The organism is Corynebacterium afermentans subsp. afermentans (assembly GCF_030408355.1).
Lineage (GTDB): Bacteria > Actinomycetota > Actinomycetes > Mycobacteriales > Mycobacteriaceae > Corynebacterium > Corynebacterium afermentans.
On the sequence record NZ_CP046606.1, the window covers coordinates 1,700,543 to 1,756,018 of the forward strand.

The following is a 55,476-nucleotide window of genomic DNA, read 5'->3' on the forward strand; positions in this document are numbered from 1 at the left end:
GGGTAGCGGCGCATTGGCTGGTGCCGCCAGAATCAGGTCGCGGTTCGCTAAGTGGTCCGGGAGAAATAGGTCCGCGTCCTTAAGCATCTCTTCCCGCGGGGCAGTTTGAGGATACTCACCCATTTCTTTTGCAGCGTTCGCAACATTCTTAAGGTCACCTGGATTGAGATGCCACTGGATAAACTTCAGAGCCGAACTCGCGCTCGCAAGCTGACGATCGGTATCAGTTACGGTTACTTGCCTGCTGTGCATGCGCCTGAAAGTCACCGGTTTTCCGACATGCGTGAGCTTTAGACCCGAGCGGAGAAGTCGAAGCATGATGTTGTTGTCTACGCCACTAGTCAGCGTTTCGTCGTACTTGAGACTCCGAATAACGTCGGTGCGCAGCATCCACGTGCTGTGCCCTGGTGCTGTACCGTTCGCCATCGCTGTCTCAATCGAGGGCTTCTTCGAAACGATCAGCTTTAACTCTCCCGTCGTATCGTCGAAGTTGACAAACGAACCCACGTTGCCCACCGTCCCAGGAACCAAACCGCCGATGTGCCATTCCAGCCGACGTGGGTGCATCAAATCATCGTCGTCTAGCACAGCGGTGTAGATTCCTCGGCTCTTCTCAGCAGCGAGGTTTCGTGCTGCTGAGATGCCCGCATTTTCCTGCCAAAAGTATCGGATCCGCTCGTCGCCAAACGCCTCCACTACCTCCTTGGTGTTGTCATCGCCGCCATCGTCAACGATGACAATTTCAAAGTCCTGCATAGACTGAAACAGCACCGATTGGATCGATTCGCCAATTAGGTCAGCACGGTTGTGAGTACATATGGCGACTGTCACCAGCGGCGGAGCGTCTTTAGGTTTGTGGTCCCACTGCAGATAATTGCGCACAAAGGATTCATCGTTGTAAACGATGTCGCGGTTCCTCTGCACCGTAGCCCGCCCCTCTTCGGTCTGGTCTACGATCGCGCGCGTCGAAGGATGCCACATGTGGTACATACGCACGTCCGGGTCGTTAACCCAGACGGTTTTGAAACCCGCACGGCGGGCCCGCTTGGCAAAGTCGAGATCTTCCCCGCCATAGGTATGAAACCGCTCGTCAAAGCCACGGATTTCGAAGAATCCACGACGAGAAATCGCCATCATTCCGCCCATTCCCCACCGTGGCCGAAGGCGAGAGTTACGCTCCATTTCATCCCACGCAGTGGGGTTCGCAGCTACCCATTCATCATCCATCCCCTTGGGCAGATCACGGCACTGCAGGAAGTAAGCCGCTTGCGGCTGGGCAATTGCCGTTTCCACGATCTTCTCGAATGCTTTTGGCGTGAACACCATATCGGCGTCGGTAGAGACAAGTAGTTTGCCGTCGCTAATCGCAAACCCCGCATTTAGCGCACGAGAACGTGACCACACTTCAGCTCCGTCGGTGTAGACATATTTGCAACCGAGTTCCTTCGCCAACGACTCATTGGCCTTAGGATCGATCGACCCATAGTCAGAGATGATCACTTCACCGTTGAATCGACCGAACGACTGCTGAATGCTCTTCACTGCGAGCTGGATGCGCTGGAGACCCCAGTCCCGGAAGCCGATAACAACCGAAACATCAACCAGCTTCATGTCAGTTCCCTCTTCTTTAGCTGTCATTTGATGCAATCCCAATCTGAGTTAGCCTATTCAACCCCGACCATGGTGCTTGAATCTGAAGGTCCACCCTTTCGATCTTCGCTACATCTTCCCGCTTGGACCACTGTTCAACTTCGACCGTCATGCTAAAGACACCGTTAGGCAGTTGAAAAAACTTTGTATGCCCAGTCTGCCCCTCCCTCTGCCCCTCGTTATAAAGATACAGAGCCCCTAGGGCATCAGAAAAATACAGTTTCAGATCCTTAGCTGCTTCTCTGGTGGAGTCAACTCCAGGAAACTGAAGTTTTAGAACATAGTCCTTCGGATTGAGAAACCCATCCGCGCGGACAGCAAGTCGAACGGGAACTTCCGTCATCGACAACGGGAAATTAAATTTCATAGTATTAAACGTACTCGACAAGACTCACTCACTCAGCGGGGGTACACCCTACTCCCCACCCAAGACTCAACGCCGCACTGCTGGTTTGTTGGCTGCTAGTCTGAGATCTTATGCGGATGACTGTGATTGGCACTGGTTACCTCGGCGCGACGCATGCAGCGTGCATGGCAGAACTTGGCCACGAGGTGCTGGGCGTTGATGTGGATGCAACCAAGATCGAGGCGCTGAAAAACTCCAAGGTGCCGTTCTACGAGCCGGGTTTGCCGGAGGTGCTCGAGCGCAACATCGACGCTGGCCGCCTGGACTTCACCACCGACTTTGACGAGGCCGCTGCGTTTGCCAACGTGCACTTCATTGGTGTGGGCACCCCGCAGCAGCGCGGCTCGTACGCGGCCGACACCCGCTACGTCGAAGCGGTTATCGACGATCTGGTGCCCCAGCTCGAAGGCGAGCACCTGATCCTGGGCAAGTCCACCGTCCCGGTCGGCACCGCCGCTGCCCTGCAGCAGCGCGCCGACAAACTCGCCGCCGAGCACGGCAACAAAGCGACCGTCGAGATCGCGTGGAACCCGGAGTTTCTGCGTGAGGGCTACGCGGTGAAAGACACTATTGAGCCGGACCGGATCGTGCTCGGACACCGCAAGAACGACACCACCGCAGAGCAAGTCGCCCGCGAGGTCTACGCCACCCCGCTGGAACACGACACTCCGTTTATCGTGACGGATTTGCAGACCGCGGAGCTGGTGAAAGTCTCCGCCAACGCCTTTTTGGCCACGAAGATCTCGTTCATCAACGCCGTGTCCGAGGTGTGCGAGAACGTCGGTGCGGACGTGACCCAGCTTGCGGACGCCATCGGCTACGACGACCGCATCGGGCGGAAGTTCCTCGGTGCCGGCCTCGGTTTCGGCGGCGGGTGTCTGCCCAAGGACATCCGTGCGTTCATGGCGCGCGCCGGCGAGGTCGGCGCCGACCAAGCACTGACCTTCCTGCGCGAGGTCGACGCGATCAACATGCGCCGCCGCCAGCGCGTGATCGACCTGGCGCGCGAGGAGCTCGGCAGCGTCATCGGCCGCAACATCACCGTGCTCGGTGCCGCGTTCAAGCCGAACTCGGACGACGTGCGCGACTCGCCGGCACTGGCTGTGGCCGGCCAGCTCTCGCTCGCCGGAGCATCCGTGCGCGTCTACGACCCGCAGGGCATGGACAACGCCCGCAAGGTCTTCCCCACCCTCGACTACGCCGTCAGCCTCGAAGACGCACTGCGCGGCGCGGAGCTGGTCATCCTCGCCACCGAATGGCAGGAGTTCAAGGAGATGGATCCGCGGTGGGCGGCGGAGCTCGTCGACAAGCAACTGCTCATCGACGGCCGAAACATCCTGAACGTCACCGACTGGCAAGACGCCGGCTGGCAGATCCGCGCCCTCGGCCGGAGCTGAAAGCGCGTGATCCGGCCTTCCGCGACACACTGTTGAGCAACTCTCACTGAAGGTGCCGACAACAACTGAAGGCGGCCACCATCAGTCGACCTTCCGAACATTCCAACGCCACATCTCCACATGCAATAGCAATCTCGTTGCAACGAACGGCGCCAACAGCCACATCGGCTTTGAACCCGCTTGCTCCACAGACGCATCAGAATGAAGGAACCCCGAGACACCGCTGGAAAGATGTCTCGGGGTAACAAACGTGGGGCCAGCGGGGCTCGAACCCGCGACCAACGGATTATGAGTCCGTAGCTCTAACCGACTGAGCTATAGCCCCTTGTTCTCACCGCACGCGTAGGTTACTCCACGATTTCGGGGAGAAAATCAACACAACGGACGGTGAAAAACTATTACTGCTAGCGCCAGATACCCTTCGTATCAATTACGCGCTTGCCTGCGAGAGCCGAAGTATCAAAGCTCTTAAACTCGTCGTGATCGACCAGCAGCAAGACTACGTCCGCGGACTCCACGGCCACACTGGTTTCTGTAAGTGTGACGTTGGGGTGCTCCGTCAAGCTTGCAGGCAGTGCATCGATATTTGGCTCTACGGCAAGAATCTGATTACTAGCAAACCTAGACGCGAGCTCGTTCGCGATCTCTAACGCGGGTGATTCTCGTAGGTCATCAATATTTGCCTTGAACGCTAAACCGAGAACAGCGACCATTGCTTCGGTCGAATCCCCTAATGCTTCGGAGACTTTATCCACTACCCAATCCGGCTTGGAATCATTGACCAACCTCGCTTGCTTGATCAATTTCGAATTCTGGGGGTCTGCCGAAACGATAAACCATGGGTCTACTGCGATACAGTGCCCACCAACTCCTGGCCCTGGTTGCAATATGTTAACTCGCGGGTGGTGGTTAGCAAGTTCGATGAGCTCCCAAACATCAATGCCCAGTTGGTCCGAAATCAGAGATAGTTCGTTAGCGAACGCAATGTTTACGTCTCGGTACGAATTCTCCGTTAGCTTGGCCATTTCAGCCGTGACCGCATCAGACTTCAGCAATTCTCCCCGACAGAAAGAAGCGTAGATCTCAGTCGCCATCTCGGTAGCCTTCGGCGTCATGCCACCAATGATACGGTCATTGGTTCGCAGTTCTTCCATGGCATAACCCGGCAAAATGCGCTCCGGGCAGTGCGCGAAATAGATCGTCGGTTTGCCGTCAGGGTTATCTTCCCCGTCCGCTACAAGATCTTCGCGCAAATTAAGAATATGGCGCGCCATCTTCTCCGTAGTCAAGGGCGGAGAAGTCGATTCCAGGACAACAATTTCCCCGCCTTTAAGCTGCGGTGCCAACGCCTCCGCAGCACTGTATATAAAACGCATATCGACCGAGTAGTCGTCATTGAAAGGGGTCGGCACCGCAAGGATGTACGCGTCCGCCGCAACCTGATCAGTAGTGGCAGAAAAGTTCCCACTGTCAATCGCTCGACGGAGCTCTTCCTCTAGCCCAGGTTCAACAATTGTGACCTGCCCCTTATTGATTCGCTCCACATTGCCAGCGTTCACGTCGACACCAGTGACTTTTACACCACTGTTTGCCAAAACTACTGCGGTCGGTAGCCCGATATAGCCGAGACCGACAAAAGAAACGTGCACTTCTCCTCCTTGAAGTCATTGTTCTAACTGCGATTTTAGTGGATTGCAATCTTTTTGGTGAAATAGGCCTGCTAGCAAAAGGAGATCATTCATTCTCGATACGGATGTCTACAGGCACATACCTCTCCTTTGCGTAGTCCAAAATCTGCGCTGCAGTACGTGCGTCGCCTCGTGTTTCGGCCGTACTCCACCTTTTATAAAGGTGCGTAACCCAACTAACTGGACCTTCGGACACCAGCTCACCCTCGTGGAGCCACACCGCTCGAGTGCAGTTCTTCTTGATTGTCGACGCCGAATGCGAAACCAAAAAAACCGTTCCGGAGGCATCCAGGAATTCATCCATACGCTCTTGAGCTTTGCCAGCAAAAGTACTGTCACCCGTCGAGAGCGCTTCATCGACGAGCAGTATCTCGGACCGCACAGCAGTCGCAATAGCGAACTTCAGTCTCGCTCCCATTCCCGATGAGTAGGTACTCAAAGGACGATCGATTGCATCATCCAACTCCGCCCATTCTGCGATGTCCGTCTGCATTTGGTTCACCTCCGCTGGGGTGAGCCCCATTGCCAGTAGCCCCAAACGAATATTTTGCCGACCAGACAAATTTCGCTGCAAAGCAGCCGAGACACCGAGTAACGTAGGCTGCTCTGAAACAAGAACCGTTCCAGCGGTAGGTTTTTCTGATCCAGCAATCAGCCTAAGTAGCGTTGACTTGCCCGATCCGTTTCTTCCTAGAACGCCGATCGATTCACCAGCATAAGAAACAAAATTAAGCGGGTGTAGGGCTCTGACCGTCCTCATTTTTGACCGGAAGATCGCATTTCTAGACCCCTGAGTCGTGAGATGGTAGTCCTTCGCAAGCCCTTTCGCTATGACCGTGGGTTTAGGAGACTGTTGCATATCTCTCCTCCGCCCGCCAAAAGAAGATCAATCCAAAAAGCAGCATGCCGAATGTCCAACAAGTGAGGCTGATCATTATGTTAGCCTCCGGAACGCTTTTGTAAATGGTCACCTCACGTGCCGCCAAAAGAAACTGGTACACCGGGTTTGCCCGCATCACCGCTAAAAGAGTCGCGTGGCCGTCAAAACGTTCGAGACTGTAGAAAACACCTGAACCAAAGAACAACGCTCGATTTAAAAGAGTAACCAATGGTTTGACGTCGGGAATGAACGCAGTGATACGTGCAATGATAAGCATGCACCCGAGCGCAAAGATGTGGATCATCAGATACAGGGGGATGATCAATAGAACTGTTATTGATGGCCCATTCGGATACTGAAACAGGAAGGCCACGATCACCCCGACCAACGCAGGTATAAAGTTATCGATCATTTGACGTAGAAGCGCGGAGATCACCACCGCTGCTCTCGGGAAAGTGAACGAAGACATCAGCGACTTTGACGACTGTACGATTCCTGCTGACGTATTCAGGGCCCTGGATACAAACCGTATGAACACTACACCGATCACTAGGTAACCGATATAGTTCTCAATTCCCCTAGAGATTCTAAGGATTAAGCCGAAAATCACTGCATACATTAAGACGTCAAAAAGCGGCTGGAGGACAAGCCAAGCTCGTCCAAGAAACATGTCGCTTCCTGATTGCAGTGACCTACTTCGCGCGTTCGAAACAATAAAGTGCCGCCATTGGTAGATCTCGTTCAGATACCGGTGCAACGCCGTTCTGGCATTAAGCCTCAAATAATCCCGCGCATTCACCTCAACGGTGACAGGTTCGCGTCCATTCACAACCACCTGAGACCGACCGTTCGACTTGGTCATGTAGCCTCCCACCAATCCCGAACTTGGCTCCAGAATATGGGGTACTGCCGACAACGACACCCAGCTAATGAGGTCTTGCCGTGGCAAACTATTGATATAGACACCGTTAGAAACCTACTAATAGGCGGCTTCTGTAGCAAGATCCTCGCAGCTGTAACCCTGGGAACTAAAAATCGAAAGAGGGCAAATCATACGGCCGCGTACCATCCGACCCACTAACCATCAGGTGACTTTCGGTAGAGACACTACGATCACTCGTGGGAGCACCAAGCGAAATGCGCAAAATAGCATCGACCTTACTACTCGGTGAGTGGGTATAGACAAGATGAGTCGTCTTCACGACTCTGTTAGTAGCGGTCGATACTACCGCCTTCACGCTTGTATCCCCGATTGCCCCATGCTCCACCGTCAAATTCGGCTTATTGGGCCCATCCCAAGCGAGGAAGACCTCTGCGTCGCCATTAATCAACTTCACCGTTCCGTCCGGCAGTTCTTGCACATCGACATCAGGTGACAAGACAAACCGGTGGGTCCAGTTTTCATTCGCTTTCGAAGCACCCTGATCTCGAATCAGAATAAGCTTCCGGCCAGGCAACGCGTACACCGATCGGCGCAACTTCGCATTCTCGAAACCGTCATTGTACCCAGAAACCAACTTGACTTCCTTGGCATCGAGGAAATGATCAGTCGCAATTGTTCTAGAGTATCTGTTATCGTCAGGACGATTATAGGGTCTGCCAGCGCTGAAGGACGAGTGCCCGCGATATGAGACCACGAAACTTCGAAACTTATTCTTCCCGTAATTGTACTTACCCGAGTCGATAAAGAAGTCTTTTGAGCGGTAGTTCAGAAGAACACTCAAATCGTCAGCATGCTTGTGGGCCTTGGCAGAATAGCCGCAGATGAAGGCCAAGTACATTTCAGCACTTTGATCCTTCAATACCGTGAACCCGCTCATTTCATCATGGAAACTGTCCCAATTAAATGAGTCAAGTTTCCTCTGACTTCCACTGTCGCCGATATTCGGCACTTTCCCGTCAGGTTTAGCAATACGCGGCATGTGTTTCGCAGCATAACGGAGCTTGGTCAACACATCTTCCCCAAGCGACAAGTCATTCGCGTTCAGGAACGCCTCGAGCTCGCGAAACATGCGCGATACCATATTATGGTACTCGGGAGAATTTTCCTGGTGCATGCCAGTTTCACTGAAAGTCTGCCAGAAAATACTCTCAGCACGCCCTATTCCACGATAGACATAATCCCGCCTGTCCATTCCCAAGCCAAGAGAAATAAGAGCCATGTCCATCATCAGCCCGTGATTATTCATGCGGTGCAAAGAGTCGTCCATTAGCAGCTCTGCATGCTTCTGTAAAATCGCTGAAAACCGTTCCGCATCATACGGTCTGTCAGCTGCCTCCATCGCAGACAGAAATTGCATTAAGACTCGGGACCGAGCACCAACCGCGTGATCGTACCAGGTCATTTCGGTTGAACCGCCTGATTCGACGTACTGCAACCAACTCTCGACAATTTCATCTGCCTTAGATAGGTAGTCGACTACCCCCGTTTGTTCATACACTGCGAGCAAGGTCCCAACGACGCGGAGGTTCTGCAAATACAGTTGGTACGAGGTCTCAATTCCAGGCTCTTTGTGCCCCCAATCGAAATCCGGCCCAAAATTGACATCAGCGTAATTAGGAAACGGTTCGATGACGTTATCTAAAGCTTTATCCGCAATTCGATTTAGAATCGGCGATGGTTTACTACCTTTTCCGCCGAGTAGCGGCAAAACAGCAGATTCCTTAAACATCTAATTCCCCTTCTCTTTAACGAATGGCAAAAGCGTTGATGAAAAATCGTGATCAGAGTCTACGGTGAGAGGATTTCGAAATGGATCGATTTCGCGTTGCAGCTGTTCCACAACCTGCTTCTTAGTTGAAGCTCCCCTAACTATGGAAAGGATTTGTTCGACTTTTTGGAGTCTGATCAGATCGATAACTTCCGACAGTTGCATACTCTTGCGCAACGCCACAGTGACCCCGCTGTCAGCCTGCCCAGAGTCAGCACCCAAATAGACAACATTCTCGGCTTCACGAGCAATAAAGTGAATTGTTGATGGATGTTGGCGGTCACGACCCATCAAGCCGGCAATCTGATGAAGCGGACCCACACAATAGAGGTCCACCGGCAACAATTCATTGCGTCCCAATCCTTCGAGTATGGACAAAAATTCCTCACACGCAGAGGCCACATCGAAAATTACTGTGTCATTGAGAAACTTGAAGGGCTCGCCGTCCAGAATGGAATAGAGTTGTGGGCTCAAATTATCAAACGATACGTCCAAAACTTTGTCGTAGGACGCTGCTCCTCTAGCGTGCACCTTGACCGTACAACTGTGGGTATGACACGTTACCTCCACAGTCTTGGGGCCGATAACTGTTTCGGGTGGGCGCGATTTTCCCTCAACTTCCTTCGCGCGGCGAATCTGCCACTGACTTTTTGAGTCGGTAATCCCTGCCCTCGCGAAGGGAAGCGCCGCCCACGCGATATCCGCCTTGCAGAAAACGTCGGTGATAAATCGAAAGCGGTGTGGTGTCCCCTCACGAAGCGCCTGCTGGACGAGCATTCTGAAAGATAGCGGCTTATGCTTGGACTCGTATAGCATCTTCGAAACACGAGCCGATTTTCGCGACGAGGATCTCACCCCGTCATTCCGGCGCCCAAAATCATTGCCAGCGCTCAATAATTCCGAGTACTCACTCACTGTCATGAATGATCAATCTCCCAAAGCGCCCGGTTAATCCGCCCCACTGTGTGCTCCTTACCTCGGGGCATGTGTCCCGCACGTTTGTCAGCGTAAAAATCCACACTAATGTCCATCGGGGTATTCGGCTGTCTAGCAGCTCTCCTCGCCATGAACGCATTTAGCACGGGTAACTGCGCCTTGTAGTCGATGCTGCTGGCGACGTTCAACCAATATGTACCTCTTATGCTCGAATTCGAATCCAAGAATCGCTCTAACACGTTACAGCGCGATGGGAAGTCTCGTCTTGCGCTCTCGACGGAGATCGAGTCGAATGAATGGGCAAGAACCTTGTCCACATAAGACGGGTAATACCGAGTCCAATCAAATTGTGCGTTGTTGACAACGAAACGAGATCCGTTGAATCTCGAATGCAGCGCTACCGCCTGGTACCCTCCTGCTGAACTCCCGAAGAACAAAATGTTTTCGTTCTCGATTTGGAGGGACCGTCTAAAATAATCGACGCACTCCGCCATCGCCTGTTCGAGTGCAGACGTGCCGTTACCTTGTGCCCAGCCGATCCTTAGGCTGTTCTCCGGATGTATTGTCGCATCCGACATAATCAATACATTAGCGTCTAGGAGGTCCACCCATGATCTGCGCTGGAATACCTCGCGCGGATCCCTATCTTCCGTTCGCTCAACAGCGCCATTGAGTAGTACCAGAAGCCGATTTGGGTAGTCACTGCTCTGCGCAAAAAACGCAGGGATGACGTAACCGTGCGCCAAGTATCTCAAGCGCTCTAGTCCCAGTACACCCGCGGGATCCGATTGAGCGTGAACCCCTACCCATTGATCAAAGGGCTTAGTCATTCAACGCTCTATCCAAGAGTTCTACGATTTCAGGGTCCTCGGCAACTTCAGCACCATACATCTCGGTAATTTGCTGCACAATCGCCACACACTCACCGCGCTCCTCAGGAGCAACAAAGCTCAGTTTGTCCAGATACCACCCCTTAAAGAACGTCTTGAAGCGTGTTCGGACGTACGCATCAAATAGTCCCACTTCACGCAACCATTTTGTCCGGGCCTCCTCCAAGATCAGGTACTTTCTATAGAACTTGGGGGAAATCGAATTTACCGTGGAGTTGGTCACTGCACCGTAGTAGACGTGCACCGGCCGAGTTGTGATGAAGATTTTTCGAGCATAGAAAATCATCTGCTGAAAGAAGTACGAGTCCTGGCCGACTGCACCTACAGGCTGCTCGAGCCTCAATGATTTCAACCAATCACTACGGGCCACTAGTGCTTGAATACTCATTGGTTGAAATTTCAACTGCTCGAGCAATTCCCGATTATGTCCGTTCATCGTCGGCGCCTTGGCTAGAGCGTTTCGAAGATGCCGCGCATTGTTTACGGTCGCGATTTTGCTCTTCATCCTCAACATATTGCCGATGGCAAAATCAGCTTCTTGCTCTTGACAAGCTTCAAGAAGGAAGTCATACGAGTCTCGTACTTCCTCATTATCAGGGTCGAGATAAGTGACATACGGTGTCTCTACAAGTTCGAGCCCTTTATTTCGAGGCCTTGAGGCGCTTCCTGATCCCCCTTCTGGGAACCGGTAGACCTGCACATTAGGAAAACGAGCTTCTAACAGATCAACACATGCCTTCGTTTTTACGTCTGTTGACCCATCATCAACGATGATTATCTGAGACCGCTCGAATGCACTGCCCCTATAAAGTGAGTTGAAGCACTTGTGAATTAGGTGCCGACCATTATTGTAAGTGGGCACAAGAACCGAAAGCTCCCGATCGGACGATTCACCGCTCCGCCGCTTGGTGGGAGCGCTCGTCATGATAGTCATGGCAGTCTTGCTGACGGTTTCCCCTATCGTTTGACCGGCTGGCAGCCAGAAAACTTCGCAATTAGCGGCCTTCTTGTCCTCTACTCGCGGTTCGTAGGCCTCCTCTTCGCTATCAAAAGAAATGAGTTGCAAACTGTCGACATCCGAGTACCTGTAGGCGGCCACAGCATCATCGACGATATCTGGACTACTCACAGTAAGATTCGCGAGATTGATGACTAGATCTCCGTCTGCCGAACCGACAATAGCTTCCGCTTCGTTGGTCGGCACATAAGACAGAGGTCGTTCAGTAGCTTGGCTTGCTGAGAACCTTTCGAAGCTTTCTTTACTGTCGGCAACAACCAAAATTCTGTGGGTTGCTTTCTCACCTGTGAGACCGACCGCCGCAAGTATTTCGTCTATACGGTCAAAGGCAGTGTCGTTATTAAAGACGTCTCTGATCCCCTCAACCTGGCAGTACCTGATGTACTCGGGCGTTAGCGCATCAATAAAGCGAGTTGTGTCATCTGAAGAATGAAGCTGGGCCACATACGGATACAGGGAATTGACGCCGACACTGTAGTTTGACAGCACCAGGGTGCCCATCGCTAACAGCTCAACCACACGATTCGCAAACATCGTCTGGCTGCCGATGACGGAATTTAGATTCAGACCGAGAGGAAGAAGTTTCTGCAGAGTCAAAACTTCATCGTGCTCTAAGGGCCCATGGAGATTGGGCAAGTAGACCTCGGGATATAAGTAGCGATCGGGATCAGAAAACTTTTTTGGATCGAGATTCAAATTTCGATCCACAATGGTGAGAGATGATTCGGAGTCATTAACGCCCTGGAATATCTCCATCGCTGCCTTGGTACGTTCCTCGTACTTATGCCCCATCCACGAACCTGCAAAAACTAGCTCGCGTCCCTGATGACGCATGCATCCTAAGGGGTTATGCTTTTCGTAATTAACCCCAAAACGCAACGGGAAGACGGGGATATCTCGATTCAAATCATCACGGTAGTCATCTATTTTCTCGATAGCGCTAGTGAATACGACATCAGCCTTCTTCGCGAGGCTAATAAAGCGATCATAGTTCGGTGGATCCTCCTTCGAATAAAAAGCAACGGGGATCCCCTTATCTTTTGCAAGCGGGATAAGCTCGAATTCAATCAACTTACGCTTGGGCGAGGACTTCATAGCCGCCCCATGCCATTCGCCATCTAGTCCTCGCCACGTGGAAACAACAAGCAGTAGGTCGACCCGTTCGAGTTCCGTCTCGTAATTCGACGGGGTTAGCGGTACAAAGTTCGCGGCCGGTTCTAGGGATTCGTAGAGAAATGTGTCGGCGACAAGTCCAATTCGGACTTTTCGTTTATTGTCCCAGCGCTGGCCATTAGACTTAGGCAACTTGGCCGCGTTCTCAAGAAGGGTTTGAATCCGTTCTTCGGTACCCGGGCGATAGTGCTCCCAGCGACCCATATACGCTTTACGGTCGATAGATGGCCTGAAAAAGTCATGCCGCCCGTTTACGGCATCCCGGAAGACGACTCCCGCAGTAAACTCGCGCAATTTTTTCAAATCGTTTTGCGCCTTCTGCACTGACGCGCGCAGAACCTTAATTCGTTTTAGCTGATTTGTTACCGCTGACTTTTTCATATCTTTCACCTTTCCGCGATGGCTTTACGGAGCCGCCAGAATTTGCGCTGGAGGCGATACCCCTTCGCGCTCTTTACCTTTTCTAAATCAGCTTTCAGGTTGACCACTTCTCGCTTCAACCGGGTGTTTTCTTGCTTCAGAGCTTCGATGCTTTCGTCGCGCTTAGTGATCCCTTTGAGAAGCCGCTCGTCACGGTCAGCTTCAAACAATAAATCCTTGTAGGCCTGCTCCAATTCATCAATGAGCTCGCCTACGAGCGTGGCGAATCCCTGCGGAGGTTCCTCCCTCCCCACAGAAAGATGGCTGTCAGATCGCTCACGGCTTGGCATTCTCGATACTCTTCCTTCTTCCAAATGTCGGTTACTCTTCAGGATAGACGGTTACGAGGGGGGTGAGCACAGGAGCTGCTCGTTGTTGCCGGCCCTAGTAGCAGCCTTTCTCCATCAGCAAATCGTTAAACATTCTTACATAAACTTCGGCGTTCTTTTCCCAAGTGTGTTCGGCAGCCCAATCCACCAATGGGCGCGTAGCTGGCGGACTTTGGAAAATTTTGTTGATAGCAGAAAGGTACCCCTGAACATCGCGGCCTTTTACATAGGTCGCTAAGTTTCCGGTTATGTATCTAATCGCCGGTAGATCACTGGCTAGAACCGGCGTCCCTACAGCCATTGCCCCTAGCGGTTTGAGTGGAGTGATGTCCCGGCAAACGTCAATGTCCAATCGCGGAAGCACAAAGAGGTCCATAGCCGCATACCATTCCCAAATCGTTTCGGTGGGCTGGCGGCCGGCAAAGATGACGCGTTCGGCAATCGAAAGCTCATCGGCCATACTCTTCAAGCGCGGGAGATCGATACCGTCTCCTACTATCAACACATTCAAGCTGGGATCAAGACTCGCCAATTCCAGTAGAATGTCAAGTCCCTCGTATGGGACGACTGACGTTACTGTGCCAATTAGCTTACCGTCAGACAATCCGAGGTTCTGCTTCGCTCTTGCGCGTGAGGATTCATGTTCAAAGGCGTCCGCCGAGACTGCGTTAGGGATCTCATAAATAGCTTGCCTGTCAACCCCTTCTTTCACTAGACGTTCGGTAATAGGTGCACCGAGTGAGACAACTGAGTCTGCTGCGCTGGCGTATAGATACTCTTGTTTTTGAGACCGCACGTATCGTTCAGAATTCTTGGCTAGGCCTTGGTGATCCTTCGGTACTTTTGATAACCAAGTGTCCTCGAGTCGGCCACGCACTTCGTAAACCCACGGGATATTCACGCATTCCGCAGCTCGATGCGCGACTATCGCGTTATGAAAATCGGTTGTGGTCACAATTAAATCCGCGCTTGTATCGCCTGCGATCTGTGCAATTCGCTCGGTCATATATTTGATTTGCCGTTGCGGCGAAAGATGAAAGCGACTGGGAATAACGTTTGTATATTCAATTCCGTCGATTTTTTCTGTCTGGGCATTCGGAATAACACCGACCGTGACGGGGTACCCGTAACGAGTGACAACCTGAACATCTACCCCGCGCTTAGCCAAGGCTTTCGCAGTTTCATGGGTTCGAAAAGTGTATCCAGATTTTGTATACGGGAGACTATTTGTTGCGAGCAGTAACACTCTCCAGGGACTCTTGGAAGACCGACTCGCTTTTGGAAGGCCATTGGGAACACGAAGTTCAGGTACAGAATGCTGCGGTTCCAAGTGCAAAAAGTACTTTTCCCTCCTCACACCTGCAACTGCGAATGCGAGCGAAGCTCTACGGCTAAGGGACATCTTTTGGACGGCTGATTCAAACTCGTTGTAGCGCCCCTGCTCGACTAAATCCTGATCGGGCAGCCTCTTCCAAATTGCTTTCAGTAACATTTGAGAGCGCTCTAGCTGCCGTTGCCGAGCCCACTCATGGAGGTTGGAGATAAAAGTTTTAGGCGACGTAAACAGCCGAAACGCAACAAACCCAATTAGAAATCTCAAGCAGCGAATCGGCTTGTTCTTAGCGCTGGCTTTCACTAATCGCTCCCAAAAAACGTTTCAAACGTGCAGGCACCACTTCCTCCCTTTCGTGCCTAACCCACTCAGCGCCCTTTGTCCCCACCTCAAGTAGCGAGCGGTTGTTTGCAAGATTGATCCATACGTCGGCGAGTGCTTCCGGATCCTCCGGTGGAACAACATGCCCTGCTTCTAACCCAACGATGAGTTCAGCCGCTTCCCCGGCCACTACAGCTGTGATATGTTTTCCGACCTCCATAAGTTCATAGGTCTTAGATGGAACTGTTCTAGTCAGAGGTTCCCAATTGGTGAGGTGGACTAACGCGGTATCCGACCACTCATAGAAAGACGCAAGCTGGTCCGATGGGTGTCGCGAAATAAATTCAATCGGTAAACCGTCAGCTTCGGAAATTTCTCTTAAGAGAGGCTTCGCAGGACCAGCCCCTACAAACCGGAGCCTTATGTTGAGGCCCCTTAGTTGCGCGATTCTTACGGCTTCTAAAGTGTTTAGCAGATGCTGGGCTCTACCCAGAGTCCCCGCATAAAGGACACGAAACTCTCCAGAGCGATTGTCTCGGACTATTGCTTCGCGAGGCTCAGAATCAGTTGGAAAAACATTCCTGATTGTAGTTATATCTTGAACATCTCGTTCCAACTTATCTGCCAGCTGCGATTCTAAGTGTTGCGATGTGACAATGATGCCGTCAGACTTCGCAAGAACGCGATTCAAAAACAACCGAACTAGAACGCGCATTAGTTGAAGAGGGCCACGGCGAAACAAAGCCTCCCTGGACGACCGCTCACCGAGACCTTCGTTCCATTTCCCTGATTGATCCAGCAGATCGGGCCATGCGTCTCTGAGATCAATCACATAGGGCTTCTTGTACACCTTAGAAAGTGCGAAGGCCACAAATGCCGTAGGAATCGACGGAACAGTTCCGATTAGCAGCTGCGGGCTGAACTCCGCTATCAGGTCTCGCGACCTATATGCTTCATAAAGCATTCCACACGAAATAGAGGCCTGATTGATGATTTTCCCGGTGATCGAATTATCGGTCTTGCGAGACTTACTGCGGAGGATCTTCTCCCCAGACCGCCCGGCCTCTGGCTTTCTCAAATCTGTGTCGCGTCGATTGATCTTCGAGCGCGTTCTTTCTCGTTGACGCCCATTTTCCCGAGGCGAAATCACCAGAAGCTCATGGCCTTGTTCAGCAAGGACCGACGACAGCCATTGCCAGCGCCGAGGTGGGACCCCGTTGGTCGGTGCCCAAAACTGCGAAAACACGAGAATTTTCAAGTTGAGCTCCTACAGTCGTCCTCTTCTAAATATTCTGCTCAGTCTAGCCGACCCTCAATTCACGCATAAAAAGGCTGCAAAACTCGAGCAACAAGCAAATCAATAAGGGAGCCGCCATAAACTCCAACCTGATTCTTGACCAACCCCCGCTATGGGGTTGGCGCGAATTGGGCATTTAATCTACGGCACCGAAACCCTGCCTTTATCAATCTGCGAGTTAAACCGCGTCGGGTGTAAAGTCTGCCAACCGCTTGCCGACTCCCACCAACTCAGCAATCGCTGCAACAGACCTTTCGGCCGCGTTACCGTCGCCATAGGGGTTTACAGCATTGGCCATTGCCCCATAGGCAGCAGATTGGTCAAGCAGGTTTCTTGCCTCAGCCACGATTCGTTGACGTTCGGTGCCGACAAGTTTAACCGTTCCGGCTACTACAGCTTCCGGCCTCTCAGTGTTCTCACGCATCACAAGAACAGGCTTGCCAAGCGACGGAGCTTCCTCCTGCACTCCGCCAGAATCGGTGAGCACCAGGTAGGCACGGCTCATCAGTGCCGTGAACTGGTCATACGGCAACGGGTCCGTGATGATGACGTTTGGAAGGTCTTCGACCTCGGGGAGAACCGCATCTCGCACCTTCGGGTTGAGGTGCAGCGGCAGCGCAAAAATGTGGTCCGGGTAGGACTTTGCCAGGTCCTGGACTGCCCCACCGATTTCCTTCATCGCGTCAAGGTTCTCGCGGCGGTGGGTGGTGACGAGGACAACCTTCTCATCAGAGTTCCGAAGCTCCCCTAGGCGCGAATCCTCAAACTGGACGTCCCATTCCGACGCGGCAAGCAGCGCATCGATGACGGTATTACCCGTCACAACAATGTCCTTCGAACGGAAGTTCTCTCGGCGAAGATTTTCTCGTGATTCGTTGGTCGGAGCTAAGTGAAGCGAGGTGATCTGGCCGATGATCTTGCGGTTCGCTTCCTCAGGGAACGGCGAGAAGATGTTACCGGTGCGCAGGCCAGCCTCGAGGTGAACGACCTTCACACCTTTGTGGAACCCAGCCAAGGCCGCAACCATTGCCGTCGAAGTGTCACCCTGGGAGATGATCACGTCGGGCTTTTCTTCGTCGATAATCGGGTCGAGGCCTTGAATCGCACGCGCCACCAACTCGTTGAGCGTTTGCCCGGGTTTCATCAGCGCCATGTCGTGGTCTGGAGTGATACCGAAGCGCTTGTTCACCTGCTCCAGCATTTCCTTGTGCTGACCGGTCGAGACCACTACGGAATCGAAGCGGTCGTCGTCCTGGAGAGCACTGACAACCGGAGCAACCTTGATGGCCTCCGGGCGGGTGCCGTAGACGGTCATAATCTTGGGCTTGTCCGACATAGATTCCTTAAGGGTCGTTCGTCACAGGGATACTCACTACAACTTAATACAGCACCTTGAGTCAGGTGTGCCAAGGGCAGCAAACCCACTTCACGTTCTCGCTGTACTCTAGCCACCATGTACCAATTCGTTGTCGGGGCCGCCGCCGGGTATGTGCTCGGCACGAAAGCCGGCCGGAAGCGCTACCACCAAATCGTCAACGCCGCCCAAGCTGTGGCCAACTCGCCGGTGACCAAGCAGGTCACCGCTTCCGCTCGCCGGGCGATCGCGAACAAGATTGATCCGGAGCCGCGCATGCGCGAGGTGAAGGACCTGCGCAAAGGCAAGAAGCTGCGCGGCAAGTCCGACAAGCAGATCGAGGACACGATCTACGAGCCGGACCAGGATTAGGCCAGCCCGGCGACGATGCCGTCGAGGATGTCCTTTTCGCTGATGATGAAGCTGGTGGCGCCGGCTTCGCGCTCGAAGGCGTCCATGAGCTGCTCCACCACGGTGGAGCCGGAGCCGATCACGTCGGCACGGCCGGGGTGGACCACCGGGTTCTCACGACGTTGCGCTGCGGACTTGGCGCGCAGGTCCGCGGTCACCTCACGCAGCCGGTCGAAGGTGATCTCTGACATGTGGATGCGCACGGGGTCGTAGGTTTCCAGCCCCTGCGCTAGCGCGGAGAGCGTGGTGAAGGTGCCGGCGCAGCCAACGAACGTTCGCGCCTTAGCGAAAGGCACGGTGGCGGAGGCGGTGGTGACGTTGGCGTCGATAAGCTTTCTTGCCTCGGTCGTCTCCTCCGCGGTGGGCGGGTCGGTGCGCATGATGCGCTCGGTGATGCGCACACACCCCATTTGTGTGGAGATGGCATGGCCCTCCATGACGAACTCAGTGGAGCCGCCGCCGAGGTCGATCACACAGAACGGACCGCGAGCCGGGTCGATGTCCGCGGTAGCACCGGCGAATGACAGCGCCGCCTCCTCCTCGCCGGAAATCACTTCAGCCACTGCACCCGGCTGGATCTGACCGAGGAGGCCCCGGGTCATGGCAAAGAAATCCTCGCGGTTGGCGGCGTCGCGGGTGGCAGAGGTGGCCACCATGCGCACGCGGGTGACGTGCTCGCGTTGCATCTCCTCGACGTAGTCGGCGAGTGCCTTGCGGGTGCGCTCGATGGCTTCCGGCGCGAAGTGGCCGGTCTCGTCGACACCCTGGCCGAGGCGGACGATGGTGTTGCGGCGGGAGACCTCGCCGGTGTCCGTGTCGTGGATGAGCAGGCGGATGGAGTTTGTGCCGCAGTCCACGGCGGCGACGCGGGTCATGCCAGCCCCTCCCCTGCTTCGGCGAGGGTGATGCCGAGGTCGTCGAGTGTGGGCCAGTCCGCGGGGATGGCGGTGCCGCGCAGGTCGCCGTGCTCGGCGGCCAGTGCTACTGCTTCGGTGCCGAAGCGGACGCGGTCCGGCCCTTCGGCCAGCGCGTAGGCGATGAGCACGTGGAGGCACTTCACGCGCTCCGGCATACCGCCGCCGGAGAAGTCGGTGCCCAGGTCCTCGATGGCGTTGCGCTCGGCAAGGAAGTGTTCGTGGGCAGCCAGGTAGTCGGCGCGCAGATCCTCGCCTTCGTCGCTGTCGGCGTTGAGGCGGGCCTCCATCCACTTCATCACCTGCGCGACCTCGAGGCGGGAGGCCTCGGCGGTCAGGCGGGGGTCTGTGAGGTAGTAGAGGGTGGGGAACGGGGTGCCGTCGCCAAGTTTGGGCGCGGTCTTCACCACGGCCGGCTGGTTGTCCGGGGTGGTGTACGCAATGGCGAGCACGCCGCGCGGGGTGCGGCCGAGCTGCTCGGCCACGATGGCGAGTTGTTCGTCAGTGGGAGGAGTGTGCATGCGCGCTATTGTCCCACACACCACCTACTGCGCTGGCGCGGGAGCTTCTGGTGCCGGGGCCTCCGGAGCGGCCGGTGCCGGCCCCTCCGGCGCGGGGGCGGGCGGAGCGTCGTCGATAGGCGGAAGCTCCTCCCCCGGAACCTCGCGCAGGGAATCCCACATCACTTCCGGCCAGGTGCGGGTGTCGGGGATGTCGTCCTTGCCGGTGGTGATGGCCTCAGGGGCGGTCATGCGGGGGTCGATGATGCGCCAAGCGGTCTCGCCCTCTTCCATGACGCCGAGGCGGCGGCGGGCTTCCTGTTTGAGGAAGGCGTCGTCGTCGTACATGGCGATGTCGTCCTCCAGAGCCTGCTTTTGGGTCTCGAGGCGGGCGATGGACTCGTTGGCGCGGGCGATCTCGGCGCGGCCCTCGTAGAAGTTCCGCAGCGGGGCCGCGATAGCCAACAGCACGAGGATGAGCACGGCGATGAGGATGACCACGCTGGCCATGTCCTGCTTCGGAAACGCGATTGCCCGGCCGCGCTGCTTGCGGCGCGCGGCGCGCTCGGCGTTTTCCCGGTCGCGGCTGGCAACGGGGACCGTGCTGGGGCGGCGGGTGCGGGAGCGCTTCGTCATAATTAGCAGATGATACGCCAGGGGCTAGAGGCGTTCGAGGATCTCGCGGATGGCGGCGCGGCCGGCGTAGCGGGCCCGCAGGTCCTCCGCCAGCTCGTTGAAGCGGGCCTGCGCTTTCGCGTCGTCGGCGACGAACTTGCGGATGTCCTTCAGTTCCGCCTCCAGGCGCTTGTAGCTGGGCAGATCGCCCGCGGCGGCGAAGTGCTCCGCCAGACGAAACATCAGCTCGGTGCCGCGGGCACGGTCCACGTTCACGCCGATGGCGGTGCCCAGCTCAAAGATCAGCTCCGGGTCCAGCTCGTCCGGGCGCGGGTGCTCGGTGGCCACGCGGTAGCCCAACTCGAAGTCGTCGAAGTGCTCGGCGTAGAGCAGCTTGAGGTTGCCCTGGATCCAGCTCGGGGCGGCGTCGATGACCTCTTGGGCCATGGCGGGGGTGGCGCCGTCTTCGGCCAGCAGCTCGCGGAAACCCCGACCCGGGTGGGATGTGGCAAAGGCGGTGCGGAACTTGAGTAAGGCACCAGGGCCGAAGTAGCGGTCCAGGCGAGCTGTCAGCGCCTCCATGGAGACGCCGGTGCCGCCAAGGCCCAGGCGTTTCCTGCTCACGCGCTCCTTCAAGGCTGCTTCGAGCAGGTCACGGGCGTCATCATCGCGGGCGCGCTCCTCAAAAAAGGCGAGCAGTTCGTCGCCGGAGAGCATCTGCTCGAGTGCGAGGTCGTCGCCGCGCAGGCGCGCGATGCCTTCGCGCAGGTACTCCAGTGCGTCGTCGAAGCGGCCGTGGGTGTCCTGCGTGTCCTGCTTGTCCAGGCGGCGCTCCAACTCGTCGATGGCCGGGATGTCCAGCCAGTCGGCGTAATCGGCCAGGTCGGGTTCGCCGAAGCCGGTTTCGTCGAAGACCAGGTTGGAGATCCACTCCACCACCTCCCCCGGCGTCGGCGGCGCCTGCCGGTAGGCGGCCAGGTGCAGGATGATGGCGGTGCGGTAGGCGTCGGCAAGCGAGCCGTAGGCGTCGTCAGTGCGCAGCAGCATCTGCCCGATGCCCTCGGTGGCGGCCTCCAGCGGGCGCACCAGCTGCGCGCCCCAGCCGCGGTCGATGCAGGTCGAGCAGATGTCCAGCAGCGCGAACCACTCCTGCGCCACCTCCGCGGTCAGGCGCGCAGACCAGCCGGGGTTCTTGCGGCTCAAGCGGTCCACTCGTTGGGCGATTCGCCTACCGACGGCCTCCGGTCCCCCACCGTGCTCCGCCGCCCCAACCTCCAGCACAAGGTCCACATTCGGCTGCGCGACACGCAAGTTGCGCACCAGCTGGACCAGCTGGTCGTGGCGCAGGTTGGCCACGAACGCGTCGATCTCGTCGTCGAACACGGCCTCCGCCGCGGCCGCCGCCTGCACGCTGGGGGTGAACACTTCCCCGCGCTCGTGGATCAGCTTCAGCGCGGTGGCCACGGCGTGGCGGCACCACTCGTGCTCGATCGCGCAATCGCATTCGGCCTGCAAGTCCGCGCCGCTAAGCAGAAGCCGCACGTGGTACTCGTGCGGCGCGGTCACCGTGGAGCGCACCACGTTGTCGGTGCGCTCGGTGATGTCTACCCGGTTCGGGTCGATCTTCTGCCCACGGTCAAAACTCGCGTGGTCGGTGCGCTCCGCCAGGTAGTCCACGGTCAGCTGATCAAACATGGTACGAATGGTCACCCGCCCAACTTTACGTGCTCTCGCCCCAACGCTGCCTGTCTGGATTCCAATAAGATTCGCCGAGATCACCAGATAGTGCCGGATCCAGCACCTCAGAGACATACGACATCGCTGCCGGGTAGTCCCTGTACTCGTCTGGCAAGCCGAAATAAGTCGCTGCATGCGCAGAGAAGTTCTTCTCCCACGACGGTGGCGCCCACATCTCCGTCGGGGTCTCAATTCCCCTTCGCCGCGCTTCGTGTCGGCAAGCGCTTTCCAGCTTTTCCGCCGATATCGGGCGTGTGAGCAAGATGGTGATGATGTCCGCCAGGTCGTGGTAACGGTTGCTATCCCCACTGCGGTGTTCTTCCCTCATCGCGCAGATTTTGTCAGCGAGCTGCGATTCAATCGCGGTTGCGTAAACCGCAAATGGTTTTAGGTACTCCGAGGAGAGTTTGCCCAGCGTCGGGTCAACTTCTACCCGTTCATGTGGTTCCTGTGTATGCCGCTGTTCGGTGAGGTCCAGGCTAAAGGCCTGGAACACAACGGGCCCCATCATGGCGTCGAGCGAGACTTCGTAAGTCGGTCCCCTGTAGCCGTCATCGCCACCTACTCGCTTCTGCCGCATGCTTCTTACTCTGTAGCTCAGCGAACCTTGTCCGGGCCGTCGAGCAATCTCGTGCATCTCAGCTTCGATGCTCTCAAGCGGACCAAGCCGAGGAATGCGGGCCAAATCAACATCGGTGGTAGTGCGTCCCTCACCGTTTCTCATCAACAACGACGCGCCGCCTTTGAGCACCCACTCATCGGATCCCGCCTGAAAGACTCGCTCCAGAAACCCCTCAAACGCAATCTGGTAGCGAATTAAATCGCTCGGCAGGCCGCAGTCCTTCGCTCGCTTCGCGATGGCTTGGTTGAGCTTCTTTTGCCGCTCTTTATTCTCGCGCCTACTTGTAACCATCAGCCCACTGCTTCGCTATCTGGTCTAGCTGCTTCCGGTATGGCTCTAATGCCTTGTCGAGTTGTTTTCTGACAATTTCGTTGAAGCCCTCGAACATGTTGGGATCGGTCACCCTGAGCTCCATTCCCTTCGTGGTGTGAACCAGTCGTTTGCGAAGTTCATCGATGTCCTCCACGGAGGTCGCTTCAGCACTCAGCTCGGAGACCAACTGCGTACCGGTTTTTGCCCCGTAGGAACGAGCTGCTGGCTCCAGTTTCTCGGCGAGGTCATCTATGCGTACGTTCTCCTTCCGCAGGGCATCTGCGACAAGGTCAGCCAAATAACCCCTTTCGATCTTTTGCTCAGCCAGGTCGCCTACCGTCCTGGCCACGCTCGTCACCGGCAGCCCATCCACGGACACAATGTCGACATCGGTAAGCGTGCGGCGCGTATAGATACGGATTCCCTGCTGCCGCGTCTGCTTCGTGCCACCGGTTGAAAATGTGAACTTCGGCGGGATCAACCGCCCGATGTCGTGGATGCGCGCCGCAGACTCGTGAGAGACCACAACGGGCCACTCATCCTCCCAGCGCTCGTCGATGAACTTCATCGGCTCGAGCGCAAGCCAGGCGGCACGAATCTCATCCTGCGGCCCTGCTTGATGGGAGGGCAGCAAGTACACGCCATGCCTCGCTCGATCAAGGTCACCTTTTTCGGCCAACCGCGACAGTTGCAGCCTTTCCACGCCCTCCCGGCCAGCCTGCGCCGTCGTTACGATCCCCCACTGGTCGGAGGCGACCATCTCCAAAGTCGCCAACACATCCGCTTGCTTCATGCGCCCCTCCGTCACTTTGTATCGCTTCCTACTGACGATTGTATCACTCAGAGAGATACAATCGTCAGTTCAGATTGATACAAACGTCAAACAATGGGGCCAAAAGAAGACCCCGCGCCGAAAACGGGCGGGGCCGAAGGTGGGTCGATAGACAGGTGCTTACTTGAAGCGCGGGAAGGCGGAGCGACCTGCGTACTCGGCGGCCGGGCCGAGCTCCTCCTCGATGCGCAGGAGGCGGTTGTACTTGGCCACGCGCTCGGAGCGGGCCGGCGCACCGGTCTTGATCTGGCCGCAGGACAGCGCCACGGCCAGATCCGCGATGGTGGTGTCCTCGGTCTCGCCGGAGCGGTGCGACATCATGGTGCGGTAGCCGTTGCGGTGGGCCAGCTCCACGGCGTCGAAGGTCTCGGTCAGGGTGCCAATCTGGTTGACCTTGACCAACAGCGCGTTGGCGGCGTTTTTCTCGATGCCCTCGGCCAGGCGCTTCGGGTTGGTGACGAAGAAGTCGTCGCCGACGATCTGCACCTTGTCGCCCAGCTGCTCGGTCAGGGCCACGTAGCCGTCCCAGTCGTTTTCATCCAGCGGGTCCTCGATGGAGACGATCGGGTACTGCTCCACCAGATCGGCGTAGACCTTGATCATCTCCTCGGCGGAGTGCTTGCCACCCTCGAAGTTGTAGGCGCCGTCCTCGAAGAACTCGGAGGAGGCCACGTCCAGGGCGAGCGCGACATCGTCGCCAAGCTTGTAGCCGGCCTTCTCAATCGCCTCCACGATCAGATCCAGGGCCTCCTTGGTGGAGCCGACGGACGGGGCGAAGCCGCCCTCGTCGCCAAGACCCGTGGACAGGTCCTTGGACTTCAGCACGCTCTTGAGCGCGTGGTAGACCTCAGCGCCCATGCGCAGCGCCTCCGTGAAGGTCTCCGCGCCGACCGGGGCGATCATGAACTCCTGAACGTCCACACCCGAATCCGCGTGCGCGCCGCCGTTGAGAATGTTCATCATCGGCACCGGCAACACGTGCGCGTTCGGGCCGCCGATATAGCGGTACAGCGGCAGCGCAGCCGAATCCGCCGCGGCCTTCGCCACAGCCATGGACACGCCCAGAAGGGCATTCGCGCCCAGCTTCTTCTTGTTGTCCGTGCCGTCGAGCTCGAGCATAAGCGTATCGACGATCCGCTGGTCGTCCGCCTCAATCCCCGCCAGCTCGTCCGCAATGGTCTCGTTGACGTTCTCGACAGCCTTCAGCACACCCTTGCCGGCGTAGCGCTCGTCACCGTCGCGAAGCTCGTGCGCCTCGTGCTCGCCCGTGGACGCGCCGGACGGCACGCCAGCGCGGCCGTGGGAGCCGTCCGCGAGCAGCGCCTCCACCTCCACAGTCGGGTTGCCGCGGGAATCCAGGATCTCGCGGGCGAAGATGTGCATGATGTCGGCCATGGTGACTCCTTGCGTGGGTCGAGTGCTGTCTTACCGCGTACCAGCTTAGCCCGGGGTTGGCTAGCGGTGTGCCGGCTGGTTCAGCGCGTAGTTCGCCGCGGCATCGCGGACTCTGGCCACGTAGTCGTTGGACTGGTTGTAGGCGAAAATCGCCTGGCGCCAGCCCTCCTCCGTGGCCAAGTCGCGCGTGGCGCCGCCGGAATTGCACAGGAGGTTCGCGGCACCCAGGGCGGCGTCGTCGATCTGCTGCGGGTCCGGGTAGCCGTCGCCGTTAGCGTCGCGCCCGTAGCGCGCCCACGACTCGGGGATGAACTGCATCGGGCCCACGGCGCGGTCGAACTCGGGGTCGTTGTCTATCGCGCCTTTGTCGGTGTCGGTGACGCGGGCGAAACCGTCGCCGTCGAGCTTCGGGCCAATGATCGGCGGCTCCGGGTAGCCGTCCTGGTTTAGCTGGGAGTTGTCGAAGCGGCCCGTATACGTGCCGTGGCGCGTTTCCACCCAGCCGATGCCGGCGAGCGTGTTCCACTGCAGGTTGCAGGCCGGCCAAGACTCCTTGGCGATCAGGGCGGCGTTGGCGTAGGCGCGGATGGCCTGGCCGGAGACGTTGGTGGCGTTGCCGATATCCTGCGACCAGTCAAAGAGCAGGTCGGAGGTGCGGCCGGGGCCGTGGACGTCGATAGGCGGGGGTGCTACGGCGGCCGGCGGCGGCATGGTGGTGGGCACCGGCTGCAGCGGCTCGCGGCGATCCGGGGCAGAAAACGCGGCGATGAGCCACGCGACCAGCGCGACCACCATCACCACCGCGGCGGCCGCGACGAGGACACCCGCGCAGCCGCACCCGCGCGCTACTCGCCTGGCTGCTGACATGACCGGAGAGTGTACCGCGCGGATGCCCGCGAATGGTGAACGCGCCGGTGGCACAGCACTTCTGTCACACCTGTCACTTGTTTAACATGTATGATTCTCCGCGACCTAGTTTCATCCCCGAAAGGACCCCTTCACAATGCGCCGTATCGCAACCCTTGCCGCCGCTGGTCTGATGGCCGCGGCCGCCATCGCCTCCCCCGCCACCGCCCAGGCACAGACGCAGTCGCTCGAGCTGATCAAGCTGCTCAACGGCAACATCGCCACCGCAAACTGCGACGCCCTGCGCGTCGGCCTGACCTCCACCAACATGGTCGGCCCGGACACCACCCGCTCCCAGCTCGTTTCCAACGTAAACAACGTCGTCGGCACAGACGCCACGCTGCGCCTCGTGTCCGCATCCACGGTCGGCGCGCTTGCAGACCGCGCTTTGGAGTGCGGCATCGTCAAACCCGACCCGGCCACCCCGCTGGACAAGTTCTTCGAGATGAGCTCCCAGATGTCCTCCCAGGCCAACCTGCCGGAGATCCGCAACTACATCGGCGCGCTGCGCTAATTCAGCTCCGCGGCTAGCGCTTCTCGGCCGCCTTGCCTTCCTCCCACAACCGGTCCTGGGTGGCTTTGTCCACGGGGCCGGTTGAACCGTCGAAAAGATAGGGCGCGCGGCGGCGCATCTTCTGCACAAACGCGTCAGCCACGTCGCCGAAATCGAACGCGCCGGACTCCGAAGCGATCTCGGCGTGGAACAGGACTTGGAGCAGCAGGTCGGACAGTTCGGACTTTAGATCGTCGATAGGCAATTTGTGCTCGATTGCCTGCGCGACCTCCTCAGCCTCCTCCCGAAGAAACGGCAGGAGGCTTTCGTGCGTCATCGCCTGCTCCCATTCGCCGCGGCGGCGCGCGGCGTGCATCGTGCGGGTGGCCTCGAAGACAGGGTCATCGAGGCTATCGACGCGCACCGTTTCCGCGCCCTCCCCCTGCCAGCGGCGGACCTCCGGATCGTCCGGATCGGTGGAAATCAGCCAGCTTTCCGTGCCGCCTTCGACGTTGAGGGCCCAGCGGACGTCGACAGGCACCTCAGGCGTGAAGGCGACATCGCCCCTGATGCGGCCAGCGAGGTGGAGGGGGATGAGGGAGGGCCAGCGGGGGTCGAGAAGCAAGACGGTTGCGGTCATGATGGGCAAGTCTAAGGGCTCTAAGATGGAGCGCATGACTCAGATTGCTCAAGCCCTCGAGACCGTCAAACCCACCGCGCAGGACGCGCTGGGCCACTCCGTGACCTTCTCCCCCATCCGCTGGAAAACCGGCTGGCCGCACCACCTGCGCCGCGTGCCGCCGTTCCGCGACGACGCCACCGCCTCCATCACCCGCTCCGAAGTCTTCGCGTTCGGCGCGGACGTGCGTGAGTCCGGTTTTGCGCGCGAGCAGATCATCGACTTTTTGGGCGCCTGCTTCGCCTACGTCGCCGGCCAGTCCAACCAGGTGATGCAGATGCAGGCGTTTTTGCGCAACAAGGGCAACGCGGCTCAGTTGCTTGCGGCTGCGCGTCGTTTAGACGGCGTCGTCGCCGTTGACGCTTACGGCTCTTTGGTGGCGACTGGGCTGCCGCCGAAGTTCGCCTCCGCCGTGGCGTACTTCCTGGCCGGCGAGCAGGAGGCTGGTGAGGCTTCGAAGCCGGTGATCATCTGCTCCAACCGTGCGAAGGTGGCCGGGCTGGCCAAGGACGCCGACTGGACCGCCGACGAGTACGGCGAGTACCTGGCCGCCCTGGCTTCAGCGCGCGACGCTTACGACTCGTCGCTGCCCCTGGACACCGTCGAGTGGGCGCTGCGGGAGTTCGCCGCCGAGCAGGAGTAGGGGGTTTTTGGGGGTGGGACTGCGCTGGCTCCTCTGAGATTTCCGCAAGTGGTGAAACTCAAATGGTGAATCTGCGCCAAAACGGCGGACTTTCACCACTTGGCTTTCACCATCTGTGGTCAGGTAGCCGCCCAAGGCCAGGGCCGGACGGGCCCCACCTGCCGCCACCACGCAAACCGCTGCTTTGTCCGGCGCCCCTCACGCTCTGGCTGGGTAGGGGTCGATTCCGGAATGTGGCAAATATTTGCCACATTCCAATTTCGGTATAACCGCGCCCCTACCGGTTGCCGCGGAAGGCGCGGTCGTTGAGATCGCGGCGGGCCTGCTCGAGCGCAACGAGGTCGGAGAACAGGGCGTTGTAGGCCTCCTCGTCGTCGGAAGGCCGCATGCGCTGGAGCTGGGACTTCAGCTGCGCGATCTGCTGGCCCACGCGGGTTTCCTGCAGGCGGGAGAGCACAGAGTCGGCGTACTCGTACAGGTCGTCGGCGTGGATGGGCTCGACGGCCAGTTCGGAGACGAAGTTGCGGCCGGCGTAGTCGCGCATTTCTCCGGCGACCGCGGCGAGGAAGTTCGAGGCGTCCGGAACGCCAGCGGCGGCGCTCTCGGGGGTGGCGCCAGGCGAGGTACTGCCCGGCGCAGAGTCGGTGCCCGGCGCAGAGTCGGTGCCCGGGGCGCCCGGAGCACCCGCGGCTGCCGCGGCCGCCCCGGCGCGAGCGCAGCCACCGGCAGCGGTGATGGCCTCGCGGACCTGGTGGTACGCGTCGTGGGTGAACGCGTCCGGGTTGATGCCGTCGAAGTAGTTGCCGGCCGCGGCCGGGTGCTGCAGGGCAAGCTTCAGGGCTTCGCGCTGGGGCCACAGCACTGGGTCGTCGGGACGCGGAGGGATGAGGATCTCGGACTGGGCACCGGAGCTCTCCGGGCCGGCCGCAGCGGGGTCTTTCACATCCGCTTTCGGTGCGCGCTTCTGCTTCTTCGGCTTCTTGGCCTCGGCGCGGACCTGCTCCAGCACCTCGTCCGGGTTCGGCCAACCGACCCAGCCTGCGAGCCTCCTGGCGTACTCCTGTTGGAGCACTTTGTCGGAGATGGTGGCGACGACGGGCACGGTGCGTCGTAAGGCTTGTACGCGCCCCTCGGCGGAATCCAACGAGTAGTCCTGCAAAAGCGACTCGATGACGAACTCGTACACGGGCACGCGGGAGGCCACGAGATCGCGCAGGGCACCGTCGCCACGCGCGAGGCGCAGGTCGCAGGGATCCATGCCGTCGGGGGCGACTGCGACGAAGGATTGGGCGCCGAACTCCGCGTCCGTCTCAAAGGCGCGCATGGCGGCCTTGCGGCCGGCCTCGTCGCCGTCGAAGGTGTAGATCAGCTCGCCGCGGAAGAAACTGTCGTCGAGCATGAGGCGGCGGATCAGGCTCATGTGGTCGCCGCCGAAGGCGGTGCCGCAGGTCGCCACCGCCGTATCCACACCCGCGGCGTGCATCGCCATCACGTCCGTGTAGCCCTCCACCACCACCGTCTGGTGCTTCTCCGCGATGTTCTTCTTCGCCTTATCAATGCCGAAGAGCACCTTGGATTTGTGGTACAGCAGCGTGTCCTGGGTGTTGATGTATTTGCCCAGGCGGTCGTCCTCGAACAGCTTGCGGGCGCCGAAGCCGATGACGTTGCCGGCGGTGTCCTTGATCGGCCAGAGCAAACGGCCGCGGAATTTATCGATCGGCCCGCGTTTGCCCATCGAGGACAGGCCGGCGTCGATAAGCTCTTGCACCTCAAAGCCCTTGCGCAACAGGTGCTTTGTCATCGGGTCCCACGCGTAGGGCGCGTAGCCGCATTCGAAGTCGTAGATGAGCTCGCGGGAAAAACCGCGCTTGAGCAGCATCTCGCGCGCAGCGGCGGCGTCTTCCGTTTCCAGCTGCTCGCGGAAGTACTCGTGCGCCGCCTTGTTCGCCGCCAAAAGACGCTGGCGCGTGCCGCGGTCCACCTTGCGAGCGCCCGTGGAACCGCCCTGGTAATTGATGTGGTAGCCGATGTGGTCCGCCACCGCCTCCACCGCCTCGGGGAAGCTCAGCTGCTCCATCTCCATGAGGAAGCTGAACACATCGCCGCCCTTGCCCGTGGAAAAGCAGTGGTAGTAGCCGTGCGCAGGGCGGACGTGGAAACTCGGGGTGCGCTCGTCCTTGAACGGGCTCAGGCCCTTCAGCGAGTCGTGACCGGCAGGTTTGAGCTGCACGTACTCGCCGACAATCTCGTCGAGCGGCGCGCGCTGACGGATAGCCTCAATGTCGCTATCCGGAATTCTGCCCCTAGCCATGGCGCTCACTCTAGCGCGTGGCACGATATTGCCCATGAAGCGCCTATCCGTCCTGCTCGCGTGCCTGTTTTTGAGCAGTTGCCTATCGACGCCACCTCCGGCCCCTCCTGAGTCTTCGGCTGCGTCGTCTTCTGGGCTGCCCGCGTGCGGCTCGCTTCCCGACGAAGCCTGGGACACCGTCGACCTCATCGAAGCCGGCGGCCCCTTCCCCCACCCGGACAACGACGACCGCCGCTTCGGCAACTACGAACGCATCCTGCCCGAACAGCCGCGCGACTACTACCGCGAGTACACCGTGGACACCCCGGGCGTGCACCACCGCGGCGCGCGGCGCATCGTCACCGGCGGCGGCTCGGACGGCCACGTCGACGAGTGGTTTTACACCGCTGACCACTACGAATCCTTCTGCGAAATGGAGGTCAACTAATGCCCGCTGTTTTTGTGATGCGCCCGGTGCGCTCGATCGAGGATCTCGGCGCCGCCATCATCGCCGCCGTCTACGGTGCTGGCGCGGCTGCGTCCCCCGACGGTGCGTCCCCAGACGCCCGCCCGGTGCCGCGCAACCTCGACGCCCTGGCCGACCTGTTGCGCGAGACCCGCGTGAAGCGTGTGGTGGTGACGGATTGGGGGATTCCGGAGGCGTCGATAGGCGGGCTGCTCGAAGTGCTTGCCGACGAAGGCGTCGAGCTTTCTCGCTAGACCCCTAGTAAGAAACCCCTATTAAGGCCCAAAATGGCGCATACTAGGGCTCTGTTACTAGGGGTTTGCGGGCAGGAGGGGCTACTTCGTCTCGTTCTGGTGGCTGGTGTGCACGGCCTCGAGGTAGACCGTGCGGCCATCGACGTAGAACCAGATCCGCGCCGAGCCCTTCAGCGTCGGTTTGTGTTGCCACCGCTCGAACGACTGCCCGCCGCGCTGCACAGTCCCCAGCTCCCCCTTCCTCCCGGCTGCCATCGCTAGGGGCGCTCCACCGGCTCACTGTCTGTAAGCCAGTCGGTTTCCTCTTGCCCGAGCCCTGCCGCGATGGCGGTCGCAGTTTCCTTCCACGCGGTGAACTCAGCGAGGGCGAGGTGTGGTTGTTCGGTGGCGAAGGAGGCGCGTGCTGCGTCGATAAGCTCCTGCGCACACGATTCCCTGTCTGCCTGCGACAGCGCCAACATCCAGGGGAACGCTCGAGCCATTCGCTCGCCGAGGCTGCCGACGCCTTCCGTTGCCACGGTGATGAGTTGAGCCGCGAGTTCCAGCAACTGCGCCCGCCGTTGCGCCTCCCGCGCGGACATGAGCACCAGCGACTCCCCGTCGCGGCGCGTGACCGTGACCGGGTGTTTTTCCGCTTCGGCGAGCACCTCGGCGGACCGCTTGCTCAGATCAGAGGAGCGGCGCGAATGCGGTGGAGTTCCTGCTGCGAGTGTCATGGCTATGAGGGTATTCGGAATGTGTTCGGAAGTCGAGGGGCTAGGGTCTGCTTAGCATGTCGACGGCCTCCTGCAGGTCCGGTGGCAGCGCCACGCTGCGCCCCGGGCCGATCGGCGTGTAGCCCTTCGGCTTCACCTGCACGGGGAGCAACCTGCGGGCGACCGGCCACGCGTTGCGGATGCGTTGGATCAACTCATCTTTCTCGCCCCAGAAGTCGCTGGTGTAGAAGTGCAAGACTTTGTATCCGTGCTCGGCGAGCCAATCGTCACGGATGCGCTGCTTGCGCAGTACATCGTGGGGGACCTCCTCGTATTTTTCCCACCCGTCGACCTCCACGACAAGGTTGTCGCCGATGAGGAAGTCAACCCGGTACCGCCCAATCACCGCCTGTGTGCGGTATGGGACCCCGTGGGCGTCGAGGGTCAGGCGCAGGAGGGACTCGTAAGGCGAATCCGAAAGCCTGCTGGCCAGTGGCAACGCTTTCCGGGCGTTGGCGATGCCCTTCGTGCCGGCCAGACGGGCGATGGTGGCGCGAAACTGGTGCAGCAGTTCCTCATAGAGGTGGTCGCCGTGGCCGGAGAGCACGCTGTCTATCGCTATGACGCCCTCGCGCACGCCGCGTTCACGCGCGATGTCGATGGCGGTGCGGATCGCGTTGGTGTAGCGCACGGGCCCGTCGTAGATGATGTCGGCTTCCGGGATCTGCCGGTGGCGGTATTCGTACCCGGTCCAGCCGCCTTTGGTGGAGGCCGGGCGCCCATTCGGCACCGCAAGCGTGACTGGTTCGCCGCGTGCGATGGTCCACACGCCGTTGAGCCTGGCGGCCGAGCAGTCGATGAGTACCGCGCGTCTGCTTTGACGCCCTGCCGCGTAACACCGCAAAAACGCCCGCTGGTACTCCTTGAGCTTTTTCCATGTCGCGGCGCAGAAGTAGATCGACTTGGTCAGCTGCACCATCTCGCCATCGCTGATGCGCCGGTGCGTCTCAGTGTCCACGGACGACACCCTCCGCAGGTCCACGAGCTTTTCCCGCAGTTCCTTCTTACGCGTGTCTTTCATTAGTCCCCCCTTGACTAATTACCCCGCTGCGGAGACTACCGGAGGCGCGTTTTTCCCGCCGGGTAATGGGCCCGGCCGGGGTTCCGGCTGGCGGGGCCGCTGGCGGGGCCGGTTCCCGGCACCCGCAGGCATGTCCCCCTCCCGACTCCGCAGACCCCTAGCAACAAACCCCTATTAAGGCCGAAAAATGGGCATTCTCGGGAGGGCTTACTAGGGGTTTGCGGGAATGAGCGCGGCCTTCTCAGAGGCTGACGCCCTCTCACCCCATCGCTCACCTACATGTAGAACGCGCCCCGGCAGAGTGTCGTATGCCATAATGTGTGAAATTGTGAACAGCAACACGATCGGAGAAGACCCATGAGCTCACTCATCCTGGTGCTCGTCGGCCTGGCGATGATGGCGGCCGGCTACCTGCTGTACTCCAGGTTCCTGGGCAAACGCGTCTACCAACTCTCGGACGCCTACACCACCCCGGCGCACACGATGGAGGACGGCGTGGATTTCGTCCCCACGAACAAGTACGTCCTGTGGGGCCACCACTTCACCTCCGTGGCGGGCGCGGCACCGATCATCGGCCCTGCTGTCGCGGTGATTTGGGGCTGGGTGCCGGCGTTTTTGTGGGTCACGCTCGGCACCGTGTTCTTTGCGGGGATGCATGACTTGGGGGCCCTGTGGGCGTCGCAAAGGCATCGCGGACAGTCCATCGGCACGCTGTCCGGCCGCTACATCGGCGCGCGCGGGCGCAACCTGTTCCTCGTGGTGATTTTCCTGCTGCTGCTCATGGTGAACACGGCGTTCGCGGTGGTCATCTCCAACCTGCTCATCTCCACGCCGACGGCGGTGATCCCCACCTGGGGCGCGATCGTCGTAGCGCTATTGATCGGCCAGGCCATCTACCGCTTCAACTGGAACCTGCCGCTGGTCTCCATCGTGGGTGTGGCGGCGCTGTACGGGCTGATGATCCTCGGCGATCAATTCCCGCTCGCGCTGCCGGAGACGATGCTGGGCATCCCGGACCGCGGCTGGTGGATCCTCTTCCTGTTCACCTACGCGTTCATCGCCTCGCTGCTGCCGGTGTGGGTGCTGCTGCAGCCGCGCGATTACATCAACGGCCTGCAGCTGTTCGTGGGCTTGATCATCCTCTACGGATCGTTTTTCATCGTCCGGCCGGAGGTTGTCGCGCCCTCGCTTCGCGACGCCGTCCCGTCCGGCACCCCCGGCATCTTCCCGCTGCTCTTTGTCACCATCGCCTGTGGCGCGATCTCCGGCTTCCACGGCGTCGTCGCCTCGGGCACGTCGTCGAAGCAGCTGGACAAGGAGACGGACGCGCGCTTCGTCGGCTACTTCGGCGCGGTCGGCGAAGGCCTGCTCGCGCTTGGCACGATCGTGGCCACCACCTCCGGCTTCAAGTCGTTGGCGACGTGGGAGGAGATCTACAACGAGTGGAACGCCGGCGGCGTCGACGCGTTTATCCAAGGCGGCGGCGACCTCATGAACGAAGGCATGGGCATCCCCACCTCCCTGTCCGCCACCATCCTGGCCACCATGGCCGTGCTGTTCGCCGCCACCACCATGGACTCCGGCATCCGCCTGCAGCGCCTCGTGGTCGCGGAAATGGCGGAGCTGGCCGGTGTGAAGCTCTCCGGCGTGGTGGCCACCATCATCGCGGTGGGCTGCGCGCTGGGCCTGACGTTCTCCATGGGCCTGGACGGCTCCGGCGGCATGCTGATCTGGCCGCTGTTCGGCACCACCAACCAACTCATGGCGGGCCTGACGCTGTCTGTCGTGGTGATCATTCTGACCCAGCTGCGCCGCCCGACCTGGCCGGTGCTGATCCCGCTGGTGTTCGTGACCTTCATGTCGCTGTGGGCGGCGGTGCTGCAGCTGCGCACGTTCCTCGATGCGGGCAACTGGCTGCTGTTGGTACTGGACGTCATCATCATCTGCTGCGCCATCTGGGTCATCGTGGAGGCGTTCACCGCGATCACGAAGGCGCGCAAGGCCCCGGCTGTGACCTGGCGCGACGATGAGACGATTCCGGGTGAATTGGCGGATGCGCGAACGTCTTAAAGCAATTGCCCGCGGCTTAGACGAGTTTTACAAAGCCCCGTACCGCCGCGAGTTCGCCCGCGCCGCGCGCGAGGAGGACGACCTGTTCACCCTCCTCGTCGCCTCGGAGACGCTCGGCCTCCCCAACCCCGCAAGCTTCTACACCCTCGAGCTGATGCCATTGCTTTACGACGAATTCCACGCCTGGCACACCCGCATGGGCATGGAGCGCTCCCCGCTGGACGGTGTCCGATGCTGCTAGAGGCCGCGCCCGTGATGTTCTTCGGTGGCAAGGGCGGGGTGGGCAAAACCACCGTCTCGGCGGCCACGGCGGTGCGGCTGGCTGAGGCGGGTAAGCGCGTGCTTTTGGTGTCCACGGACCCGGCGCACAACTTGGGCCACATCTGGGATAAGCACCTGTCAGCCGAGCCGACCACTCTCGAGCACGGCCTGGACGTGGTGGAGCTCGACCCCGCCGCAACCACCGAGCGCCACCTTGCCGAGGTGGAGCGCTCCATGCGCGCGATGATGCCGGAGCGCATGCACCCCGAGATCCGCCGCCACCTGGATCTGGCGCGGCACTCGCCCGGCATGCATGAGGCGGCGATGTTGGAGGCGGTGGCGGAGCTAGTGGTCAGCCAAGGCTACGACCACATAATCTTCGACACCGCCCCCTCCGGCCACACCTCCCGCCTGCTGGCGCTGCCGGAGCTCATGGCCGCCTACACCGGCGGGCTGATGCAGCGGCGCGAGCAGTCCGACAAATTCTCCCGCGCCGTGCGCGGCCTGGGCGGGACTGTCGACGACCCCGTGGAGCGCCGCAACCAGGAAATCCGCGCCACCTTGTTGCGGAGGCGCCGCAAGTTCGAGCGCCTGCGCGACATCCTCACCGACCCCGCGGCCTGCGCGTTCCACATCGTGCTCACAGCGGAGCGCCTGCCGGTCCTCGAGAGCATTGAGCTTTACCGCGACCTCACGTCCAACAACATCCGCGTCGGCTCGTTGGTGGTCAACCGCCGCAGCCCTCTCGAGGCCGGCGAGTTCATGGCCTCGCGCCGTGCGGTGGAAGACGACGCGCTTGAGCTGCTGGACGCGAAACTTCCCGACGTCCCCCGCGTCGAGCTGCCCTGGCTGCCCGGCGAGATCGGCACCCGCGAAGCGCTGGCCGCCATCGCCGGGCGGTTGTAGCGCTCTGCGCCGTCCTAGAAGTACCCCTCGAAGGCGGCGGCCTTCTTCGCGGTGCGCTCCAGGCGCGACTCGGTCATGGACGCGATCTGGTCCACGATCACCCGCTCGCGCTCCAGGTCCGTCTCGGCGGCGTTGAACCACGCCTGGAACATCGTGTCCAGGGTGCCCGGCGCGCCGGCGCGCAGGTACTCGTGGACGCGGTAGATGCGGTCGCGCTGCCGGTCCTGGCGCGCCTGGTGCGACGGCTGGTCCATGACGTAGAGCACCGCGACTGTCTTGAGCAGGCGGACCTCCGCCTCCACGTCCGGCGGGACCACGAGGCGCCCGTGCTGGCGGCCCAGGGTGATTCCGTCGTTGCCGCCAAGCGTGGCACGCGTGACGGCGCCGACGTAGCGGCCCACCAGCTGCGACGTCAACGACTTCAACCCCGTCCACGCGCCGAGGGAGTAGTCGAACTCGCTGGCGGCGGCGATGGCGGGTAGGGAGCGCAGGCGGTCGGCGGCGTCGACAAGCGAGTCCGCATCCCCGCCGAACGCCGCCGCGCCCTTCTCGGCCAAAGCTGCCAGCTCCACGAAGTCCCACAGCACGCGCAGCGACACGCGCCCGGAGACGATGCCGTCCTCGACGTCGTGGACGGAGTAGGCGATGTCGTCGGAAAAGTCCATCACTTGCGCCTCCATCGGCGGCGCCCCATCGACGTGCCCCTCGCGCACCCACTCCAGCACCGACGCGTCCTCGTCGTAGGCCGAGTACTTGCGGTTCACAGAACCGTCCGCGTTCGTGCGGGTGACCGGATATTTCACGGCCGCGTCTAACGATGCGCGGGTGAGGTTGAGGCCCAATGACGTGCCGTCGATAAGCACTTTGGGCTCCAGGCGCGCAAGGATCCGCAACGTCTGCGCGTTGCCCTCGAAGCCGCACGGCGCGACCTCGTTGAGCGCGACCTCGCCGTTGTGGCCGTACGGCGGGTGCCCGATGTCGTGGGTCAGCCCCGCCATCTCGCACAGGTCGGGGCTTAAGCCCATGCCTTCGCCGATGCCGCGCGAGATCTGCGCGACCTCCAGCGAGTGCGTCAGGCGTGTGCGCGGGGTGTCGCCATCGCGGGGGCCGACCACCTGTGTTTTGTCCGCCAGGCGCCGCAGCGCCGCGGAATGCAGCACGCGAGCGCGGTCGCGGGCGAAATCCCCGCGCGAATCCGGGGCGAGTTGCGCGCCCTTCGGCGCCTCGTCGGCGCGGCGCAGCGTATCGGCGGCGTTGTAAACGTACACGTCGCGCTACCCTAGTCGGCATGACTAGCCGTTACTTGCGCATCCTCGCCGTGTCCGGTGGCCTTTTTGTCGCCACCGCACCCGCACTCAGCTTTGCGACGGAAGCTCCGCCCGCCCAACTGGTAGCCCAGGCCACCGCCACCAAGGCGTCGCTCGAGCCAGGCCGGCTCACGCAACCGGTGACCGACGACGCCGCTGTGCTCTCGCCTGCCGAGCTCTCCGAGATCGAGGCGGCGATCCAGCAGGTGAGCCAAACCCAGGGCAAGTCCGTGCGCGTAGTGTTTTTGCGCTCGTTCGGGCAGTACACCCCGCGGGAGTGGGTGGACAAGGCCGTGGCGGCCAACGGCTCCAATACCGCCGTGCTGGCGATCTCGCCCGATGAGCGCTTGTACAACGTCGGCGGCGGCGAGGAGTGGACGCAGTCCGAGATCGACCGCATGAACGGCGCCGCGCACGCGCAGCTGTCGCAGATGAACTGGTCTTCTGCGGCGTTGAATGCGGTGAATGCGGTGGCGGGCGGAGGATCGTCGTCAGGCGATGGCGGAGGCGGGGGCGCTGGCTGGCTCGCAGGTGGCCTGGGTGTCGCGGCGCTCGCGGGCGGCGGCGTGTACGCGGCGACGCGCAAGGGCTCGAAGAAGCAGCAGGCCAAGCAGATCGAGTCCGCGAAGGCGCTGGACCCGGCGGACACCGACTCGCTGGGGCGCCTGCCCACGCCGACGCTGGAGGAGGTCGCGCGCGACGCGCTGGTTTCCGCCGACGACTCCATCACCCAGGGCAAGCAGGAGCTCGAGCTTGCCACCGCCGAGTTCGGCGCGGACCGCGTGCGCCCGTTCACCTCCGCGATGAACGAGGCCACCACCACCCTGCAGCGCGCGTTCGCAACGCACCAGAAACTTTACGACGCCATCCCGGAAACCGAACCCGAAAAACGCGCAATGCTGGTGGACATCATCTCCTCGTCCGGCCGCGCAGAACAGGCCCTGCGCGACAAGACCACCGAGTTCAACGAGATGCGCGGCGTGCTCATGCGCGCGCCCGAAGAGGTGGAGAAGGTCCTCGCGCGCACCGTGGACATCCGGGCGCGCCTGGAGCCCGCGCGAGCGACGCTGGCGCAGCTTCAGGGCGAATACCCGGCGCAGATACTGGAGTCCATCGTGGACAACGTGGATCTGGCCGAAGCGTCGCTGAACGAGGCGGAAAAGGCCCTCGGCGAAGCGCGCACGCTTGCAGACAAGCCAGCCGGGCGCCAGGGCGCACTGCTGGACACGCTGGCCGCCGCGACCCGCGCCGTCAACGTCTCCGACACCAACCTCGCCGCCATCGAGCACGCCGAGGACAACATCCGCGCCGCCAAGGCCAACCTGCCCGCGCTGATCTCCGAGATCCGCGGCGAGTTGCGCGAGATCGAGCAGGTCAAGGGTGCGCGTGCGCAGGGTGCGCCTATCGACGTCGCTTCGCTCGACACCGTCTCCTCCAAGGCCCAACGCATGCTGGGCGAAATCGGCGACCGCGACGAGACCGACCCGCTGGCCCTATACCAGGAGCTGACCAGCATGGACGCCGACATCGACGCAGCGTTGGACCGCGCCAAGGGCATCGCCGGCGACCAGTCCCGCGCGCTGCAGCTTTTCGACCAGCAAATGCAAGTCGCCGGCGCCCAAATCCAGCGCGCCGAAGACCTGATCCTCTCGCGCGGGCGCATCATCGGCTCGCACGCGCGCACCCTACTCGCGGAGGCGAAGCGCCAGTACGCGCAGGCCCACCAGCTGCGCGTGCGCGACACCCGCACGGGCATCGACGCCGCACGCGCCGCCACCGACACCGCGCGCCGCGCCGAGGCCGCCGCGAACGACGACCTGCGCCGCTATCGCGCCCAGCGCAACCGCCAGACCGCGGACTCGTTGGCCAGCGCCGTGCTGTGGGGCTCGATGCTCTCCGGCGGCTTCGGCGGCGGCGGTGGCTTTGGCGGCGGCGGTGGTTTCGGAGGCGGCGGCGGATTCTCCGGCGGGCGTCCCTCCAACCGCGGCGGCACCTTCTAGGCGGCCCCAGCGCCGCCTGCTTCAGCACCGCTCCCCCGCCCCACCCGACAAACCCAGAGAGACAAAGCCAGAGTATGGCCCAAAAACGGGCATACTCTGGAGGGCTTACTCAGGGTTTGCGGGAATGGACAGCGGGTCCGCAGCGGCGCGCCGTGCGAGGCTCAGTAGCGCGTGCGGCGCGCCGGCGCGTCGACGAAGGTCAGCGCCCAAGTCATGAAGGCGAGGTCCACCAGCTGGATCTCCTCGAACCCGTCGGCGCGAAGGGTCGGCTCCGCCACGTCGACGCCCAACTCGCCGAACGGGAAGCCCCGGGTCACGGCGATGAGCTCACCGGCGCCGTCACGGATCTCGCGCTTCGGGGTGACCGCGCCCGACAGCAGGTCAAAGCCGGAGCGGTTTAAGGTGTAGCGGCGGCCGGCGCAATCCGCGGCGTAGCGCGACACCGTGAACCCGGCTTTGCGCAGCAGGTACTCCTCGTTGGCCGCAACGTCGAAGGCGCGGAACTTCACCGGATTATCGGACGTGACGCGCAAAACGGTCTCGCCCACCGTGATCGTGTCGGGGGTGGAATGGGCGATGGACCTTTGGTCGTCGATAAGCGAAGCTCCCCGCCAAATCACAGCACCGCCACCACCACAACAAACAGCGACAAAAACACCAGCGTGGCAATCAACGCGGTGGAATTGGCCACCTTGCGCGCCTCCAGCACGCTGCGCGTCAGCCACGCCAGGCCCGCAACGTGCACGGGCGGCAACTGCGTCTCCCCCTCGAACTCGAGGATGGCCTTGCGCACCCCGTTGTGATCCTGGGTGAACTGCGCGACCTTCTCGCCGTCCGGCCCCTCGACCACCCAGTTCTTGGACGTCTCCGGGATCAGCGCGTACGGGGTGCCGCCCACGACCGCGTCGATGCGCTTCGCGCGCTTCAAACTGTCGGAGGTGCGCACGATCTCCTCACCGCCGCACGTGGCCAGCGCGCCCGACTCGGCGTGCGCCGTCAGATCCCAGCTCTGGCCGCACACAATCGCGCGGTCGTGCTCGAACACGCCGAGGACGTCCGGGCCGTCCTCCGCCAAAAGCTTCGGCGCGTCCCGGTTCGAGCGGTCCCAGCTCACATAATGCATGAGCGAGAATCTAGCAGCCGATCAGGCGGGCGGCCAGGTAAGACTCCAGCTCCGCCAGCGGCACGCGCTCCTGCTCCATCGTGTCTCGCTCGCGCACGGTAACAGCCTGGTCATCCAGGGTGTCAAAGTCGTAGGTGACGCAGAACGGGGTGCCCGTCTCATCCTGACGACGGTAACGGCGGCCGATCGCACCGGAGATGTCGTAGTCGACGTTCCAGTGCTGGCGCAGCTTCGCGGCGAGCTCCTCGGCCGGGCCGGACAGCTCCGGCTTCTTCGACAGCGGCAGCACCGCCACCTTCACCGGCGCAAGACGGCGGTCCAGACGCAGCACGACGCGGGTGTCGGTGCCGCCCTTGGCGTTGGGGGCCTCTTCCTCGTCGTAGGCGTCGATGAGGAAGGCCATCATGGCGCGGCCGAGACCGGCGGCCGGCTCGATGCAGTACGGAATCCAGCGCTCGCCCGACTCCTGGTCGAAGTAGCTCAAGTCCTCGCCGGAGGCCTCGGCGTGGGTGCGCAGGTCGTAGTCGGTGCGGTTAGCCACACCCTCGAGCTCGCCCCACTTGGAGCCGGAGAAGCCGAAGGCGTACTCGATGTCCACGGTGCGCTTGGAGTAGTGGCTGAGCTTTTCTTCCGGGTGCTCGTAAAGGCGCAGGTTGTCCGGGTTGACGCCCAGGTCGACGTACCAGTTGTAGCGGTTGTCAATCCAGTACTCGTGCCACTTTTCGTCCTCGCCGGGTTTGACGAAGAATTCCATCTCCATCTGCTCGAACTCGCGGGTGCGGAAGATGAAGTTGCCCGGGGTGATCTCGTTGCGGAAGCTCTTGCCGGTGTTCGCGATGCCGAACGGCGGCTTCAGGCGCGAGGACGTCATGACGTTTTTGAAGTTGACGAAGATGCCCTGCGCGGTCTCCGGGCGCAGGTAGTGCAGGCCTTCTTTGTCGTCCACCGGGCCCAGGTAGGTCTTCATCAGACCGGAGAACGCCTTCGGCTCGGTCCAGTTGCCGGGCTGGCCGGTTTCCGGGTCGTTGATGTCTGCCAGGCCGTTTGCCGGCGGGTGGCCGTGCTTTTCCTCGTAGGCTTCCAGGAGGTGGTCGGCGCGGTAGCGCTTGTGGGTGTGCAGCGACTCAACGAGCGGGTCGGTGAACACTTCGACGTGGCCGGAGGCTTCCCACACGCGCGTGGGCAGGATGACGGAGGTGTCAACGCCGACGGTGTCGCGGCGGGATTGCACCATGTGCTTCCACCACTGGCGCTTGAGGTTTTCTTTCAGTTCCACGCCGAGCGGGCCGTAGTCCCACGCGGAGCGGGTTCCGCCGTAGATTTCGCCTGCTGGGTACACCAGTCCGCGACGCTTGCACAGGTTAACGACGGTTTCAATCTTTGATGCGGGCATCAACATCTCCTGGTGGGAAAGTGCGTGCAAATTACGGTCAACAGCATAGCCCGCCTTACGACGCCTCCGGTCACCCGCCCAGTTTGGACATAAGTCCCACTCCGTTAAGACTGTCTTGTATTCTGATGAAATAGATAGCGCATTGGCACTGAGGAAAGGGGACGTCGTGAGCGAACGCTTCCCGTTGACAGACTTTCCAAAGCTTGCGGACGAGGATTTGGACCGCACCGCTGCGCTGGTGAAGGTGTTGGATTCGAAGACCCGGCTAGAGATTCTGCTGCTGTTGGCCGAGGAAGAGATGGTGGTCCACCAGCTGGTCGCCGAGTTGGAGAAGTCGCAGCCGCTGATTTCACAGCATTTGCGGGTGCTGCGTTCGGCCGGGTTGGTGTCCTCGTCGCGCAAGGGCCGCGAGGTGCTCTACGCGCTGAACCAGCCGGACATCATCTGCATCATCCATGAGTTGGCGTCGTTGGAGACACTCACCGAGGCCCAGGACGAGCTGGCCGAACTGCGCAAACGCAAGCGCAACCGCGACACCGGCCATGCCAGCGGCTCCAGCAGCGCGGCGATCGTCGACCCGCCTGCCGCTGTGCGCCCCGAAACGGATCCTGGCCTTGCCCCGCAGACGCCAAAGCCTGTGCGCGACTAGGTAGACTGCAACCGTATGACGCAAACGAACCGCCGAGCGCAATCGCGCCCCGTGCCCAAGCTGGGCCCGCGTATGACGCGCCAGCGCGCCGCCGTCGTGGAGACGCTGCGGGGGCTGGACAAGTTCGCGTCCGCGAAAACCATTCATGAGCAACTGCTTGCCGACGGCGCGTCCGTCGGCCTCACCACCGTCTACCGCACACTGCAATCACTCGCCGAGGTCAAAGCCGTGGACGTGCTGCAGTCCCCCGACGGCGAAACCCTCTACCGCGATTGCCTCACCGGCCACCACCATCACCACCTGATGTGCGCCGAGTGCGGCCGCAGCGAGGAAATCGAAGGCGGGCCCGTGGAGAAGTGGGCCGAGGTCATCGCCGCGCACTACGGCTACGAGCTGGTCGGCCACGACGCCGAAATCTACGGCATGTGCCGCGCCTGCCAGGCCAAACGCTAACTACTTATCCGCGAACTTGTCCACCGCACCACCAAAACGGCGGTCGCGCTTCGCGTACTCAAGCACCGCGTCCCACAGGTCTTCCTTGGTGAAGTCCGGAAACAGCACGTCCTGGTACACCATCTCCGCATACGCGGACTGCCAGAGCAGGAAGTTCGATGTGCGCTGCTCGCCCGACGGGCGCAGAAACAGGTCCACGTCCGGCATGTCCGCGCGGTACAGGTAACGGGCGATGGTTTTTTCGTCGACGGTGGACACGTGAGCGTCGATAAGCTTTTGCACCGCATCTGTGATCTCCGCGCGCCCGCCGTAATTGACGCACATGGCAAGCGTGAGGCCGGTGTTGTTTTTGGTCAGCTCCTCGGCGACCTCGAGTTCCTCGATGACGCTGCCCCACAGCTTCGGGCGGCGCCCGCACCACACCACGCGCACGTTTTTGGCGTGCAGCTCGTCGCGCTGGCGGCGCAGCACCTCGCGCGTGAAGTTCATGAGAAAGTGCACCTCAGAAGGCGAGCGCTTCCAATTCTCGGTGGAAAACGCGTACGCCGAAAGCCATTCGACGCCGCCGAGCTCAATGCACGCGTCGACGGCGTCCATGAGCTTCTCCTCGCCCACCTTGTGCCCCTCGGTGCGCTTCAGGCCGCGCTTTTGCGCCCAGCGGCCGTTGCCGTCCATCACCAGCGCGATGTGCTTCGGGATGAACTTCTTGTCAATTCTCGGTGCGCCCATGGGTGCCAATTATGCCTGCTCCATAATCTTGAAGCTTTTCAACCCGGCTTCAAGGTTGAATTGCAAGTGCGCCACCGTTGCGCGGTGAATCTGCGCCACGCGTATCGACGGCACGCTGCCACCCCGCTCCATCAACCACATCTCGTGCAACGTTTCAGGATGCACATCCATGGAGCCCGGCGGGCGGCAGTTGTTGCACACCGCCCCGCCTTGGCTGGCGTTGAACGCTTTGTGCGGGCCGGGCGCGCCGCAGTTCGCGCAGTCGAACAGGCTTAACCCCCAGCCGGCGTGCTCGGTGGCTTTCAGGATGAACGCGTCGAGGACCATCGTCGGGTGCTGGTCCGTCTGCAGGTTTTTCAGCGCCTCCTGGACCAGGGCGAACAGGGTGGGGTCGGCCTCGTCGAAGCTGAGCTTTTCCGCTGTCTCCATCACCGCGCAGGCGGCGGCGTAACGGTCGAAGTCGTCGATGATGCGGGCACCGAAGTAGGTGACGGTGTCGGCGGATGCGATCGTCGAGAGGCCTCGGCCCGGGTAGATCAGCGCATCGACCTCCACGAACGGCTGCAGCCGCGACCCGAAGCGGCTCTTCGCCTTGCGCACCCCCTTCGCCACCCCGCGGACAAGCCCGTGGTTCTTGGTGAGCAGGACCACCACCCGGTCCGCCTCCCCAAAATCGTAGGTGCGCACCACAAACGCGCGGTCGCGCCAATTCGGGCGCGGAGCTCTAGAAGCCAAGCCGGCCCAGCGCCTTCGGGTCCTGCTGCCAGTTCTTCAGCACCTTCACGCGCACGTCCAGGTAGACGTTTCGCCCGGTCAGCTCGATGATCTGCTTGCGGGCGCGGTGCACGATGCCGCTGAGGCGCCGCCCGTCCGGGCCTTCGATGATGCGTTTTTGGCCCGGGCGCTCCAGGTAGAGCACAGCGTAGATCATGGTGCGCTGCGGGTTGTCCGGGTCCGGGTGCATCTCGTCGATTTGGACGGCGACGGAGTGCGGCAGTTCGTCGCGAAGCCCCTGCAGCGCCTCCTCGCGGATCAGCTCCGCGATGCGCGTTTCCATGTCCTCGTCCGTGGTGTGGTCTTCCGGGTAGAAGCGCGGGCCCTCCGGCAACTGGCCGACGAGCACGTCGAGCAGCACGTCGATCTGCACCTGCTCCGTAGCCGAGACCGGCACCAAATCCGCGTCTGGGCCCAACAGCTCGTGCAGCTCCAGCAGGCGCTCGCCGACTGTGTCCTTGGTGGTTTTGTCCAGCTTGGTCACGATGCCCACGATCGGCGTGTTCGGCTTCGTCTCCCGGATCTGCTCCAGAATGTAGCGGTCGCCGGGGCCGATCTTCTCGTCCGCAGGCACCGTAAACCCGATGACGTCCACGTCGGCGAAGGTGTCCTTGACCACGTCGTTGAGACGCTCGCCCAGCAGCGTGCGCGGGCGGTGAATGCCCGGGGTGTCCACGACGATGACCTGCGCGTCGTCGCGGTTGATCACGCCGCGGATGGGGTGGCGGGTGGTTTCCGGCTGATCCGCCATAATCGCGATCTTCTCCCCCACCATCGCGTTGGTCAGCGTGGACTTGCCGGTGTTCGGGCGGCCCACAAAGCTGACGAACCCCGACCTGAAGCCCTCCGGGGTGTCAGTGAAGCCGCCGGCGTCGGCGCGCTCGACATCGTTCGCGCTGGCGTCTGCGGGCAGATCGTCCGGGAAATCGGGGAAGTCGTTCATGGCCTGGGATTCTACCTGTCAAGCCCTGATTGGTTTAGCTGTGGACAACCGTGTTGTAGCGGCGGCTTTTGGCGGTGCTTATCCACAGATTTTGATTTGGGTCTTGTTCGGGTTGTGTGGCCGCCATAGCTTCTGGGCCATGAACTTCACCGACTTTGTCACCGCAGGCGTGCGTGTACTCGCCGACTTCGACCGCGACACCGCTATGGCCGCCGGCCTGTCCACCGGCCGGGTACGCGACCTGGCCCGGGTGCACCACACCTACTTTGGGCCGACCCAGTTCACCCGCAAACAACGCGACGCTTTAGCCGCCGCCGAGGGCTTACCGGTCGACCAACTCATCCACATCGAGAAAGAACTGCTCGCCGTCGAAGGGGCCGCGGAACGCTGGCGCATCCGCTTAGACCTGGTGCGCCACCGCGGCTCGTATCGGGCCTTAACCAAGCGCATCAAGCGGCTGATCAAACAACCCGTCAAACCAGCCCCACCCTCGTGCAGGTTTAGCCGCTCCAAGGCGGGCATGCGCACCATGATCCTGACCTACAACGAGCGCGACCTGGCCGATCTTGAGCACCTGCTGCGCAAACTCATCGACGCCGACGCCCCAGCCGCCGCCCAAATGGCCCACACGCTTATCGGGATCCTGCGCGACGGCAAAGGCATACCGAAGGCGAATTTCCGGCCGATCATCCTGGTGCCGATCGCCGACTGGGCCCGCATCCAATCCGGCCACGCAGACGAAGTCACCCTGATCTGCACCGACGGCACCACCATGACAGGGGCCGAATACATGGCGCACGAATTCGGCGACGTGTTAGAAGTCGCCGCGTTCCACCCCCAAGAAGGACCGGTCAACCTCTACCACGCAAAGCGCTGCGCCAACCCCAAACAAAAGACCATGTCGAAGCTGCTCTGCCCGGCCTGTGCATTTCCCGACTGCAAACACTCCGCCGAAACCACCCAAACACACCACATCAACGCATGGCGCTACGGCGGGATGACCAACATGGACAACCTCGCCGAACTCTGCCCCTTCCACAACGGGGTCAACGCCGACAACCGGCACGGCCCGTTCGGCTACATCGACAACCCCAACGCCCGCATCCACTGGGTCGCCCCCAACGGCACCAAAGTCCCCATGACCACCCCAGGCGCGATGGAGCTGCTCTTCGACTAACCACCACACACCGAAAACCCGCCCCGAAAGGGCGGGCATACAGGCATGCCCAAAAACAGCTAGAGGGCCTCGACCTCGAATTGGAGCTGCGGGTTGGCGTAGAAGTCCTGCGCCTCCACCAGCTTGAGCTCCGGCGAGTCGGCCTCGAGGGTCACGCGCAGCAGGTCGTAGACCGAAGACGCCGTCTTGGCCAGCGAGTCCTTCGCGTCGCGGCCGCGGAGGTAGTGGCCGGTGAACAGCGCGGCAGTGACGTCGCCGGAGCCGTTGCGCTTGAACGGCAGGCGCGGGGTGCGCACGATCCACTTACCGTGGTCGTCGACGGCGATCATCTCCACCGCGTCCTCGGGCGTCTCCGGGCGCTTAACCGACGTGACCAGCACGGTGGACGGGCCCATCTCGCGGGCGGCGTCGACGGCGGCCAGGGTGGAGTCGAGGTCGGTGACGTCGCGCTCGGTCAAATACCCCAGCTCAAACTGGTTCGGGGTGATGATGTCCGCCGCCGGCACGATCGTGGAGCGGAACAACGGCGGGATCGTGTCGGCGACGAAGCAGCCGGACGTCGCCGAGCCCATCACCGGGTCGCAAGTGTAGATGGCGTCGGGGTTCTCCGCCTTGATGTCGCGCACGGTGCCCACGATCACGTCGGCGATTTCGGGGGATGCCTGGTAGCCGGTGAGGATGCCGTCGATAAGCGGGAATGCGCCCCGGTCCTTGACGCCTGCGAGCACCGCGGCGACGTCGTCGGCAGGGATGATAGGCCCGCCCCACGCGCCGTAGCCGGTGTGGTTGGAGTAGTTCACCGTGTACACCGGCCACACCTCGTGGCCGATGCGCTGCAAAGGAAAGACCGCTGCCGAGTTGCCGACATGGCCATACGCGACAGCGGACTGGATGGAGAGAATGTTGCTCATACGAGCATTTTAGAGCTCCGGCGACACCAGGATCTTCACGGCGGTCTCGTTGCGGTTGATCAGGGTGTCGAAGCCCTCGTCAACGACACCGTCGAAGCCGATCTTGCCGGTGATGAACGGCTTGAGGTCGACCTTGCCCTCCTCGACGAGCTTGATGGTCTGCTCGTGGTCGTGGGCGTAGCCGATGATGCCGCGGATGGTCAGCTCCTTCATCACCACGGCGTGGATGTCCAGCTCGGCCTTCTTGGACCAGATGGACTCGACGACCAGGGTGCCCTTGAGCTTCAAGCAATCGACGAGCTGGTCAAGCACGACGTTGACGGAGGTGCACTCGAAGGCAGCGTCGACGCCCTTGCCGTCGGTGATCTTCTGCACCTCTTCCTTGAGGTCCTGCTTGGACGGGTCGATGGCGTGGTCGGCGACACCGGCGTCGAGGGCCTTCTGGCGGCGCAGCTCGGAAAGCTCGGAGACGATCACGGTGCAGCCGTACGCCTTAGCGACGGCAGCCGTGAGCACGCCAATCGGGCCAGCACCGCCGATGAGGACCACGTCGCCCTCGCCGGCCTCGGAGGCGACGAATGCGTGGTGGCCGACGGACAGCGGCTCGATGAGCGCGGCCTCGTCCAGCGGCACGTCGTTGTTGATCGGGTGGACCCAGCGGCGCTGCACCGCGACCTTCTCGGACAGGCCGCCACCACCACCGGCAAGGCCGATGAAGTTCACGTCCGGGTGGAGGTTGTACGGGCCCGGCTCCTTCGGGTCGACATCGTCCGGAAGCACGTACGGCTCGACGACGACGTGCTGGCCGACCTCAAGATCGTCCACGCCCTCGCCCAGCGCGGCGACGACACCGGAGAACTCGTGGCCGAGCGTGACCGGCGGCTCCTCGCCGGTGATCGGGTGCGGGTGGCCCGGCTTCGGGCAGAAGATCGGGCCCTCCAGGTACTCGTGGAGGTCGGTGCCACAGATGCCGCACCAGGCGACGTCGATGAGCACCTCGCCCTTGCCTGCCTCCGGTGCGTCGATCTCCTCGACGCGGATGTCCTTCTGGCCGTAGTAACGCACAGCGCGCATGTGAAGCTCCTCTCGGTAGAACAACCTGCTTACGTGCACAATTCTACCGAAACGTAGGACTAATCGCTGGGCAACGGCTCTGTGGGCTCGGCCACGGAGACCAGCACGGTGCGGGTCTTCACCCGGCCGCGGCGGTCGCGGCCGCCCTCGGCGGTGTAGCGCACCCCGGCGCGGAGAATGGAGGCGCCCGGCAACGGCACGCGCCCCAGCTCATACGACAACAGCCCCGCCACCGTGTCGACGTTGTCGGTGACGTCCTCGGGGTATTCCAGCTCGTAATCCAGGTTGTCGGCAAGGTAGTCCACCAGGTCGTCCAACGGCAGGCGCGCCTGGACGCGGAACAGGCGCGGCTCCACCTCGGTCACCGGGGCTTCCTCGTCCTCGTCGTATTCGTCGGTGATTTCGCCGACGATTTCTTCCAGCAGGTCCTCCATGGTGAGAAGACCTGCGACGGTGCCGTATTCGTCGATAAGTATCGCGATGTGCGTGTTCGACTGCTGCATCTCTTTGAGCAGCACGTCCAGCGGCTTCGAATCCGGGAGGAACAGCGGCTCGCGCATGAACTCGGTGATTTCGGTGGCGGGGTCGAGCGGGGTGCCGCGGTCGTCGAACATGTCCTTCAGGTACGCCACGCCGACGATCTCGTCGACGCTCTCCCCGATCACCGGCACGCGCGAATGCCCCGAGCGCACCATGAGCGCGGTGGCCTGGCGGGCGGTTTTCTCGCCCTCGATCCACACCATCTCCGGGCGCGGCACCATGACCTGGCGCGCGTAGCTGGACGCGAGGTCGAAGATGTTTTGGATCATGCGGCCCTCGGTGGTTTCCACCACGCCCTTTTCCTGGGCGACCTCGACCATCTCGCGCAGCTCGACCTCGGTGGCGTACGGCCCGTCGCGGAAGTCCTCGCCGGGGTGGAACAGGTTGCCAACCCAGATCAACAGCTTTGCGACGGGCCCGAGCACCGCCTGGAACACCCCCAGACCCTGGGCCGCTTTCAGCGAAATGGTGTAGGGGTTGCGCTTGCCCGCGGTGCGCGCGAACACCCCGACGATGGAAAATTGCAGCAGCGTGACGACGACCACCGCCACCGCGATCGCCCACCCATCGGAGTCGAGCAGGTCCATGGCAAGCATCGCACCGGTGACGGACGCGAGGACATCCAGGACCGTTTTCACCAGGACGAGCGTGTTGACGTGGTTCGCGCGGTGGTCCACCACCCGCAGAAGCGCCTCGGCGCCCGGGGTGTCGTCTTTGACCATGCCCTCGACGCGGGCGCGCGAGATCGGCGCCAGCGCCGATTCGATCGAGCCGAGCAGGCCGGACAGCAACAGCGCGGCGATGGTGATGGCCGCGTAGACGAAGGTCAGCGTCACTCGGCGCCCTTCATCAACTTATCCAGCTCGTCGCGGTCCGCGGCCGACGGGAAGGCGTGCGCGCCGGTCGGCTTCGGCTGGTACTCCACGCCGCGGCGTTTCAGGTCGTCGTACCAGTCCGCCAAGATCTCGTTTTGCAGGGCGAACATCTCGCGCTCGTCTTTCGGCTCGATGTGGTCGTAGCCCAAAAGGTGCAGCACGCCGTGGACGGTGAGCAGCGCCATCTCGTGCGCCAGGTCGTGGCCGGCCATCTCCGCCTGCTTGCGGTCGTAGGCCGGGCACAGGATGATGTCGCCGAGCATCGCCGGTCCCGGCATGTCCGCGTCGGGGCGGCCGCCGCCGGGGGTCAGCTCATCCATGGGAAAGCTCATCACGTCCGTGGGGCCCTCCAGGTCCATCCAGCGCACGTGCAGATCTGCCATCGTGGCTTCGTCCACGAGCGTGATGGTGGCCTCGGTTTCGGGGTGGACGTCCATGGAGCGCATGGCGAACGACGCGACGTCGATAAGCATTTGCTCATTGACCTCCGCCTCGCCGGACTCATTTAGCACTTCAATGCTCACTGGTTCGCCTCCGCTTCCCGCTCGGCCTCGATCGCCTGCTGGCGCTTCTCGTAGCGCAGGGCGTTCTGCGCGTCGTGGCGGTCGTACGCTGCGACAATGCGCGAAATCAGGTGGTGGCGCACCACGTCGCCGGCGCCGAGCTCCTGGAACGAAATGTCGTCGATGTCCGCGAGGATGCGCCGCGCCACCCGCAAGCCCGAGACGGTGCCGCGCGGCAAATCCACCTGGGACGTATCACCCGTGACCACCATCTTCGAGCCGAAGCCGAGGCGGGTGAGGAACATCTTCATCTGCGCGCCGGTCGTGTTCTGCGCCTCATCCAGGATGACAAACGCGTCCGAGAGCGTACGCCCGCGCATGTAGGCCAGGGGCGCGACCTCGATGATGCCGGCCTCGATGAGCTTCGGAATGGCCTCCGGGTCCATCATGTCGCGCAGCGAGTCGTACAACGGGCGCAGGTACGGGTCGATCTTGTCCGAAAGCGTGCCGGGCAAAAAGCCGAGCTTCTCGCCCGCCTCCACCGCCGGGCGGGTCAAAATGATGCGTTTGACCTCTTTGTTCTGCAGCGCCTGGACCGACTTCGCCACCGCGAGGTAGGTCTTGCCGGAGCCGGCAGGCCCGATGCCGAAGGTGATGGTGTTGTCGTCGATCGCGTCGACGTAGGCGCGCTGGCCGGCCGTCTTCGGGCGGATGACCTTGCCGCGGCGCGAGATGATCTCCTCGCCGAGGATGTCGGTCACGGACCCGGGCGCCTCGGCCTCCATGATGCGCACCGCCTGGATCACGGTGTCCACCCCCAGCGGGACGCCGCGGCGCGCCATGGACTCAAGCTCCTCGACGACGCGCAGCGCGTGCGCCGCCTGCTCCGCGTGCCCCTTGACGGTCAGCTCGGTGCCGCGGGCATGGAAACCCACCCCGAGCTGGTCCTCTAGAACCCGCAGGTTGTCGTCGTTGATCCCCAGGACGGACTGTGCGTACGCCGAGTCGAGTTCGACCTTGCGCGTCACCATTTCTTCCATGGGGGCCAACCCTACCAGCGGGAGGTCAACGCCCCGATGGCGCAAAGCCCCGCAAACGCCGCCGAGGCGGTGCGCAGCACCTCGGGCCCGAGCCTGACCGGGCGCGCGCCGAGGACCTCCAGTTCGTCCTCGCCGATACCGCCTTCGGGCCCGACGATCAGCCACACGTCTTCGCCGAATTCGACGTCGCGGATTGAGTCGGTGGCGTCCTCGTGCAAAACCAACGCGAGTTCCGCGTCACGGACGAGATCTGCCAGCTGGTTCGTGGTCACCGGGTCGCGCACCTCCGGCACCCACGCCCGGCGCGCCTGCTTCGCGCTGGCCAAAGCCTGCGCGCGCCACTTCTCCACCTGCTTGGCCTGCTTGTTCGCCGGCCACCGCGCGATGGTGCGGTGCGAAATCCACGGCACGATCCGGTCGGCCCCGGCCTGCACAGCCAGGTCCACGGCCAGCTCCGCGCGCTCGCCTTTGGGCACCGCCTGCACCACCGTCACGCGCGGCGTGGGTTGCGGCACGAACTGCTGCTTTTCGACGACTCCGTCAACCCGACCAGGCCCCACCGACGTGACGCGGGTGACGGCGGTGGTCCCTTGGCCGTCGATAAGCATGATGTGCTCGCCGGGTGCAATGCGCTTGACGTGGGCGTGCTTGGCCTCTTTACCAGTGAGTACCCCGGCGGCCGGGTCCTCGGTGAGGAAATACGGCAGGCTCATCGGCGGAAGCGGTCACGCATGCGGGAGAAGAAGCCCTCGCCGTGCTCGACGGACTCGACGTGGACCTCCGGGTTGTCCGGGTGGCCGTCGCGCAGGTCGGTCAAGGCGGCGCGCTCGTCGTTGGTCAGGGCGGTGGGCACGGTGACCTGGACGTGGGCGATCATGTCGCCGGCGCCCTCGGCGCGCAGCCTCGGCATGCCCTCGCCGGGCAGGTGGATCGTGTCGCCGGGCTGGGTGCCGCCGGGCACGTCGATCGTGGTCTGCTTACCGGAGAGGTTGTCCACGGTCAGCTCAGTGCCGAGCGCTGCGTCGTACATCGGCACGGTCAGACGCACGTGCAGGTCGTTGTTCTCGCGCACGAACACCGGGTGCGGTTTGACCTGCACCTCCACGTAGAGGTCGCCGGCGGGGCCGCCGCCGTGGCCGACCTCGCCTTGGTCCGCCATGCGGATGCGCATGCCGGAGTTGATGCCGGCGGGAATGTTCACCGTCAGGTCGCGGGTGGTGCGCACGCGGCCGTCGCCGGCGCACTGGGTGCACGGGTCCTTGATCACTTCGCCGTAGCCGTGGCAGGTGGGGCACTCGCGGGTGGTCATGACGTTGCCCAAGAACGACTGCTGCATCTCCTGGACCTGGCCCGCGCCGCCGCAGGTGCCGCAGGGCACCGGCTTCGCCTCGGTTTTGGAGCCGGTGCCGTGGCACTTCTCGCACAGCACGGCGGTGTCCACGGTGACGTCCTTCTTCACACCCGCGAAGGCTTCTTCGAGCGTGATGGCGGTGCGCAGCAGCGCGTCGTTGCCCGGCTGCACGCGCGAGCGGGGCTGGCGGGCACCGCCGCCGCCGAAGAACGCCTCGAAGATGTCGCCGAGTCCCCCGCCGCCGAAACCGGCAGCGCCACCCATGCCGCCGCCGGCCTCCATCGGGTCGCCGCCGCGGTCCACGATCGCGCGCTTCTGCGGATCCAGCAGCACCTCCTGGGCGGCCGCGATCTCCGCGAACTTCTCGGCCGCCTCCTCGGACGGGTTGACGTCCGGGTGGTACTTGCGCGCCAGTTTGCGGTACGCCTTTTTAATCTCCTGCTCGGTGGCTTCCTGGTCCACGCCGAGGATGCCGTAGTAATCGCGAGCCATATCTTCCCTTCTATTCGCCCCGCAAGATGCGGCTGATGTAGCGGGCCACGGTGGCAACCTTTTGCATGGTACCGGGGTAGTCCATGTGGGTCGGACCCACTACCCCGAGGCCGCCGAGTGCTTCGTCGCCCGAGCCGTACGCTGTTGTAACAATCGAGGCGTGTGAAAATTCCTCGTCCTCGTTTTCGCGCCCGATGCGCACGCTCACCCGCTCGAGCTCTTGTGCGCCGGCCAGTAGCTTCAGCACCACCACCTGCTGCTCAAGCGCATCAATCACGCCCTGCAAGCCTCCCGACGGCACGACCAAGTTCGACGAGCCCGCAATGATCAGCCGGTCCGGCGCCGCGTCCACCAGCGTGGTGATCAGCACTTCTGCGGCGCGTGAGGTGGGGTCGGCGAGGTGGGGCGGAGCTTTCGTCGATAAGCGAGAAAGCGCCTCGGAGGCGTCGCGCATGGTTTGGCCCACTAGGGCCTCGTTGAGCAGGTCGCGCAGCAGCCGCACTCCCTCCGGCCCGATCGGCGCCGAAAGCTCCACGTTGCGCTGGTCCACACGCCCCGCGTCGGTGATCAGCACGAGCAGCAGCCGCGTCGGAGTGAGCTCCACCACCTCGCAGTGCTTCACGCGCGAGACGGTCAGCGTGGGCAGCTGCACCACCGCCGCCTGGTTGGTCAGCTGTGCGAGCAGCTGCACAGAGCGGCGCAGCACGTCCTCCAAATCCACGCCGTTTTCCAAAAAGTCCAAAATGGCGTGGCGCTCGGCGGCGCTCAACGGCTTGACGTCGTGCAGCGCGTCCACGAACGCGCGGTAGCCGGCCTCGGTGGGGATGCGGCCCGACGAGGCGTGGGTCTGCGAGATGTAGCCCTGCTGCTCCAGCACCGCCATGTCGTTGCGCACCGTTGCGGACGATACCCCCATCTTGTGACGCTCCACCAGGGATTTCGACCCCACCGGCTCCTGGCTGGCAATGTAGTCCGCCACGATCGCGCGCAGCACCGCTTGGCGCCGCTGGTCCGCAGTACCCATAACGCCTCCTTACTCGGCTGCCAGGATATCGGTGATGATGCCGTCTGCAAGCAGCCGGCCGCCATCTGTCAGCCGCAGCCTGTCGCTTTGCTCCAGCAGCCCCGCGCGCACATGCCTATCGACGACCTCCCGTGCCCCCGCCCCGACCCAAGCTGCCGGGATACCTTCCTTCAGCCGCAGGCCGAGCATGACTGCCTCGGTGTGGGCCTCTTCGTCGGTGATGGCCTCGCGGTCCTGGATGGGCAGCGTGGCGCTGGCAAGCAACTGCGCATACGTTTCGGGGCGTTTGACGTTGAAGAAACGCTCGGCGCCGATGAAGCTGTGCGCGCCCGGGCCCGCGCCCCACCACTGCTGGTTGCGCCAGTAGATGAGGTTGTGGCGACACTGCCCGCCCGGCTTCGCCCAGTTGGAGACCTCGTACCAGTCATAGTCGTGGGCGGCGAGCGTGTCGGCGATGATCTCGTAGCGGTCCGCGTAGACGTCCTCCTTAGGCGCGGGCAGCTCACCGCGGCGGATCTTGCGGGCCATGGCGGTGCCGTCTTCGACGATGAGCGAATACGCGCTGACGTGGTCGACGTCCGTGGCCAGGATGGCGTCGAGAGTGCGGCGGACGTCGTCGTCGGTTTCGGTGGGCGTGCCGTAGATCATGTCCAGGTTCACGTGCGCGAAACCGGCGTCGCGGGCCTCGCGGGCAGCGGCGACGGCGCGGCCCGGGGTGTGCTGGCGGTCCAGCACGCGCAGCACCGGCGTAGAGGCGGACTGCATGCCCAGGGAGACGCGGGTGAAGCCGGCGTCCAGCAGTCCCGCGAAGTAGCCGGGGCTGGTGGATTCCGGGTTGGACTCGGTGGTCACCTCCGCGTTTGCTGTGAGTCCGAACGTGTTGCGGATGGCGGTGAGGATGCGCCCGAGCCCGTCGGCGCCGAGCAAGCTCGGGGTGCCGCCGCCGATGAACACGGTGTCGGCTTGGGGCAGGCCGCGCGCGGCGGCGAGCTCGAGCTCGCGCTCCAGGGCATCTAAGTACTGGGCGTGGGAGGAATCCACCTCAGTTGGGGTGTAGGTGTTGAAGTCGCAGTACCCGCAGCGCGTGGCGCAAAACGGGACGTGGACGTAAACGCCGAATGAATCCATGGCCTTAAGGCTAGGCGCCGCGGCGGGAACGCTTGGCGGCGACCTTGGCCACGATCCGGTCGATGCGGGCGCGCTCCTCCAAAAACTCCGGCGGGTTGGACCCGC

At 61.8% G+C, this 55,476-nt stretch carries 55 protein-coding genes and 1 tRNA gene (2 of these 56 only partly in view); 13 read left to right on the plus strand and 43 right to left on the minus strand.

The genetic code is table 11. The features are described from left to right. On the minus strand, positions 1-1,638 hold the 5' portion of the coding sequence (locus CAFEA_RS08135; protein ID WP_082855692.1) for a glycosyltransferase. Its footprint begins 408 nt before the window's first position; only the first 1,638 of its 2,046 coding nucleotides appear in the window; its start codon is at positions 1,636-1,638; its stop codon lies off the left edge, out of view. Next, positions 1,628-2,017: a hypothetical protein gene (locus CAFEA_RS08140; RefSeq protein WP_063938080.1), complete on the minus strand. Its 390-nt coding sequence runs from the start codon at positions 2,015-2,017 to the stop codon at positions 1,628-1,630. The genes CAFEA_RS08135 and CAFEA_RS08140 overlap by 11 nt, the downstream gene beginning before the upstream one ends. Before the next feature lie 110 nt (positions 2,018-2,127). Between CAFEA_RS08140 and CAFEA_RS08145 the strand changes: the two genes are divergently transcribed. Continuing rightward, positions 2,128-3,453 carry a UDP-glucose dehydrogenase family protein gene (locus CAFEA_RS08145; protein ID WP_063938078.1) on the plus strand — a complete coding sequence of 442 codons (1,326 nt, stop codon included), beginning with the start codon at positions 2,128-2,130 and terminating at the stop codon, positions 3,451-3,453. Positions 3,454-3,704: 251 nt separating this feature from the next. On the opposite strand, the gene CAFEA_RS08150 is transcribed toward CAFEA_RS08145, so the two are convergent. The 11 genes from CAFEA_RS08150 to wecB form a co-directional block, all read right to left on the minus strand. Further along, positions 3,705-3,778, minus strand: a tRNA-Ile gene (locus CAFEA_RS08150). Between the two features lie 79 nt (positions 3,779-3,857). Further along, positions 3,858-5,102, minus strand: coding sequence for a UDP-N-acetyl-D-mannosamine dehydrogenase (gene wecC / locus CAFEA_RS08155; RefSeq protein WP_063938076.1), 1,245 nt, complete (start codon positions 5,100-5,102; stop codon positions 3,858-3,860). An 85-nt stretch (positions 5,103-5,187) separates the two neighbouring features. Beyond that, positions 5,188-6,000: an ABC transporter ATP-binding protein gene (locus tag CAFEA_RS08160; protein ID WP_076590038.1), complete on the minus strand. Its 813-nt coding sequence runs from the start codon at positions 5,998-6,000 to the stop codon at positions 5,188-5,190. Next, on the minus strand, positions 5,984-6,883 hold the full coding sequence (locus CAFEA_RS08165) for an ABC transporter permease (RefSeq protein WP_082855691.1): 900 nt from the start codon (positions 6,881-6,883) through the stop codon (positions 5,984-5,986). The genes CAFEA_RS08160 and CAFEA_RS08165 overlap by 17 nt, the downstream gene beginning before the upstream one ends. A gap of 166 nt (positions 6,884-7,049) precedes the next feature. Beyond that, the gene (locus CAFEA_RS08170) at positions 7,050-8,693 is read right to left on the minus strand and encodes a heparinase II/III domain-containing protein (RefSeq protein WP_063938071.1); all 1,644 of its coding nucleotides are present in this window, start codon (positions 8,691-8,693) and stop codon (positions 7,050-7,052) included. Then, positions 8,694-9,509 (minus strand): hypothetical protein, encoded by an 816-nt coding sequence (locus CAFEA_RS08175; protein WP_063938069.1) that lies wholly within the window; start codon positions 9,507-9,509, stop codon positions 8,694-8,696. 981 nt (positions 9,510-10,490) lie between these two features. Next, entirely contained in the window at positions 10,491-13,130 is a 2,640-nt protein-coding gene (locus CAFEA_RS08180) for a glycosyltransferase (RefSeq protein WP_063938067.1), read from the minus strand. A gap of 5 nt (positions 13,131-13,135) precedes the next feature. Continuing rightward, positions 13,136-13,459: a hypothetical protein gene (locus CAFEA_RS08185; protein WP_063938065.1), complete on the minus strand. Its 324-nt coding sequence runs from the start codon at positions 13,457-13,459 to the stop codon at positions 13,136-13,138. A gap of 94 nt (positions 13,460-13,553) precedes the next feature. Beyond that, complete coding sequence (locus CAFEA_RS08190; protein ID WP_082855690.1) at positions 13,554-14,990, minus strand: glycosyltransferase; 1,437 nt, start codon at positions 14,988-14,990, stop codon at positions 13,554-13,556. Between the two features lie 127 nt (positions 14,991-15,117). After that, positions 15,118-16,410 carry a glycosyltransferase family 4 protein gene (locus tag CAFEA_RS08195; protein ID WP_076590031.1) on the minus strand — a complete coding sequence of 431 codons (1,293 nt, stop codon included), beginning with the start codon at positions 16,408-16,410 and terminating at the stop codon, positions 15,118-15,120. Positions 16,411-16,627: 217 nt separating this feature from the next. Next, entirely contained in the window at positions 16,628-17,785 is a 1,158-nt protein-coding gene (gene wecB / locus CAFEA_RS08200) for a non-hydrolyzing UDP-N-acetylglucosamine 2-epimerase (protein WP_063938062.1), read from the minus strand. A gap of 117 nt (positions 17,786-17,902) precedes the next feature. Between wecB and CAFEA_RS08205 the strand changes: the two genes are divergently transcribed. Continuing rightward, positions 17,903-18,175, plus strand: coding sequence for a hypothetical protein (locus CAFEA_RS08205; RefSeq protein ID WP_063938060.1), 273 nt, complete (start codon positions 17,903-17,905; stop codon positions 18,173-18,175). Here CAFEA_RS08205 and CAFEA_RS08210 read toward each other — a convergent pair. The 8 genes from CAFEA_RS08210 to CAFEA_RS08245 all read right to left on the minus strand — a co-directional run bounded on the left by CAFEA_RS08210 (position 18,172) and on the right by CAFEA_RS08245 (position 26,008). Then, the gene (locus tag CAFEA_RS08210; protein ID WP_063938058.1) at positions 18,172-19,089 is read right to left on the minus strand and encodes a Ppx/GppA phosphatase family protein; all 918 of its coding nucleotides are present in this window, start codon (positions 19,087-19,089) and stop codon (positions 18,172-18,174) included. The genes CAFEA_RS08205 and CAFEA_RS08210 overlap by 4 nt on opposite strands. Next, positions 19,086-19,649 carry a DUF501 domain-containing protein gene (locus CAFEA_RS08215; RefSeq protein ID WP_063938056.1) on the minus strand — a complete coding sequence of 188 codons (564 nt, stop codon included), beginning with the start codon at positions 19,647-19,649 and terminating at the stop codon, positions 19,086-19,088. Before CAFEA_RS08215 ends, CAFEA_RS08210 begins: the two co-directional genes overlap by 4 nt. Positions 19,650-19,673: 24 nt before the next feature. Next, the gene (locus tag CAFEA_RS08220) at positions 19,674-20,264 is read right to left on the minus strand and encodes a septum formation initiator family protein (protein WP_063938053.1); all 591 of its coding nucleotides are present in this window, start codon (positions 20,262-20,264) and stop codon (positions 19,674-19,676) included. 24 nt (positions 20,265-20,288) lie between these two features. Further along, positions 20,289-21,938: a hypothetical protein gene (locus CAFEA_RS08225; protein ID WP_143313328.1), complete on the minus strand. Its 1,650-nt coding sequence runs from the start codon at positions 21,936-21,938 to the stop codon at positions 20,289-20,291. Between the two features lie 25 nt (positions 21,939-21,963). After that, on the minus strand, positions 21,964-22,893 hold the full coding sequence (locus tag CAFEA_RS08230; RefSeq protein ID WP_063938049.1) for a nucleotidyl transferase AbiEii/AbiGii toxin family protein: 930 nt from the start codon (positions 22,891-22,893) through the stop codon (positions 21,964-21,966). Beyond that, positions 22,880-23,707 carry a type IV toxin-antitoxin system AbiEi family antitoxin domain-containing protein gene (locus tag CAFEA_RS08235; RefSeq protein ID WP_063938047.1) on the minus strand — a complete coding sequence of 276 codons (828 nt, stop codon included), beginning with the start codon at positions 23,705-23,707 and terminating at the stop codon, positions 22,880-22,882. Before CAFEA_RS08235 ends, CAFEA_RS08230 begins: the two co-directional genes overlap by 14 nt. 159 nt (positions 23,708-23,866) lie before the next feature. After that, positions 23,867-25,141 carry a phosphopyruvate hydratase gene (gene eno / locus CAFEA_RS08240; RefSeq protein WP_063938045.1) on the minus strand — a complete coding sequence of 425 codons (1,275 nt, stop codon included), beginning with the start codon at positions 25,139-25,141 and terminating at the stop codon, positions 23,867-23,869. 60 nt (positions 25,142-25,201) lie between these two features. Next, positions 25,202-26,008 (minus strand): lytic transglycosylase domain-containing protein, encoded by an 807-nt coding sequence (locus CAFEA_RS08245; protein ID WP_076590027.1) that lies wholly within the window; start codon positions 26,006-26,008, stop codon positions 25,202-25,204. Positions 26,009-26,144: 136 nt separating this feature from the next. Here CAFEA_RS08245 and CAFEA_RS08250 point away from each other — a divergent pair, with 136 nt between their 5' ends. After that, complete coding sequence (locus CAFEA_RS08250; RefSeq protein WP_063938042.1) at positions 26,145-26,561, plus strand: hypothetical protein; 417 nt, start codon at positions 26,145-26,147, stop codon at positions 26,559-26,561. Between the two features lie 13 nt (positions 26,562-26,574). Here the strand turns inward: CAFEA_RS08250 and CAFEA_RS08255 are convergent, their stop codons facing one another. Further along, entirely contained in the window at positions 26,575-27,180 is a 606-nt protein-coding gene (locus tag CAFEA_RS08255; RefSeq protein WP_063938041.1) for a MazG nucleotide pyrophosphohydrolase domain-containing protein, read from the minus strand. A gap of 34 nt (positions 27,181-27,214) precedes the next feature. On the opposite strand from CAFEA_RS08255, the gene CAFEA_RS08260 reads away from it, so the two are divergent. Then, positions 27,215-27,862 carry an 8-oxoguanine DNA glycosylase OGG fold protein gene (locus tag CAFEA_RS08260; protein ID WP_063938169.1) on the plus strand — a complete coding sequence of 216 codons (648 nt, stop codon included), beginning with the start codon at positions 27,215-27,217 and terminating at the stop codon, positions 27,860-27,862. A gap of 277 nt (positions 27,863-28,139) precedes the next feature. Here the strand turns inward: CAFEA_RS08260 and dnaG are convergent, their stop codons facing one another. Further along, positions 28,140-30,173, minus strand: coding sequence for a DNA primase (dnaG, locus tag CAFEA_RS08265; protein WP_063938039.1), 2,034 nt, complete (start codon positions 30,171-30,173; stop codon positions 28,140-28,142). A 34-nt stretch (positions 30,174-30,207) separates the two neighbouring features. Here dnaG and CAFEA_RS08270 point away from each other — a divergent pair, with 34 nt between their 5' ends. Then, positions 30,208-30,600, plus strand: a complete 393-nt coding sequence (locus CAFEA_RS08270) for a guanyl-specific ribonuclease (protein ID WP_253704987.1) — start codon at positions 30,208-30,210, stop codon at positions 30,598-30,600. Continuing rightward, positions 30,600-30,872, plus strand: a complete 273-nt coding sequence (locus CAFEA_RS08275; protein ID WP_063938035.1) for a hypothetical protein — start codon at positions 30,600-30,602, stop codon at positions 30,870-30,872. The genes CAFEA_RS08270 and CAFEA_RS08275 overlap by 1 nt, the downstream gene beginning before the upstream one ends. An 81-nt stretch (positions 30,873-30,953) precedes the next feature. Here CAFEA_RS08275 and CAFEA_RS08280 read toward each other — a convergent pair whose 3' ends face one another. Genes CAFEA_RS08280 through CAFEA_RS08290 form a run of 3 tightly spaced genes read right to left on the minus strand, consistent with a single transcriptional unit; the run spans position 30,954 to position 32,648 of the window. After that, positions 30,954-31,127, minus strand: a complete 174-nt coding sequence (locus tag CAFEA_RS08280; RefSeq protein WP_156490104.1) for a hypothetical protein — start codon at positions 31,125-31,127, stop codon at positions 30,954-30,956. 2 nt (positions 31,128-31,129) lie between these two features. Continuing rightward, positions 31,130-31,588, minus strand: coding sequence for a type II toxin-antitoxin system Phd/YefM family antitoxin (locus tag CAFEA_RS08285; protein WP_063938034.1), 459 nt, complete (start codon positions 31,586-31,588; stop codon positions 31,130-31,132). Positions 31,589-31,628: 40 nt separating this feature from the next. Further along, on the minus strand, positions 31,629-32,648 hold the full coding sequence (locus CAFEA_RS08290) for an endonuclease domain-containing protein (protein WP_063938032.1): 1,020 nt from the start codon (positions 32,646-32,648) through the stop codon (positions 31,629-31,631). 357 nt (positions 32,649-33,005) lie between these two features. Here CAFEA_RS08290 and CAFEA_RS08295 point away from each other — a divergent pair, with 357 nt between their 5' ends. From CAFEA_RS08295 to CAFEA_RS08305, 3 genes are read left to right on the plus strand one after another with little or no spacing between them, the layout of a single operon-like run. Then, the gene (locus CAFEA_RS08295; protein WP_063938030.1) at positions 33,006-34,718 is read left to right on the plus strand and encodes a carbon starvation CstA family protein; all 1,713 of its coding nucleotides are present in this window, start codon (positions 33,006-33,008) and stop codon (positions 34,716-34,718) included. Next, positions 34,702-34,959, plus strand: coding sequence for a cory-CC-star protein (locus CAFEA_RS08300; RefSeq protein WP_063938028.1), 258 nt, complete (start codon positions 34,702-34,704; stop codon positions 34,957-34,959). The genes CAFEA_RS08295 and CAFEA_RS08300 overlap by 17 nt, the downstream gene beginning before the upstream one ends. After that, positions 34,950-35,885: an ArsA family ATPase gene (locus CAFEA_RS08305; RefSeq protein ID WP_063938026.1), complete on the plus strand. Its 936-nt coding sequence runs from the start codon at positions 34,950-34,952 to the stop codon at positions 35,883-35,885. The genes CAFEA_RS08300 and CAFEA_RS08305 overlap by 10 nt, the downstream gene beginning before the upstream one ends. Positions 35,886-35,899: 14 nt before the next feature. Here the strand turns inward: CAFEA_RS08305 and CAFEA_RS08310 are convergent, their stop codons facing one another. After that, positions 35,900-37,153 (minus strand): deoxyguanosinetriphosphate triphosphohydrolase, encoded by a 1,254-nt coding sequence (locus CAFEA_RS08310; RefSeq protein WP_063938024.1) that lies wholly within the window; start codon positions 37,151-37,153, stop codon positions 35,900-35,902. Between the two features lie 20 nt (positions 37,154-37,173). On the opposite strand from CAFEA_RS08310, the gene CAFEA_RS08315 reads away from it, so the two are divergent. Then, a complete protein-coding gene (locus CAFEA_RS08315; RefSeq protein ID WP_063938022.1) occupies positions 37,174-39,192 on the plus strand; it encodes a TPM domain-containing protein in 2,019 nt (672 codons plus the stop codon). A gap of 161 nt (positions 39,193-39,353) precedes the next feature. Here CAFEA_RS08315 and CAFEA_RS08320 read toward each other — a convergent pair whose 3' ends face one another. Genes CAFEA_RS08320 through CAFEA_RS08330 form a run of 3 tightly spaced genes read right to left on the minus strand, consistent with a single transcriptional unit; the run spans position 39,354 to position 41,708 of the window. Continuing rightward, positions 39,354-39,812 (minus strand): hypothetical protein, encoded by a 459-nt coding sequence (locus CAFEA_RS08320; protein WP_063938020.1) that lies wholly within the window; start codon positions 39,810-39,812, stop codon positions 39,354-39,356. Beyond that, positions 39,809-40,315: a hypothetical protein gene (locus CAFEA_RS08325; protein WP_063938018.1), complete on the minus strand. Its 507-nt coding sequence runs from the start codon at positions 40,313-40,315 to the stop codon at positions 39,809-39,811. The genes CAFEA_RS08320 and CAFEA_RS08325 overlap by 4 nt, the downstream gene beginning before the upstream one ends. Before the next feature lie 10 nt (positions 40,316-40,325). Next, on the minus strand, positions 40,326-41,708 hold the full coding sequence (locus CAFEA_RS08330) for a glycine--tRNA ligase (protein WP_063938016.1): 1,383 nt from the start codon (positions 41,706-41,708) through the stop codon (positions 40,326-40,328). A 166-nt stretch (positions 41,709-41,874) separates the two neighbouring features. On the opposite strand from CAFEA_RS08330, the gene CAFEA_RS08335 reads away from it, so the two are divergent. Together CAFEA_RS08335 and CAFEA_RS08340 are read left to right on the plus strand one after the other, a co-directional pair. After that, positions 41,875-42,357 (plus strand): ArsR/SmtB family transcription factor, encoded by a 483-nt coding sequence (locus CAFEA_RS08335; protein ID WP_253704986.1) that lies wholly within the window; start codon positions 41,875-41,877, stop codon positions 42,355-42,357. Positions 42,358-42,372: 15 nt separating this feature from the next. Beyond that, positions 42,373-42,810 (plus strand): Fur family transcriptional regulator, encoded by a 438-nt coding sequence (locus CAFEA_RS08340; RefSeq protein ID WP_063938014.1) that lies wholly within the window; start codon positions 42,373-42,375, stop codon positions 42,808-42,810. Here the strand turns inward: CAFEA_RS08340 and CAFEA_RS08345 are convergent, their stop codons facing one another. From CAFEA_RS08345 to era, 3 genes are read right to left on the minus strand one after another with little or no spacing between them, the layout of a single operon-like run. Further along, positions 42,811-43,539 (minus strand): isoprenyl transferase, encoded by a 729-nt coding sequence (locus tag CAFEA_RS08345; protein WP_034998321.1) that lies wholly within the window; start codon positions 43,537-43,539, stop codon positions 42,811-42,813. A 9-nt stretch (positions 43,540-43,548) separates the two neighbouring features. Further along, a complete protein-coding gene (gene recO, locus CAFEA_RS08350; protein WP_063938012.1) occupies positions 43,549-44,274 on the minus strand; it encodes a DNA repair protein RecO in 726 nt (241 codons plus the stop codon). Then, a complete protein-coding gene (gene era / locus CAFEA_RS08355; protein ID WP_083651413.1) occupies positions 44,264-45,256 on the minus strand; it encodes a GTPase Era in 993 nt (330 codons plus the stop codon). Before era ends, recO begins: the two co-directional genes overlap by 11 nt. A gap of 139 nt (positions 45,257-45,395) precedes the next feature. Between era and CAFEA_RS08360 the strand changes: the two genes are divergently transcribed. Next, positions 45,396-46,433, plus strand: coding sequence for an HNH endonuclease signature motif containing protein (locus CAFEA_RS08360; RefSeq protein WP_063938010.1), 1,038 nt, complete (start codon positions 45,396-45,398; stop codon positions 46,431-46,433). Between the two features lie 59 nt (positions 46,434-46,492). Here the strand turns inward: CAFEA_RS08360 and pdxY are convergent, their stop codons facing one another. The 10 genes in view from pdxY to CAFEA_RS08410 are tightly spaced (at most 59 nt apart) and all read right to left on the minus strand, a layout consistent with a single transcriptional unit that may run on beyond the window. Further along, entirely contained in the window at positions 46,493-47,344 is an 852-nt protein-coding gene (pdxY, locus tag CAFEA_RS08365; protein ID WP_063938008.1) for a pyridoxal kinase PdxY, read from the minus strand. 9 nt (positions 47,345-47,353) lie between these two features. Then, positions 47,354-48,418, minus strand: a complete 1,065-nt coding sequence (locus tag CAFEA_RS08370; RefSeq protein ID WP_063938006.1) for a 2,3-butanediol dehydrogenase — start codon at positions 48,416-48,418, stop codon at positions 47,354-47,356. Positions 48,419-48,477: 59 nt separating this feature from the next. After that, positions 48,478-49,794, minus strand: coding sequence for a hemolysin family protein (locus CAFEA_RS08375; RefSeq protein ID WP_063938004.1), 1,317 nt, complete (start codon positions 49,792-49,794; stop codon positions 48,478-48,480). Further along, positions 49,791-50,357 (minus strand): rRNA maturation RNase YbeY, encoded by a 567-nt coding sequence (gene ybeY / locus CAFEA_RS08380; RefSeq protein WP_063938002.1) that lies wholly within the window; start codon positions 50,355-50,357, stop codon positions 49,791-49,793. Before ybeY ends, CAFEA_RS08375 begins: the two co-directional genes overlap by 4 nt. Beyond that, a complete protein-coding gene (locus tag CAFEA_RS08385; RefSeq protein WP_063938000.1) occupies positions 50,354-51,376 on the minus strand; it encodes a PhoH family protein in 1,023 nt (340 codons plus the stop codon). The genes ybeY and CAFEA_RS08385 overlap by 4 nt, the downstream gene beginning before the upstream one ends. An 11-nt stretch (positions 51,377-51,387) precedes the next feature. After that, positions 51,388-52,089, minus strand: coding sequence for a 16S rRNA (uracil(1498)-N(3))-methyltransferase (locus CAFEA_RS08390; RefSeq protein ID WP_063937998.1), 702 nt, complete (start codon positions 52,087-52,089; stop codon positions 51,388-51,390). Beyond that, the gene (gene dnaJ / locus CAFEA_RS08395; RefSeq protein WP_063937996.1) at positions 52,086-53,219 is read right to left on the minus strand and encodes a molecular chaperone DnaJ; all 1,134 of its coding nucleotides are present in this window, start codon (positions 53,217-53,219) and stop codon (positions 52,086-52,088) included. Before dnaJ ends, CAFEA_RS08390 begins: the two co-directional genes overlap by 4 nt. A 10-nt stretch (positions 53,220-53,229) precedes the next feature. Then, complete coding sequence (gene hrcA, locus CAFEA_RS08400) at positions 53,230-54,243, minus strand: heat-inducible transcriptional repressor HrcA (protein WP_034998299.1); 1,014 nt, start codon at positions 54,241-54,243, stop codon at positions 53,230-53,232. Positions 54,244-54,252: 9 nt separating this feature from the next. Beyond that, entirely contained in the window at positions 54,253-55,371 is a 1,119-nt protein-coding gene (hemW, locus tag CAFEA_RS08405) for a radical SAM family heme chaperone HemW (protein WP_063937994.1), read from the minus strand. Between the two features lie 10 nt (positions 55,372-55,381). Beyond that, positions 55,382-55,476, minus strand: the 3' end of a protein-coding gene (locus tag CAFEA_RS08410) for a hypothetical protein (protein WP_034998297.1). It continues 574 nt past the right edge of the window; the window shows 95 of its 669 coding nt (coding positions 575-669); its start codon lies beyond the right edge, outside the window; its stop codon occupies positions 55,382-55,384.

What these genes read in the sequence shown, in the direction of transcription:
- hemW (WP_063937994.1), bottom strand. Translation starts at nt 55,371, where the DNA reads ATGGATTCATTCGGCGTTTACGTCCACGTCCCGTTTTGCGCCACGCGC.
- CAFEA_RS08280 (WP_156490104.1), bottom strand. Translation starts at nt 31,127, where the DNA reads ATGGCAGCCGGGAGGAAGGGGGAGCTGGGGACTGTGCAGCGCGGCGGG.
- CAFEA_RS08390 (WP_063937998.1), bottom strand. Translation starts at nt 52,089, where the DNA reads ATGAGCCTGCCGTATTTCCTCACCGAGGACCCGGCCGCCGGGGTACTC.
- CAFEA_RS08175 (WP_063938069.1), bottom strand. Translation starts at nt 9,509, where the DNA reads ATGCTCGTCCAGCAGGCGCTTCGTGAGGGGACACCACACCGCTTTCGA.
- CAFEA_RS08315 (WP_063938022.1), top strand. Translation starts at nt 37,174, where the DNA reads ATGACTAGCCGTTACTTGCGCATCCTCGCCGTGTCCGGTGGCCTTTTT.
- CAFEA_RS08165 (WP_082855691.1), bottom strand. Translation starts at nt 6,883, where the DNA reads ATGACCAAGTCGAACGGTCGGTCTCAGGTGGTTGTGAATGGACGCGAA.
- CAFEA_RS08325 (WP_063938018.1), bottom strand. Translation starts at nt 40,315, where the DNA reads ATGCATTATGTGAGCTGGGACCGCTCGAACCGGGACGCGCCGAAGCTT.
- CAFEA_RS08205 (WP_063938060.1), top strand. Translation starts at nt 17,903, where the DNA reads ATGTACCAATTCGTTGTCGGGGCCGCCGCCGGGTATGTGCTCGGCACG.
- CAFEA_RS08220 (WP_063938053.1), bottom strand. Translation starts at nt 20,264, where the DNA reads ATGACGAAGCGCTCCCGCACCCGCCGCCCCAGCACGGTCCCCGTTGCC.
- CAFEA_RS08250 (WP_063938042.1), top strand. Translation starts at nt 26,145, where the DNA reads ATGCGCCGTATCGCAACCCTTGCCGCCGCTGGTCTGATGGCCGCGGCC.
- wecB (WP_063938062.1), bottom strand. Translation starts at nt 17,785, where the DNA reads ATGTCGGACAAGCCCAAGATTATGACCGTCTACGGCACCCGCCCGGAG.
- hrcA (WP_034998299.1), bottom strand. Translation starts at nt 54,243, where the DNA reads ATGGGTACTGCGGACCAGCGGCGCCAAGCGGTGCTGCGCGCGATCGTG.
- CAFEA_RS08255 (WP_063938041.1), bottom strand. Translation starts at nt 27,180, where the DNA reads ATGACCGCAACCGTCTTGCTTCTCGACCCCCGCTGGCCCTCCCTCATC.
- era (WP_083651413.1), bottom strand. Translation starts at nt 45,256, where the DNA reads ATGAACGACTTCCCCGATTTCCCGGACGATCTGCCCGCAGACGCCAGC.
- pdxY (WP_063938008.1), bottom strand. Translation starts at nt 47,344, where the DNA reads ATGAGCAACATTCTCTCCATCCAGTCCGCTGTCGCGTATGGCCATGTC.
- CAFEA_RS08300 (WP_063938028.1), top strand. Translation starts at nt 34,702, where the DNA reads ATGCGCGAACGTCTTAAAGCAATTGCCCGCGGCTTAGACGAGTTTTAC.
- CAFEA_RS08260 (WP_063938169.1), top strand. Translation starts at nt 27,215, where the DNA reads ATGACTCAGATTGCTCAAGCCCTCGAGACCGTCAAACCCACCGCGCAG.
- CAFEA_RS08225 (WP_143313328.1), bottom strand. Translation starts at nt 21,938, where the DNA reads ATGTTTGATCAGCTGACCGTGGACTACCTGGCGGAGCGCACCGACCAC.
- CAFEA_RS08215 (WP_063938056.1), bottom strand. Translation starts at nt 19,649, where the DNA reads ATGCACACTCCTCCCACTGACGAACAACTCGCCATCGTGGCCGAGCAG.
- CAFEA_RS08270 (WP_253704987.1), top strand. Translation starts at nt 30,208, where the DNA reads ATGAAGCGCCTATCCGTCCTGCTCGCGTGCCTGTTTTTGAGCAGTTGC.
- CAFEA_RS08180 (WP_063938067.1), bottom strand. Translation starts at nt 13,130, where the DNA reads ATGAAAAAGTCAGCGGTAACAAATCAGCTAAAACGAATTAAGGTTCTG.
- CAFEA_RS08140 (WP_063938080.1), bottom strand. Translation starts at nt 2,017, where the DNA reads ATGAAATTTAATTTCCCGTTGTCGATGACGGAAGTTCCCGTTCGACTT.
- CAFEA_RS08235 (WP_063938047.1), bottom strand. Translation starts at nt 23,707, where the DNA reads ATGAAGCAAGCGGATGTGTTGGCGACTTTGGAGATGGTCGCCTCCGAC.
- CAFEA_RS08295 (WP_063938030.1), top strand. Translation starts at nt 33,006, where the DNA reads ATGAGCTCACTCATCCTGGTGCTCGTCGGCCTGGCGATGATGGCGGCC.
- CAFEA_RS08245 (WP_076590027.1), bottom strand. Translation starts at nt 26,008, where the DNA reads ATGTCAGCAGCCAGGCGAGTAGCGCGCGGGTGCGGCTGCGCGGGTGTC.
- CAFEA_RS08185 (WP_063938065.1), bottom strand. Translation starts at nt 13,459, where the DNA reads ATGCCAAGCCGTGAGCGATCTGACAGCCATCTTTCTGTGGGGAGGGAG.
- CAFEA_RS08360 (WP_063938010.1), top strand. Translation starts at nt 45,396, where the DNA reads ATGAACTTCACCGACTTTGTCACCGCAGGCGTGCGTGTACTCGCCGAC.
- CAFEA_RS08275 (WP_063938035.1), top strand. Translation starts at nt 30,600, where the DNA reads ATGCCCGCTGTTTTTGTGATGCGCCCGGTGCGCTCGATCGAGGATCTC.
- CAFEA_RS08340 (WP_063938014.1), top strand. Translation starts at nt 42,373, where the DNA reads ATGACGCAAACGAACCGCCGAGCGCAATCGCGCCCCGTGCCCAAGCTG.
- CAFEA_RS08210 (WP_063938058.1), bottom strand. Translation starts at nt 19,089, where the DNA reads ATGACCCGCGTCGCCGCCGTGGACTGCGGCACAAACTCCATCCGCCTG.
- CAFEA_RS08370 (WP_063938006.1), bottom strand. Translation starts at nt 48,418, where the DNA reads ATGCGCGCTGTGCGTTACTACGGCCAGAAGGACATCCGCGTCGAGGAG.
- CAFEA_RS08160 (WP_076590038.1), bottom strand. Translation starts at nt 6,000, where the DNA reads ATGCAACAGTCTCCTAAACCCACGGTCATAGCGAAAGGGCTTGCGAAG.
- CAFEA_RS08170 (WP_063938071.1), bottom strand. Translation starts at nt 8,693, where the DNA reads ATGTTTAAGGAATCTGCTGTTTTGCCGCTACTCGGCGGAAAAGGTAGT.
- CAFEA_RS08285 (WP_063938034.1), bottom strand. Translation starts at nt 31,588, where the DNA reads ATGACACTCGCAGCAGGAACTCCACCGCATTCGCGCCGCTCCTCTGAT.
- CAFEA_RS08290 (WP_063938032.1), bottom strand. Translation starts at nt 32,648, where the DNA reads ATGAAAGACACGCGTAAGAAGGAACTGCGGGAAAAGCTCGTGGACCTG.
- CAFEA_RS08305 (WP_063938026.1), top strand. Translation starts at nt 34,950, where the DNA reads ATGCTGCTAGAGGCCGCGCCCGTGATGTTCTTCGGTGGCAAGGGCGGG.
- eno (WP_063938045.1), bottom strand. Translation starts at nt 25,141, where the DNA reads ATGGCCGACATCATGCACATCTTCGCCCGCGAGATCCTGGATTCCCGC.
- CAFEA_RS08385 (WP_063938000.1), bottom strand. Translation starts at nt 51,376, where the DNA reads ATGGAAGAAATGGTGACGCGCAAGGTCGAACTCGACTCGGCGTACGCA.
- CAFEA_RS08345 (WP_034998321.1), bottom strand. Translation starts at nt 43,539, where the DNA reads ATGGGCGCACCGAGAATTGACAAGAAGTTCATCCCGAAGCACATCGCG.
- CAFEA_RS08190 (WP_082855690.1), bottom strand. Translation starts at nt 14,990, where the DNA reads ATGTTACTGAAAGCAATTTGGAAGAGGCTGCCCGATCAGGATTTAGTC.
- CAFEA_RS08330 (WP_063938016.1), bottom strand. Translation starts at nt 41,708, where the DNA reads ATGCCCGCATCAAAGATTGAAACCGTCGTTAACCTGTGCAAGCGTCGC.
- dnaG (WP_063938039.1), bottom strand. Translation starts at nt 30,173, where the DNA reads ATGGCTAGGGGCAGAATTCCGGATAGCGACATTGAGGCTATCCGTCAG.
- dnaJ (WP_063937996.1), bottom strand. Translation starts at nt 53,219, where the DNA reads ATGGCTCGCGATTACTACGGCATCCTCGGCGTGGACCAGGAAGCCACC.
- CAFEA_RS08230 (WP_063938049.1), bottom strand. Translation starts at nt 22,893, where the DNA reads ATGGTTACAAGTAGGCGCGAGAATAAAGAGCGGCAAAAGAAGCTCAAC.
- CAFEA_RS08145 (WP_063938078.1), top strand. Translation starts at nt 2,128, where the DNA reads ATGCGGATGACTGTGATTGGCACTGGTTACCTCGGCGCGACGCATGCA.